This is a genomic window from Pseudophaeobacter flagellatus, assembly GCF_021228235.1.
Taxonomy (GTDB): Bacteria; Pseudomonadota; Alphaproteobacteria; order Rhodobacterales; family Rhodobacteraceae; genus Pseudophaeobacter; species Pseudophaeobacter flagellatus.
In genome coordinates this window covers 115,344-171,558 of sequence record NZ_JAJQRG010000011.1, presented here as the reverse complement: position 1 = coordinate 171,558, position 56,215 = coordinate 115,344, and the positions used below count along the sequence as shown (strand labels likewise).

Annotated in this window: 52 protein-coding genes and 5 pseudogenes (2 of these 57 only partly in view); 30 read left to right on the top strand and 27 right to left on the bottom strand. The window is 57.9% G+C overall.

The window, feature by feature from the left end:
- Both LRK71_RS18225 and LRK71_RS18220 read left to right on the top strand, forming a co-directional pair.
- Nucleotides 1-309, top strand: partial view of an ABC transporter ATP-binding protein gene (locus LRK71_RS18225; protein WP_332460284.1) — the 3' portion only. The gene continues 426 nt to the left of window position 1, outside the view; the window shows 309 of its 735 coding nt (coding positions 427-735); its start codon lies off the left edge, out of view; the stop codon is at nt 307-309.
- Between the two features lie 5 nt (nt 310-314).
- Nucleotides 315-1,541 (top strand): ABC transporter permease, encoded by a 1,227-nt coding sequence (locus tag LRK71_RS18220; protein ID WP_232405390.1) that lies wholly within the window; start codon nt 315-317, stop codon nt 1,539-1,541.
- Nucleotides 1,542-1,666: 125 nt separating this feature from the next.
- Here LRK71_RS18220 and LRK71_RS18215 read toward each other — a convergent pair whose 3' ends face one another.
- From LRK71_RS18215 to LRK71_RS18200, 4 genes are all read right to left on the bottom strand, one after another.
- Nucleotides 1,667-1,930 carry a hypothetical protein gene (locus LRK71_RS18215; RefSeq protein ID WP_232405389.1) on the bottom strand — a complete coding sequence of 88 codons (264 nt, stop codon included), beginning with the start codon at nt 1,928-1,930 and terminating at the stop codon, nt 1,667-1,669.
- Between the two features lie 233 nt (nt 1,931-2,163).
- Entirely contained in the window at nt 2,164-2,757 is a 594-nt protein-coding gene (locus tag LRK71_RS18210; RefSeq protein ID WP_232405388.1) for a helix-turn-helix transcriptional regulator, read from the bottom strand.
- 742 nt (nt 2,758-3,499) lie between these two features.
- Complete coding sequence (locus tag LRK71_RS18205; protein ID WP_232405387.1) at nt 3,500-4,012, bottom strand: RES family NAD+ phosphorylase; 513 nt, start codon at nt 4,010-4,012, stop codon at nt 3,500-3,502.
- Nucleotides 4,012-4,362, bottom strand: coding sequence for an MbcA/ParS/Xre antitoxin family protein (locus LRK71_RS18200; protein ID WP_232405386.1), 351 nt, complete (start codon nt 4,360-4,362; stop codon nt 4,012-4,014). The genes LRK71_RS18205 and LRK71_RS18200 overlap by 1 nt, the downstream gene beginning before the upstream one ends.
- 586 nt (nt 4,363-4,948) lie before the next feature.
- On the opposite strand from LRK71_RS18200, the gene LRK71_RS18195 reads away from it, so the two are divergent.
- The 5 genes from LRK71_RS18195 (at nt 4,949) to LRK71_RS18175 (ending at nt 9,726) form a co-directional block, all read left to right on the top strand.
- Entirely contained in the window at nt 4,949-5,623 is a 675-nt protein-coding gene (locus LRK71_RS18195; protein ID WP_232405385.1) for an acetyltransferase, read from the top strand.
- Nucleotide 5,624: 1 nt separating this feature from the next.
- Nucleotides 5,625-6,554 carry a hypothetical protein gene (locus LRK71_RS18190; protein ID WP_232405384.1) on the top strand — a complete coding sequence of 310 codons (930 nt, stop codon included), beginning with the start codon at nt 5,625-5,627 and terminating at the stop codon, nt 6,552-6,554.
- A gap of 11 nt (nt 6,555-6,565) precedes the next feature.
- The gene (locus tag LRK71_RS18185; protein ID WP_232405383.1) at nt 6,566-7,498 is read left to right on the top strand and encodes a GNAT family N-acetyltransferase; all 933 of its coding nucleotides are present in this window, start codon (nt 6,566-6,568) and stop codon (nt 7,496-7,498) included.
- A gap of 165 nt (nt 7,499-7,663) precedes the next feature.
- Nucleotides 7,664-7,924: a helix-turn-helix domain-containing protein gene (locus tag LRK71_RS18180; protein ID WP_232405382.1), complete on the top strand. Its 261-nt coding sequence runs from the start codon at nt 7,664-7,666 to the stop codon at nt 7,922-7,924.
- 74 nt (nt 7,925-7,998) lie between these two features.
- A complete protein-coding gene (locus LRK71_RS18175) occupies nt 7,999-9,726 on the top strand; it encodes a SulP family inorganic anion transporter (protein ID WP_232405381.1) in 1,728 nt (575 codons plus the stop codon).
- A 210-nt stretch (nt 9,727-9,936) separates the two neighbouring features.
- On the opposite strand, the gene nagA is transcribed toward LRK71_RS18175, so the two are convergent.
- Genes nagA through LRK71_RS18155 form a run of 4 tightly spaced genes read right to left on the bottom strand, consistent with a single transcriptional unit; the run spans nt 9,937 to nt 13,778 of the window.
- The gene (gene nagA, locus LRK71_RS18170; protein WP_232405380.1) at nt 9,937-11,091 is read right to left on the bottom strand and encodes an N-acetylglucosamine-6-phosphate deacetylase; all 1,155 of its coding nucleotides are present in this window, start codon (nt 11,089-11,091) and stop codon (nt 9,937-9,939) included.
- On the bottom strand, nt 11,088-12,116 hold the full coding sequence (locus LRK71_RS18165; RefSeq protein WP_232405379.1) for an SIS domain-containing protein: 1,029 nt from the start codon (nt 12,114-12,116) through the stop codon (nt 11,088-11,090). Before LRK71_RS18165 ends, nagA begins: the two co-directional genes overlap by 4 nt.
- 10 nt (nt 12,117-12,126) lie before the next feature.
- Nucleotides 12,127-12,885, bottom strand: a complete 759-nt coding sequence (locus LRK71_RS18160) for a GntR family transcriptional regulator (protein ID WP_232405378.1) — start codon at nt 12,883-12,885, stop codon at nt 12,127-12,129.
- Nucleotides 12,882-13,778, bottom strand: a complete 897-nt coding sequence (locus LRK71_RS18155) for a glucosamine kinase nucleotide-binding domain-containing protein (protein ID WP_232405377.1) — start codon at nt 13,776-13,778, stop codon at nt 12,882-12,884. The genes LRK71_RS18160 and LRK71_RS18155 overlap by 4 nt, the downstream gene beginning before the upstream one ends.
- A 145-nt stretch (nt 13,779-13,923) precedes the next feature.
- On the opposite strand from LRK71_RS18155, the gene LRK71_RS18150 reads away from it, so the two are divergent.
- The 6 genes from LRK71_RS18150 to LRK71_RS18125 all read left to right on the top strand — a co-directional run bounded on the left by LRK71_RS18150 (nt 13,924) and on the right by LRK71_RS18125 (nt 19,992).
- Complete coding sequence (locus tag LRK71_RS18150) at nt 13,924-14,820, top strand: N-acetylmuramic acid 6-phosphate etherase (RefSeq protein ID WP_232405376.1); 897 nt, start codon at nt 13,924-13,926, stop codon at nt 14,818-14,820.
- 30 nt (nt 14,821-14,850) lie between these two features.
- On the top strand, nt 14,851-16,104 hold the full coding sequence (locus tag LRK71_RS18145; RefSeq protein WP_232405375.1) for an ABC transporter substrate-binding protein: 1,254 nt from the start codon (nt 14,851-14,853) through the stop codon (nt 16,102-16,104).
- 84 nt (nt 16,105-16,188) lie between these two features.
- Complete coding sequence (locus tag LRK71_RS18140; protein WP_232405374.1) at nt 16,189-17,115, top strand: carbohydrate ABC transporter permease; 927 nt, start codon at nt 16,189-16,191, stop codon at nt 17,113-17,115.
- An 11-nt stretch (nt 17,116-17,126) separates the two neighbouring features.
- Nucleotides 17,127-17,966 (top strand): carbohydrate ABC transporter permease, encoded by an 840-nt coding sequence (locus LRK71_RS18135; RefSeq protein ID WP_232405373.1) that lies wholly within the window; start codon nt 17,127-17,129, stop codon nt 17,964-17,966.
- Complete coding sequence (locus LRK71_RS18130; RefSeq protein WP_232405372.1) at nt 17,963-18,988, top strand: Gfo/Idh/MocA family protein; 1,026 nt, start codon at nt 17,963-17,965, stop codon at nt 18,986-18,988. Before LRK71_RS18135 ends, LRK71_RS18130 begins: the two co-directional genes overlap by 4 nt.
- The gene (locus LRK71_RS18125; protein ID WP_232405371.1) at nt 18,985-19,992 is read left to right on the top strand and encodes an ABC transporter ATP-binding protein; all 1,008 of its coding nucleotides are present in this window, start codon (nt 18,985-18,987) and stop codon (nt 19,990-19,992) included. The genes LRK71_RS18130 and LRK71_RS18125 overlap by 4 nt, the downstream gene beginning before the upstream one ends.
- 17 nt (nt 19,993-20,009) lie before the next feature.
- Here LRK71_RS18125 and LRK71_RS18120 read toward each other — a convergent pair whose 3' ends face one another.
- Nucleotides 20,010-20,840, bottom strand: coding sequence for a LysR family transcriptional regulator (locus LRK71_RS18120; RefSeq protein ID WP_232405370.1), 831 nt, complete (start codon nt 20,838-20,840; stop codon nt 20,010-20,012).
- Nucleotides 20,841-20,937: 97 nt separating this feature from the next.
- Here LRK71_RS18120 and LRK71_RS18115 point away from each other — a divergent pair, with 97 nt between their 5' ends.
- The gene (locus LRK71_RS18115) at nt 20,938-21,363 is read left to right on the top strand and encodes a hypothetical protein (protein WP_232405369.1); all 426 of its coding nucleotides are present in this window, start codon (nt 20,938-20,940) and stop codon (nt 21,361-21,363) included.
- A 47-nt stretch (nt 21,364-21,410) separates the two neighbouring features.
- Here the strand turns inward: LRK71_RS18115 and LRK71_RS18110 are convergent.
- From LRK71_RS18110 to LRK71_RS18100, 3 genes and pseudogenes are all read right to left on the bottom strand, one after another.
- Nucleotides 21,411-22,265: pseudogene (locus tag LRK71_RS18110) on the bottom strand (FGGY family carbohydrate kinase).
- Nucleotides 22,266-22,331: 66 nt separating this feature from the next.
- On the bottom strand, nt 22,332-22,541 hold the full coding sequence (locus LRK71_RS18105; RefSeq protein ID WP_232405368.1) for a hypothetical protein: 210 nt from the start codon (nt 22,539-22,541) through the stop codon (nt 22,332-22,334).
- A gap of 216 nt (nt 22,542-22,757) precedes the next feature.
- Nucleotides 22,758-23,123, bottom strand: a pseudogene (locus LRK71_RS18100) (ABC transporter permease); the annotation flags it as partial.
- A gap of 584 nt (nt 23,124-23,707) precedes the next feature.
- Here LRK71_RS18100 and LRK71_RS18095 point away from each other — a divergent pair.
- The 7 genes from LRK71_RS18095 to LRK71_RS18060 all read left to right on the top strand — a co-directional run bounded on the left by LRK71_RS18095 (nt 23,708) and on the right by LRK71_RS18060 (nt 30,801).
- Nucleotides 23,708-24,112: a 5-carboxymethyl-2-hydroxymuconate Delta-isomerase gene (locus LRK71_RS18095; RefSeq protein WP_232405367.1), complete on the top strand. Its 405-nt coding sequence runs from the start codon at nt 23,708-23,710 to the stop codon at nt 24,110-24,112.
- Nucleotides 24,109-25,617: a 5-carboxymethyl-2-hydroxymuconate semialdehyde dehydrogenase gene (hpaE, locus tag LRK71_RS18090; protein ID WP_232405366.1), complete on the top strand. Its 1,509-nt coding sequence runs from the start codon at nt 24,109-24,111 to the stop codon at nt 25,615-25,617. Before LRK71_RS18095 ends, hpaE begins: the two co-directional genes overlap by 4 nt.
- A gap of 116 nt (nt 25,618-25,733) precedes the next feature.
- On the top strand, nt 25,734-26,585 hold the full coding sequence (gene hpaD / locus LRK71_RS18085) for a 3,4-dihydroxyphenylacetate 2,3-dioxygenase (protein ID WP_232405365.1): 852 nt from the start codon (nt 25,734-25,736) through the stop codon (nt 26,583-26,585).
- 68 nt (nt 26,586-26,653) lie between these two features.
- Nucleotides 26,654-27,511: a fumarylacetoacetate hydrolase family protein gene (locus LRK71_RS18080; protein WP_232405364.1), complete on the top strand. Its 858-nt coding sequence runs from the start codon at nt 26,654-26,656 to the stop codon at nt 27,509-27,511.
- Entirely contained in the window at nt 27,508-28,308 is an 801-nt protein-coding gene (gene hpaH, locus LRK71_RS18075; protein WP_232405363.1) for a 2-oxo-hept-4-ene-1,7-dioate hydratase, read from the top strand. The genes LRK71_RS18080 and hpaH overlap by 4 nt, the downstream gene beginning before the upstream one ends.
- A 51-nt stretch (nt 28,309-28,359) precedes the next feature.
- Nucleotides 28,360-29,418 (top strand): aldolase/citrate lyase family protein, encoded by a 1,059-nt coding sequence (locus LRK71_RS18070; protein ID WP_332460282.1) that lies wholly within the window; start codon nt 28,360-28,362, stop codon nt 29,416-29,418.
- A gap of 123 nt (nt 29,419-29,541) precedes the next feature.
- On the top strand, nt 29,542-30,801 hold the full coding sequence (locus tag LRK71_RS18060) for a nucleotide sugar dehydrogenase (RefSeq protein WP_232405362.1): 1,260 nt from the start codon (nt 29,542-29,544) through the stop codon (nt 30,799-30,801).
- A 64-nt stretch (nt 30,802-30,865) separates the two neighbouring features.
- Here LRK71_RS18060 and LRK71_RS18055 read toward each other — a convergent pair whose 3' ends face one another.
- From LRK71_RS18055 to LRK71_RS18045, 3 genes are all read right to left on the bottom strand, one after another.
- A complete protein-coding gene (locus LRK71_RS18055; protein ID WP_232405361.1) occupies nt 30,866-31,054 on the bottom strand; it encodes a hypothetical protein in 189 nt (62 codons plus the stop codon).
- A 163-nt stretch (nt 31,055-31,217) separates the two neighbouring features.
- Entirely contained in the window at nt 31,218-32,024 is an 807-nt protein-coding gene (locus LRK71_RS18050) for a crotonase/enoyl-CoA hydratase family protein (RefSeq protein WP_232405360.1), read from the bottom strand.
- Between the two features lie 96 nt (nt 32,025-32,120).
- Entirely contained in the window at nt 32,121-33,890 is a 1,770-nt protein-coding gene (locus LRK71_RS18045) for an acyl-CoA dehydrogenase family protein (RefSeq protein WP_232405359.1), read from the bottom strand.
- A 131-nt stretch (nt 33,891-34,021) separates the two neighbouring features.
- Between LRK71_RS18045 and LRK71_RS18040 the strand changes: the two genes are divergently transcribed.
- The 5 genes and pseudogenes from LRK71_RS18040 to LRK71_RS18025 all read left to right on the top strand — a co-directional run bounded on the left by LRK71_RS18040 (nt 34,022) and on the right by LRK71_RS18025 (nt 37,250).
- On the top strand, nt 34,022-35,083 hold the full coding sequence (locus LRK71_RS18040; protein WP_232405358.1) for an AraC family transcriptional regulator: 1,062 nt from the start codon (nt 34,022-34,024) through the stop codon (nt 35,081-35,083).
- 108 nt (nt 35,084-35,191) lie between these two features.
- Entirely contained in the window at nt 35,192-35,410 is a 219-nt protein-coding gene (locus LRK71_RS18035; RefSeq protein ID WP_232405357.1) for a helix-turn-helix domain-containing protein, read from the top strand.
- Nucleotides 35,410-35,674, top strand: a pseudogene (locus tag LRK71_RS20600) (transposase); the annotation flags it as partial. The gene LRK71_RS18035 and the pseudogene LRK71_RS20600, both read left to right, overlap by 1 nt.
- Nucleotides 35,620-36,807: pseudogene (locus LRK71_RS18030) on the top strand (ISNCY family transposase); the annotation flags it as partial. The pseudogenes LRK71_RS20600 and LRK71_RS18030, both read left to right, overlap by 55 nt.
- A gap of 44 nt (nt 36,808-36,851) precedes the next feature.
- On the top strand, nt 36,852-37,250 hold the full coding sequence (locus LRK71_RS18025) for a hypothetical protein (protein WP_232405356.1): 399 nt from the start codon (nt 36,852-36,854) through the stop codon (nt 37,248-37,250).
- A gap of 200 nt (nt 37,251-37,450) precedes the next feature.
- Here the strand turns inward: LRK71_RS18025 and LRK71_RS18020 are convergent, their stop codons facing one another.
- Nucleotides 37,451-38,164: a hypothetical protein gene (locus tag LRK71_RS18020; protein WP_232405355.1), complete on the bottom strand. Its 714-nt coding sequence runs from the start codon at nt 38,162-38,164 to the stop codon at nt 37,451-37,453.
- An 863-nt stretch (nt 38,165-39,027) separates the two neighbouring features.
- On the opposite strand from LRK71_RS18020, the gene LRK71_RS18015 reads away from it, so the two are divergent.
- Together LRK71_RS18015 and LRK71_RS18010 are read left to right on the top strand one after the other, a co-directional pair.
- Complete coding sequence (locus LRK71_RS18015) at nt 39,028-40,179, top strand: efflux RND transporter periplasmic adaptor subunit (protein WP_232405354.1); 1,152 nt, start codon at nt 39,028-39,030, stop codon at nt 40,177-40,179.
- A 5-nt stretch (nt 40,180-40,184) separates the two neighbouring features.
- On the top strand, nt 40,185-43,334 hold the full coding sequence (locus tag LRK71_RS18010; RefSeq protein WP_232405353.1) for an efflux RND transporter permease subunit: 3,150 nt from the start codon (nt 40,185-40,187) through the stop codon (nt 43,332-43,334).
- Nucleotides 43,335-43,402: 68 nt separating this feature from the next.
- Here the strand turns inward: LRK71_RS18010 and arsJ are convergent, their stop codons facing one another.
- Genes arsJ through LRK71_RS17995 form a run of 3 tightly spaced genes read right to left on the bottom strand, consistent with a single transcriptional unit; the run spans nt 43,403 to nt 46,568 of the window.
- Nucleotides 43,403-44,644, bottom strand: coding sequence for an organoarsenical effux MFS transporter ArsJ (gene arsJ, locus LRK71_RS18005; RefSeq protein ID WP_269751802.1), 1,242 nt, complete (start codon nt 44,642-44,644; stop codon nt 43,403-43,405).
- Nucleotides 44,645-44,658: 14 nt separating this feature from the next.
- Complete coding sequence (locus LRK71_RS18000) at nt 44,659-45,657, bottom strand: ArsJ-associated glyceraldehyde-3-phosphate dehydrogenase (protein WP_232405351.1); 999 nt, start codon at nt 45,655-45,657, stop codon at nt 44,659-44,661.
- Nucleotides 45,654-46,568, bottom strand: coding sequence for an arsenate reductase/protein-tyrosine-phosphatase family protein (locus LRK71_RS17995; protein ID WP_232405350.1), 915 nt, complete (start codon nt 46,566-46,568; stop codon nt 45,654-45,656). Before LRK71_RS17995 ends, LRK71_RS18000 begins: the two co-directional genes overlap by 4 nt.
- A gap of 163 nt (nt 46,569-46,731) precedes the next feature.
- On the opposite strand from LRK71_RS17995, the gene LRK71_RS17990 reads away from it, so the two are divergent.
- Nucleotides 46,732-47,166 carry a MarR family winged helix-turn-helix transcriptional regulator gene (locus tag LRK71_RS17990; RefSeq protein ID WP_232405349.1) on the top strand — a complete coding sequence of 145 codons (435 nt, stop codon included), beginning with the start codon at nt 46,732-46,734 and terminating at the stop codon, nt 47,164-47,166.
- Between the two features lie 17 nt (nt 47,167-47,183).
- Here LRK71_RS17990 and LRK71_RS17985 read toward each other — a convergent pair whose 3' ends face one another.
- From LRK71_RS17985 to LRK71_RS17970, 4 genes and pseudogenes are all read right to left on the bottom strand, one after another.
- Nucleotides 47,184-48,980, bottom strand: coding sequence for an IlvD/Edd family dehydratase (locus tag LRK71_RS17985; protein WP_232405348.1), 1,797 nt, complete (start codon nt 48,978-48,980; stop codon nt 47,184-47,186).
- Nucleotides 48,981-49,033: 53 nt separating this feature from the next.
- Nucleotides 49,034-50,323 carry a TRAP transporter large permease gene (locus LRK71_RS17980; protein WP_232405398.1) on the bottom strand — a complete coding sequence of 430 codons (1,290 nt, stop codon included), beginning with the start codon at nt 50,321-50,323 and terminating at the stop codon, nt 49,034-49,036.
- A gap of 156 nt (nt 50,324-50,479) precedes the next feature.
- Nucleotides 50,480-51,043: pseudogene (locus tag LRK71_RS20490) on the bottom strand (TRAP transporter small permease subunit); the annotation flags it as partial.
- A 69-nt stretch (nt 51,044-51,112) separates the two neighbouring features.
- On the bottom strand, nt 51,113-52,150 hold the full coding sequence (locus tag LRK71_RS17970; RefSeq protein WP_232405347.1) for a TRAP transporter substrate-binding protein: 1,038 nt from the start codon (nt 52,148-52,150) through the stop codon (nt 51,113-51,115).
- A 305-nt stretch (nt 52,151-52,455) separates the two neighbouring features.
- Here LRK71_RS17970 and LRK71_RS17965 point away from each other — a divergent pair, with 305 nt between their 5' ends.
- Nucleotides 52,456-53,487, top strand: a complete 1,032-nt coding sequence (locus LRK71_RS17965) for a LacI family DNA-binding transcriptional regulator (protein ID WP_269751796.1) — start codon at nt 52,456-52,458, stop codon at nt 53,485-53,487.
- A gap of 137 nt (nt 53,488-53,624) precedes the next feature.
- On the opposite strand, the gene nqrF is transcribed toward LRK71_RS17965, so the two are convergent.
- The 4 genes in view from nqrF to LRK71_RS17945 are tightly spaced (at most 14 nt apart) and all read right to left on the bottom strand, a layout consistent with a single transcriptional unit that may run on beyond the window.
- Entirely contained in the window at nt 53,625-54,845 is a 1,221-nt protein-coding gene (gene nqrF / locus LRK71_RS17960; RefSeq protein ID WP_232405345.1) for an NADH:ubiquinone reductase (Na(+)-transporting) subunit F, read from the bottom strand.
- 14 nt (nt 54,846-54,859) lie between these two features.
- Nucleotides 54,860-55,468, bottom strand: a complete 609-nt coding sequence (gene nqrE, locus LRK71_RS17955) for an NADH:ubiquinone reductase (Na(+)-transporting) subunit E (RefSeq protein WP_027238297.1) — start codon at nt 55,466-55,468, stop codon at nt 54,860-54,862.
- Entirely contained in the window at nt 55,468-56,121 is a 654-nt protein-coding gene (locus LRK71_RS17950; RefSeq protein ID WP_232405344.1) for an NADH:ubiquinone reductase (Na(+)-transporting) subunit D, read from the bottom strand. Before LRK71_RS17950 ends, nqrE begins: the two co-directional genes overlap by 1 nt.
- On the bottom strand, nt 56,121-56,215 hold the 3' portion of the coding sequence (locus LRK71_RS17945; RefSeq protein ID WP_232405343.1) for a Na(+)-translocating NADH-quinone reductase subunit C. Its footprint extends 712 nt past the window's final position; 95 of the gene's 807 nt are visible here — the last part of the coding sequence; the start codon falls outside the window, past its right edge; its stop codon occupies nt 56,121-56,123. Before LRK71_RS17945 ends, LRK71_RS17950 begins: the two co-directional genes overlap by 1 nt.

Here is a 56,215-nt window from a genome sequence, read left to right as displayed (position 1 = left end):
CACCAGCTCTCTGGTGGAGAGCAACAGCGCGTGGCCATTGCGCGGGCCTTGGTGAACCAGCCGCGCCTGATCCTGGCGGATGAGCCAACTGGGGCCTTGGATAGTCAAAAGGGCCGACAGATCCTCGCACTGTTTCAGAAAATCAACCAGGCAGGTCACGCTATTGTGGTTGTAACGCATGACGAGCGGGTCGCCCGGCATGCGCAGCGTATCTTGCGTATGGCAGACGGTGAAATCATCTCGGATAAAACTGTGCCAAACCGGCTTTGGGCGGCCGATGCTGCATCAGAGGTTCTGGTTCTGAGATGATAGTGTTGGAAAGTTTCAAAGTAGCTCTGCGGGCGCTCCAGGCCAACCTTCTTCGCAGTTTCCTGACCATGCTTGGCGTAATTGTTGGTGTGGCCTCGGTTGTCTCTATGGTCGCCTTTGCAGCCGGGGCGCAGCGGCAGATTTCAGAGCAGATCAAAACGCTGGGGGCGAATGTCCTGATGATCGAGCCGTCTAGAAACAACAGTGGCGCGAGGCAGACCGACCGCGGCGCGGTCTCACGGCTGACAGAGGAGGACGCTGAGGCCATTGCAGTCCATATTACGCAGATCGCTTTGGCCTCTCCTGCGCTTCGCGGCAATGTGCTTGTGGTCAATAAAAACCGGAACACCTGGACGACGGTAAACGGCACCACCTCCAGCTATTTTGCAATTCGCGAGTGGCCGCTGAAACAGGGACGCTATTTCTCTCAGCAAGAACAATCCGGAGCAGGTAAAGTTGCGGTTCTGGGGCAATTGACCGCCGAACAGCTTTTTGGCGACACGGACCCAATCGGGCAGGTCATTCGTGTGCTGGCGGTTCCCTTTGAGGTGATTGGTGTGCTGGCAGAAAAAGGCACGTCAGGATGGGGGCGGGCGCAGGACCAGGTTGTTTTTGTACCTATCCGCACAGCCAAGCAAAGGCTGATCGGCAGTTCCAACGCGGTTCACCGGAATTCGGTTGAATACATCCTGGCAAAAGCCGTCTCTTCCTCTGCTGTCCCATTGGCGGAACAGGGGATTACGGCGCTCCTACGGGAAAGGCACAGGATTTCTAGCGGTTTGGCCAACGACTTCCTGGTTTCCGACCCAGCCTCAATGATGGCGGCCGAGAATGCCGTAAAGAGAGCGTTGGGCTGGCTGCTATCGGGAATCGCATCGGTATCGCTGATCGTAGGAGGAATCGGCATAATGAATATCATGCTTGTATCTGTAACTGAGCGCACCCGTGAAATCGGGTTGAGGATCGCAATTGGTGCCAGCCCAGGGCATGTGCAGCTGCAATTTCTGATGGAGGCTGTCTTGCTCTGTGTCCTTGGTGGGGCGATTGGACTGGCGATCGGTGCATCAGCTGCGGTTATAGTGGGGTATTTGGCTGGCTGGCCGGTCTTTTTAAGCCCCCTATCCGTTATTGGCGGGGTGGCGATTTCGGCTGCTGTCGGTTTGATATTTGGTTATTTTCCCGCGCGTAAAGCATCGAGAATGGATCCGGTCGCGGCCTTGAAATTTGAGTAGTAGCCAACTTAGGAGGAGCGAGCGCGCTGCATGGGGCAACAGGGGCGGCTGAAGGTTACCTAACTGCAGAATACGACAAGAGCCCCTTATAAGGGGCTCTTGTTCAAAAGGTTCAAATGGAAATGTTAGCTGGGTTGGCCGACATTGCACTGATCACCGACTTCGGCACCTGGTGTTTTGCCGCTGCCAAACGGATCGCTATTGGGACCTGGTGCTTTTGCGGTGGTCTTGAAAACGGATCCTGGCGGAACGCATACGGCTTTACGGCCATTGGTTTGGGTTCCGTCGGGATAGGCGTTTGCATTGGGTTGGCCGCCTGCATCTGCAAATGCCATGCTTGATGTGCCAAGTGCCAGTGCAGCCGCAGCAATAAGTGTAACAATCTTCATGATAACCCCCTAGTTTTGTGAACGCAGACCGTAAATTTTGCATAAATGCAGGATTCCTACATCGCTCACTCAAGTTAGCATCCGCTGCAAATTTCTAACTCGAATGGGGTAGGCCGCTCCGTCAAATTTTGGCCTCGGTGGCCGTTTCAGAATTTGACGCGCAGGCGTCTATAGGCTTCTGGCCAAGGGATTGCAGTTCTGGTCAGCCAAATTCTCCGCACGGCCTGGTCGCGCTAATAATCCGCATGGGCCAGTAAAGCGACCAGTTCTGCCTGCCGGTGAGTGTTGGTTTTCTGGAAGATAGAGCGCAGATGGCTGCGTGCAGTCCAAATGGATATATTCAGCTGTTTGGATGCTGCAGTCAGGCTTGACCCGGATGCAAGCCGGGTTGTGACAGATGCTTCGGCAGGTGTCAGGTGATATTCCTGCTGCAAGAACTCTATGAAATAGTCGGAGGTGTGCTCGACCTCCCGGATATAAAGCAACGAATGGGCCCCGTTCAGCTTTTCCCGCAACTGAATGGGCACCGGTACAGCATCAATATATGCTACGCGGCCTGACTCGGATTCCAGCTTGACCGGGGACGGCAACGGAGTGTCCCGCTGCTCACCGAACTCAAGGGAGGCTTGAACAAGCCGGGAGAGTTTCGCTTTTTGGAGTGGATCACCGATGTGGATATTCCGCCAATTCAATATCACTTGCCAAAGCGGCTCTTCGGCATCGGCCTCACTAAATGACACGGCATTGCCATCTTCATTTAGGAAAATGATATTATGGCTTTTGTCACCCAAAAGCGTAAGCCACTGGGCTAAAGGAAGAAAACTCATGTCGCATGCCCCAAGCCTGCATTAATGCATTCAGCTCGACCAAGCCTCATCTCGAGAGTGCAATCTGGCTTTTTGTTAACCGTTTTCAGTGTGATTGCATCAGGCCAACCCGTATCATGCGCCGCCCACGATTTGGGGCGGTCGAGAAACGATGAAGGCCAATCAATACCGTAATCATTCGTTAATAAATCAAGCCGCGATTCGTGTAAACTGATCCAGTATACCGCCAACATTTCCCAAGGCCGCACGACTGCGGTATCCAAGGCACCGACGCTTGCGGTGCTCCGCCGGTTTGCCGAGCGCTGCCGACGGTGAACCTGCAACCTGAGCTATTGGCGCTCAATCGGGGGCTTTGGCCGAGGCGGTCGCTACGGGGAAGGTGCCCGGACGCCAAGCGTGGAAGATCCGATCATGATCCTGTTTACCTAGTTGGTTAAGGCTGCGCAGATCGAGGAGAGGCTGTGTAAATTTGATCCGATGGAATTGGCAGAGCAACTGCTCTATACGACCTCGATCAAGCCTCAGTTGTCTTTGATGATGGGTTGTGCTGATTTTACTGCATTGGCGGCGCGGGACGCATATTTTGCCCCGGCCGGGGATCTTTTTCTGCAGGGGGCACAAGGATCTGCGGAGTAAGAAGTCAACCGGATTGCCATTCAGATCAGCGGGCTGGACTGCAACTTCAACTTTCATAGCTCGCTTTTCGAAAGGCATAGAGCTTAGATACCTGCGCCGAATGTCTTTACATCTTTGACAAACGGTCCTCGTCGTCCACCACGTTGAGGGTGCAGCCAGCGCCACTCCACCGCCATAAGACGAGGTTGAAGTCAGTTGCAGTAGCACCTTTTGCGAAACTCCGGATCAGCAGACCTGCAAACCGATCATGGATCAGGCGTGCGGCGAAATCCTGTGTGGGCACATCTTGCCCACCGAGCATTCTGGTGCGCCACGCCGGGTCAGCGAGCATGCGCTCAGATATACCCTGTTGTTCCAGCCCTCTTGTATCGCGGGTATCAAAGATCGGACCAAGATCGGCGGCGTAGGAAACCAGGATCGTTGGTTGCAAACTTCCCACCTGATTGGCTTCGCGCAGTGCCCCCGCTGGATCAAGCGCGGTATAGAGCGCCGGCACCCCCCTGGCATTGACGCGTCCGCCATACAACTCCGCGCCGCGGCCCGATAAGGGCGCGCGGGCGTAAATCGGGTTCAGAGCGCGGTAAAGTGGCCCGACAAAGCGACCGTCCTTCAAAGGCATCAGGCGAAGACACCGGCGTCAACTGCATCGATATATTCTAGAACCTGCTGTGCTTTGCCTTCCTGTACGAGTTGCATGGCGGTTCGGCCATCAAAGCCGGGCAGGGGCTCTGACCGGTACCAGGCATAGGCCATGAGTTCTGAGCCAAACCGCGGTTCGACCTTGTTGAGCACCTCGACCAATTCGCGCAGGCGGCGTTGTGTCTTGTCCGAGCTGATGCGCGTGCGCCGTTGTAGGGCGTCCTTTCCCAAACCGACCGTCAGGGCAATTTCCTCTGCCGAGGTGCGCAGCGCTGCCGCGATCTTTCGCGGCTCAAACTGTCCACCTTCAGCGAAGTTTGCGATATGCATAACAGGCCTCCTTCCGGCTATTTTGACAATATATAGCGTCATAATTACTGAGTATCAAGCTTAAAAGCAGATCTCCCCGTTGACCGTTCTGATGAGAAATACTGACAATGCGCGATTGCTGGAAAATACGGCTGTTGGGATTTTGTAGAGGTCTGCCTGCGTCATCTGAAATCTTGAGTGAGATAATATACAAATATCTGGACGGGTAATTCCGGTTGACGTGTCGGTGCTGTGATTTGAGCTGAACGGAGAAACATTATGCTCAGAACCGCGAGCGTGTTGACCGGATCGATCCTGACAGTCGCAACACAGGTCGGACTTTGGGGCGTGTCTGGACGATCTTTCCAGAAAGGCGGCGGGTGATCCTGACACCCAGATCACCCAGCTCCCCCAGGAAAATTTGGGAGAAGGCACCGAGGATGGCTATTTCGACAAAGTCAGTTTGCCCCTGGCATCAGTAATTGTGGGCAAGTCGACAACGTGGTAATCCTGCCCTGGCATGGATTTGAGGCTCGCTTCTGTTCTGCTATGAACCTACCCAGTTTCCATCTGGAAACGAAACCGCACTCAGCCCGTTAAGGTAATTATGGCTCAGAATTTGCTTATTGTAGGCGCCGGAGAATTTGCCGACATCGCCTATGAGTATTTCACTGTGGACAGTCCCTATACCGTCATCGGTTTTGCTGTCGACCGGGAGTTTCTGGACGAGACCCCGAAATTCGGCCTGCCAGTTGTCGCATTGGACGAAGCCGCACAACATTTTGATCCGGCCTCGACGCATGCCCATGTGGCGGTCACATCGACCAAGCTGAACCGGGTGCGGTCCGAGTTGATGGAAAAAACCCGCGCCGAGGGATATGATCTCGCCAATTTTATCAGCCCGCGCGCCATGGTCTGGCGCACTGCCAGCTTGGGTGAAAACGTCTTTATCTTTGAAAACAACGTGGTTCAGCATGGTGTGACCATCGAAGACGGATGCGTGCTCTGGTCCGGCAACCATATCGGCCACCAAACCCGGATTGGCGCGCATTGTTTCCTGTCGTCCCATGTGGTGATTTCGGGCTTTTGCACCATCGGGGCGCGCAGCTTCATCGGGGTTAATGCCACCTTTGCCGATAACGTCACTATCGGCGAAGACTGCGTTGTTGGCATGGCTTCGGCGGTCAACAAGAGCTTTGGCGATCCTGGGTTGATCCTGAATGGCAACCCTGCCGAGCCATCCCGAGTGTCATCCTATCGTTATTACAGGATAAAACCATAAAATGGGCTGGGAAAAAAAGGGGCTGATCTACTGCCCTGACGGCAGTCGCGGCTGGTCGCGCCATTCTTTCATGACACCCAGTCCCTGGCAGCGTGATGCAGATACGATCCGCCTGTTTGGCGGCATGCGTGACGACGCTGGCATTAGCCGGATCGGGTGGATAGATCTGGACGCGAGAGACCCGTCGCAGGTTAAGGCGATCTCCAAGAAACCCGTTCTGGATCTGGGCTCGCCCGGTATGTTCGACGATAATGGACTAATCCTGGGTGATGTCTTGGAGGTCTCGGAGACGGAACTCAGGCTCTATTACGTCGGTTTTCAGCTTGTTGAGAAGGCCAAGTTCCTGGCCTTCAGCGGCGTTGCCATAAGCCGTGACAGGGGAGAGAGCTTTGAAAGGGTGCAGAAGACACCGATCATCGATCGCTGCCCGGAAGGCCCGTTCATCGGGGCACTGCATTCAATCGCCCGGCTGCCTGACGGGACATATCGCGCTTGGATTTCGCGCGGGCAGGGCTGGGAAGAGATCGAAGACAAGCTCTTTCCGCGTTATGATTGCTGGACGATGACCAGCCCGGACGGCATCCGTTTTGACAACAGCACCGCCCAGCCGATCATTTCACCGGCCTCGCAAGAATACCGTATCGGCCGCCCCCGGGCCAACCAGCGCCCTGACGGCACATGGGAGCTGCGTGCAACCTCGGACACCCGGGCCAAGCAATATGCCAGCTTTCGATTTTCCTCACTGGATGGGGTGAGCTTCACCCGTACCGATGACGAAGAACTGCCACGCGGGCCTGCCGGAAGCTGGGATAGCGAAATGACCTGTTACCCCGCCCATCTTGAGACTACCGACGGCAGGAACCTGCTGTTTTACAACGGTAATGACATGGGGCGTACCGGTGTGGGCTATGCCGAATGGGTGGAAGGGTGAATTCTGCACCGATGATCCGACCTTATTCCCCGGCGGATGCCGAGGCCTGGAACAAATTTGTGCAAGGGGCGGCCAACGCAACGTTCCTGCATGACCGCGGCTTCATGGATTACCATGCGGACCGGTTCGTGGATCATTCCCTGATCATCGAAGACAACGATAAGATCCTTGCCCTATTGCCAGCCAATCAGGCCGGTGATGCGCTGGTTTCGCATGGTGGGCTGACCTATGGCGGGCTACTAGTGCCCCCCCGGCTGCCGGCCGCTACCATAGTCGGGATTGTGGAGGTCCTGCGGACGTACTTGGCGGATCAGGGCCTGCGCAGCCTTGTCTACAAGCCCAGTCCCCACATTTTTCACACCCAGCCCTCTGAGGCTGATCTGTATGCGCTGATCAATGCGGGTGCCAGGCAGGTACGCGCTGATCTCGGCACAGCCATCCCGCTTCAACGCCGCCAGCCCTTCAGTGGCGGGCGCAAGGACGGGATCCGGAAAGCACGCAAAGCAGGCCTGATCGCGCGCGAAGCTTATGACTTTACGCGCTTCTGGGGCATTCTGACCGAGGTCCTGGGATCACGTCATGACGCCGCCCCGACCCATAGCCTTGATGAAATGACCCTGCTGGCAGAGCGTTTCCCTGACCAGATCCGCCTGTTTGGCACGTTTGACGGCGACACCATGCTTGCCGGCATGATCCTGTTCGATTGTGGGCGCACGGTTCATGCCCAATATATCGCTGCCGCCCTTGAGGGCAGGAATTCAGGTGCGCTGGATCTATTGGTCCACCACCTGTTGGCAGAGGTTTTTGCCAAGCGTGACTGGTTCAGCTTCGGCATATCCACCACAGATGCAGGGCGCGAGTTGAACCTGGGCCTGTCGCGTCAAAAAGAAATGTTCGGAGGGCACAGCGTGATATTCAGCCAATATCAATGGGATATAGCATAACCAACAGAGCTAGGCGTGGGTCCAACGATCACATCCATGGCAAGCTTCGGAACCGGCGCGCCCGTCTTTGTATCGTCACTGCTTTTGGGTAGTACTCAAGAGTGATGTTTGACATATCAACTTACATATAATAGTTTTGCATTATCTCATTCAGGATAAGTGTTGATGATCACCGGCCCCCAGATGCGCGCGGCGCGTGCCCTTCTTGGCATTGACCAGAAAGCCTTGGCTGAACTGGCGGGGCTGTCCGTGCCGACAATCCAGCGCATGGAGGCCAGCAGCGGCAATGTCCGTGGCGTCGTGGACAGCCTGATCAAGGTGATCGCGGCACTTGAACATGCTGGCGTCGAACTCATTGGAGAAGGCTCTGCCAGCACTGCCGGCGGTCGCGGAGCGCGTCTCAAGGGGGCGCCGCCCGAACACTGATCCTTCAACCTGCGACGGCGACCGCCGACATCAAGCCGACGATCCCGCCGTAACCCTCCAAGGTGCGGCCACAGATGACAGACCAGACCACCAAGCAAAGCGGCGCTCCGAACTTCGCCGAGCTCTTCACACCAAAGCTCGTCACGGTCCTGCGCGAGGGCTACGGTCCAACGCAGCTGCGCGCGGACGTGATCGCCGGGCTGACCGTCGCCATTGTCGCGCTGCCGCTGTCGATGGCCATTGCTATCGCGTCCGGCGCGACCCCGGCGCAAAGGCTCTACACCGCCATCGTCGGTGGCTTCTTTGTTTCACTGCTCGGCGGATCACGCTTCCAGATTGGCGGCCCAGCCGGGGCCTTCATCGTGCTGGTCGCCGCCACCGTGGCCCAGCACGGAATGGAAGGGCTGATCCTCGCGACTTTCCTGTCGGGGCTAATGATGACAGCCAGCGGCTTGCTGCGGCTGGGGACCTTCATCAAGTTCATTCCCTTTCCGGTGACTGTTGGATTCACCGCCGGGGTCGCGGTCATCATTTTCGCCAGCCAGATCAAAGAGTTGTTTGGTCTGACGCTCGAACATGAACCAGGAGAGATGCTGGCAAAGATTCCCGCGCTGTGGGACGCCCGGTCAAGCCTGACGCCAGATGCGCTTGGCATTTCCGTCGCGACGGTGGCTGGCATTCTTGGTTTGCGGCGCTGGCGCCCGCATTGGCCATCCATGCTGATCGCCGTCGGCCTAGCCGCCGCAGCAGCGACATTACTCGCGCTGCCGGTGCAGACCATCGGCACCAAATTCGGTGGCATTCCCTCGTCGCTTCCGATGCCGCGCCTGCCATCGCTCTCTTTGGACACCATCCTCGCAGTTCTGCCCTCTGCCCTCTCCTTCACCTTGCTGGGCGCCATCGAGTCGCTTCTGTCTGCTGTTGTCGCCGATGGCATGACCGGTCGACGGCATCGCTCAAACTGCGAGCTTGTGGCACAGGGCGCGGCCAATATTGGATCTTCGCTGTTCGGCGGCTTCTGTGTAACCGGCACCATCGCGCGCACCGCGACCAATGTCCGGGCCGGGGCGCATGGCCCGGTTTCGGGCATGCTACACGCCGTATTTCTGCTCCTGTTCATGCTCTTCGCCGCGCCGCTTGCCTCCTACATCCCACTGGCCGCACTCGCCGGGGTTCTGGCCGTTGTTGCGTGGAACATGATCGAGAAACCAGCCATCACAATCTTGGTTCGCTCCGGCTGGGGAGAGGCGACGGTATTGGGCGCTACCTTCTTCCTGACCATCTTCCGCGATCTGACCGAGGCCATCGTCGTTGGCTTCGCGCTCGGCTCTGTCCTATTCATTCAACGCATGAGCCGGACAACCGGTGTTGCGACGGACGGTGCCTTCGTCTGTCGAGACGAGGCCGACACCGCCCACCCGCGCGGAGACTACTCTGAACAGAAAACCGCGAACCCCGACGTGGTGATCTACCGGATCACCGGTGTGCTGTTCTTCGGCGCGGCCGGCTCTATCGGCTCTGTGCTTGACCGTATCCAGGACATACATAAGGCGATGGTCATCGACTTCTCATCCGTGCCCTTCCTCGACTCGACCGGTGCCAACATGATCGAAGACCTTGCACGCAAAGCCCAGAAGCAGGGTGTCGCGTTCTGGCTTACCGGGGCGACCCACGACATCCAACGTGTACTCGTGACCCACGGCCTGAAGCGTCCGCTGGTTTACTATGCCGCTACGGTCGACGAAGCCCTGGCGTTGTTGCGCAAGAACGCCACCACGGATCAGGCGGCAGCCTATGCCTGAGCCCGGTTGCGAAACACGTCCCCGACGCATCGCCTGAACGGCCCATCCGATGAGGCATCGAGAATACAAACCCAGACCCCGCGCAGGATATAACCAGCCATCGTCGGTTCAAATCTAAAGCCTTCTGCCATAAACCTGAAACACGGGTTTGTGGCGCAAGACCCTCACCATTAAAAGGTCATGTCGCGCCCCCTGCCTAACCGGGGCCGGTTAGTTCACAGGTTGGTGTTCTGCAAGAACTGCGGGATCTGAAAATGGGGTTTCAAAATACAGCACCGAGCGCGAGCTATTGGTAATACGGCCCAAACCGGTCCCATTGGGAAGCAGAGAAGCAGGCGTGGATGTCGCGCGCGCAACAGCCTGTCTGCGATCGTCCTGCACCTCATCAACCATAACCGAGAGCGCACGGGACAGCTCCAGGTCGGCACCGGCAAGCGTACCATTTGCCAGGGTCAGACGGTGGTTTTTGCGAAAGACCTCTCGACCGTTGAGCAAGAAACGATCAATCGACGACCCCGCTGTCGCCATAGCATCGGTGACCAGGAAGATCCTGTCTGATTGCGGTTTTGCGCGCAGCGCAATGCGGATGACGGCGGGGTGTACATGAATGGCGTCGGCAATCAAACCTGCGTAGATATCGCCTCGCTCCAGGGTCGCGCCAACCAGGCCTGGTTCGCGATTTCCCAGCTGACTCATGGCATTGAACAAATGCGTGACGCATTTTGCCCCGGCATCAAAGGCGGCATGGCAGGTGGCGCTATCGGCCTCTGTATGCCCCAGGGACACCACGATACCCGCATCTGACATCGCCTTAATCTGCGCTGGAGTGGTGTTTTCTGGGGCGACCGTCACCATGACATTTGGTATCCGATCCGCGGCGCTCAGCATCAAGGCCAGGTCCTCTTCGCCCATCGGGCGGATCAGCTGTGCATCATGGGCGCCCTTGCGGGCCACAGACAAATGTGGCCCTTCCAGGTGAATACCGATGATACCCTCTAGCTTTTCGGCCAAGGCCTGCTCGACAGCATCGATTGCCGCCCGGGTGCGCTCTGGGGTGTCAGTGATCAGGGTTGGCAACAAGGCCTGCGTCCCCGTGAAGGCATGCGCCCGAGCAATGGTACGCAGGGCCGCGACCGATTGATCATCATTAAACATGACACCCCCACCGCCATTGACCTGCAAATCAACAAATCCAGGCGTGATCAAACCACCGTTCAGCCGCTCAACAGGGTGGCCCGGCGCCAGGCCATGAAGCGGTAGAATGCGCAGGCCGCCATCTTCGCCGCGCACAAGCGCGTGTTCGCTATGCAGATCTACCCCATCGTGGATCTGTGCCCCCACATAGGCTTTGGCAAGGCCGTTCATACCGTTTCTGTCACTTTCTTGAGATGTCTTGGCGCGTCAGGGTTGATGCCCCGCCCGGCGGCCGTTCTTTCAACCATCGCATAAAAGCTGGCAATCAGGCAGATCGGATCGGTCAGCGGGTGACCCGTGCGGACGGCAGGCAACCTATTGGCCTGAATTGCTTTTTCACTGGTTGCAAAAACCGTGGCACCCTTGGCCGCGATTTCATCCGCAACCCCGGCCAGCGCGCTTTCGGCTTCGTCCTCGGCGGCCAGCGCAATCACCGGAAAGCCACTGTCCACAATGGAAACAGGGCCGTGCAGCACCTCGGCTGAGGAGTAGGATTCTGCATGGATCTGACAGGTTTCCTTGAATTTGAGCGCCGCCTCATTAGAAATCGCATAGGCTGGCCCACGGCCCAGACAAAAAATGGAGTTGCGCGCGCCAAGCGCAGTCCGCGCCTCTGGCCAGTCGATGTTGACTGCCTTCTCCAACTTGCTGGGCAGGTCCATGATTGCAGCCCGAAGCGCGTCGTCCTCGGCCCATTCCGCCTGCATCCAGATGCCGGCCACGGCCGAGTTCACAAATGTTTTGGTCGCCGCGACACTAATTTCCGGCCCGGCATGCAGGTTCAGGCAGTGATCGGCCACCTGCGCCAACGGACTGTCGGTGTGGTTTGTCATTGCAATGGAGAGTGCGCCGCCCTGCTGCGCCATCCGCGCCATTTCCACGATATCCGGGCTTTTGCCGGATTGTGACACCGACAGGCAGACACTGCCTGCCAGGTTCAATTTACGCTTATAGATCGAGGCAATTGAGGGCCCCAGCGATGCAATCGGCGTGCCTGTCAGCAGTTCGGAGGTATATTTCAGATAGGTTGCAACGTGATCGGACGACCCCCGCGCGACGGTTACCATATAGCTGGGATTTCGGGCGCGAATGGCCTTGGCAGCTCTGCGGATATCGTCGCCGCCAAGGTGCAGCAGCCGGTCAACCGCGCGGGGTATCTCAAGAATTTCCCGGCGCATCTGTGTCTGAGTGTTCATCTGTGCAACCCTATTCTTTGGCAAGACGGAGTTCGGCCACGAAGTTGTAGGCATCCCCGCGATATATGGAGTGGGTGAATTCGACGGTACGGCCATCCGCCAGATAAGATGTGCGCTCAATCCGCAGTCCGGCCTTTCCCGGTGCAACCTGCAGCAGTCCTGCGTCGTCCTCTTCCAGGTTGATGGCAGAGATTTTCTGCAGGGCCCGCACAGGTCTAAAGCCAGCCGCGCCCAGGACCTCATATAAAGAGGTTCCAACCAGCAGCGGGTTTGGCAGCATCTGGGTCGAGAGCGACGCACGTTCAATCGCCATGGGCTTGCCGTCAGCGATCCTGAGCCGGGCAATACGCGCCACCGAGTCATCCGGGGATAGCGCCAGGGTCAGAACCTCGTCCGGCGAGGGCATGTAGATACCGCGTTCAAGCCAGGTACTGGTAGAGGTCATCCCGCGTCGCGACATATCCTCGCTGAAGGAGGTCAGCCGCGACAAGGACTGTTCGATTTGTGGCGCATCCGAGGCCACAAATGAGCCCGAACCCTGCTTTTGTATAATGATGCCATCTGCCGCCAGGGCTTGGATAGCCTTGCGAACGGTTACCCGTGACAGTTCTGTCAGGGCAGCGATTTCACGTTCCGGGGGTAGGGGGCTGCCAGCTTTCAAGACACCCTGATCAACACCCTCTTTCAGGCGCTGGCGCAACTGGACATAACGCGGCCCAGCATCCGGTTGCAGCCAGTTGTCCGGTGTCAGGAAAGTGGCAATACTCATCTTGCGTCCTCCGACAGGGTCACCTGGCTTGCTTTGGCCAATTGGAAAGCACCATCCAGAGCGCTGCCCTTGGCGCTGATCAGGCCGGACGCCACCGGCTCTGGCAAAAACGCCGCATAGTGGGGGCCTAGCCCACCAGTCAGACACAGCCTGTCGCCGGACTGATAGCCAAGGGTACCAAGGCAGCGCATCAAATAGGTGGCTCCTTTGTCAACGACACGCCGCCCCCAGACATCCCCCGCCTGCGCAGAGGCCATGATATCAGGGGCGAAGGTGGCAAAATCACCCGGTTTGGCGGCCAGACTGAAGGTCACGATGGCATTTGGATCGTTGTCAAATCTTGCAAAGATCTTGCAGGTCAGATCGGTGTGGGCGGACAATCCGTCATGGCACAGCAGGACCTGCGCCAGGGCGGCGCGGCCCAACCAAGCCCCCGATGCCTGGTCAGACACCTGAAATCCCCAGCCGCCAATATATGAAAACACACCTGATTGGCTGGCGGCGGCAATTGTTCCGGTCCCAACAGAAAGCAGATACCCATTCTGATTGCCCAGGGCACCGGTGATGGCTGTTGGCCGGTCATCTGTTACCTTGCAATCTTTGAATGGTAACGCAGCGGCAACCTGTGCGGCAGTTTCTGGCCCCAACACGCCCGCGATGCCGATATGCGCGGTCGCAGTCTCTAGCGCGGCAATCGGAATGCCCGCGCCTTCAGCCGCCAGGCGCACCGTGGCAATGATATTTTTCACAGCCAGCGCAAAATCCGACGTAGCATTGGCGCGGCCGCCCTCGGCCCGTGCAAGCACCCCGCCATCAGCAGTGCCGATGGCGGCGCGACATCCGGTGCCGCCACCATCAACGCCAATCAGAATTTTGTGCTTCGAGTCAGACATGCAATACCTATATAATACCTATAAACGGAAATATAGGCCAAATATGCCATTTTTGGTGAAATTGGCCTTAACTTTGGCCTTTTTGCAAATAGACAGTAGACAAAAGGTATCTAAAAGGTATTAGATTGGGCGGGAGGGGATTCTCATGCTGCAACCAACGACCGAGCAACTGATACAGAGCGACGCGATTGATGCGCAATCCGTGCCCCTGGCCGCTGCAGCACTGCTAGAAACGCAGTCCGCGGCTATCGCGGCGGTACAGGGCGTGATCGCAGAGATTGATCGCGGCGCGCAGGTCATGGCTGCTGCAATCCGATCTGGTCAATCTCTAACCTATGCGGCGGCCGGTAGTTCCGGGCTGATGGCCCTGGCTGATGCTTGTGAATTGCCCGGCACCTTTGGTATTCCAGCGCATTGTGTTCACATACATATGGCGGGAGGCGTCCCCACTACGGGGCAGATGCCGGGCGACACCGAAGATGACACTGGCGCTGCTGACATCGCCCTGCGCGACGTGACGCCAGGGGATGTGGTCATCGCTCTCAGCGCCAGCGGCACAACCCCCTATGCCCTGGCGCTTGCCAAATCCGGGAAAGCGAATGGTGCCAGCGTCATCGCCATCGCGAACAATCCCGGAACGCCGCTGCTAGAGATGGCCGATGTCCCTATCTGCGTTGCAACACCACCAGAGGTGATTGCCGGATCAACCCGTCTCGCGGCTGGAACTGGGCAAAAGGTGGCCCTGAATCTGATGTCTTCTTTGATGGGGATAAAGCTGGGTCATGTCTATCAAGGCATGATGGTCAATGTCGTGGCTGACAACGCCAAACTGATTAAGCGCGCCATCGGCATCGTGCGCCATATTGCTGATGTATCCGCACCTGTGGCCAAGGCCGCTCTGGCGCAGACGCGGGGCAATCCAAAGGCCGCCATTCTGGTAGCAAAGGGCAGCAGTCCCCTCGTCGCTCAGACCCTGCTGGAACGCCACGACGGCCACCTGGGCCCCTGTCTCAAGGCGCTGGAAAAAAACAAGAATACATAAGCAAGACAAAACAAAAATAGGGAGAAGACCATGAGAAAGACGACTGTAATCGCAACCATGCTGGCCTCGACGATCCTCGCGGGAACGGCGACTGCCGAGGATGTGACGCTGACCATCGAAAGCTGGCGCAACGACGATCTGGCAATCTGGCAGAATGACATCATCCCCGCCTTTGAGGCGGCGCACCCTGGGATCAAGCTCAAGTTTACCCCCTCGGCCCCGGCCGAGTACAATGCGGTGTTGAATTCCAAGCTGGACGCCGGCTCTGCCGGTGACATCATCACCTGTCGCCCCTTTGATGCCTCGCAAGCGCTGTATGAGGCGGGTCATCTTGCAGAGATCAGTGATCTGGATGGCATGGCAAATTTCTCACCTGTGGCCAAATCAGGCTGGAGCACCGACGACGCGACCGTGCAATACTGCGTGCCAATGGCCAGCGTGATCCACGGCTTTATCTACAATAAAGAAGCCTTTGCCGAAGTCGGTGTAGAGGTCCCCGAGACCGAAGCTGAATTCTTTGCGGTTTTGGAAAAAATCAAGGAAGACGGCAACTATATCCCGATGGCGATGGGCACCAACGACCAGTGGGAAGCCGCCACCATGGGCTATAACAACATCGGCCCGAACTACTGGAAAGGCGAAGAAGGCCGCCTGGCCCTGATCGCCGGAGAGCAGAAACTGACGGATGAGGCCTGGATTGCGCCCTATCGCCAGCTTGCCAAATGGGCGCCCTATCTAGGGGATGGCTATGAGGCGCAGACCTATCCAGACAGCCAGAACATCTTCACCCTGGGCCGCGCGGCGATCTATCCTGCCGGCTCTTGGGAAGTGTCCGGCTTCAACGGGCTGGCGGATTTTGAGATGGGGGCATTTTATCCACCGGTCCAGAAGGCCGGTGACACCTGCTACATCTCGGATCACACCGATATTGGCATCGGCATGAACGCGGCCACGCCCAATGCCGAGGCGGCAAAGACTTTCCTGAACTGGGTTGCCTCTTCTGAGTTTTCGACCATCTTTGCCAACGCGTTGCCGGGATTCTTCCCGCTGTCTTCGGCACCTGTCACAGTCGAAGACCCATTGGCCGAGGAATTCATTTCCTGGCGCGGGGAATGCGAGAGCTCGATCCGCTCTACCTATCAGATCCTGTCGCGTGGCACGCCGAACCTTGAAAACGACACATGGAATGCATCTGTGGCTGTGCTCAAAGGCGAAGAAACCCCGCAAGCGGCAGGCCAACGCCTGCAAGAGGGTCTTGCCAGTTGGTATGCGCCACAGCAGTAACCCCAACCGCCCCTGACACCCGAATGTCGCCCCGTTGGGGCGGCATTCCTCGCCCCTTTTCCAGCTTAGCGGTAGGATGTTATGATGCCGGAACAGCAGACCAAAGCAAAATTCAGATGGCATATTGTCGTATTTCTGGCGCCTGCGGTGATGGTTTATACCGCTGTCATGATCTACCCCCTGTTCAACACCCTGCGCCTGTCACTGTTCACAGAGGTGGATCAATCCCGCGTCTTTGTTGGGTTGGAAAATTTTCGCACCCTGTTTGGCAATACCCTCTGGTCCACCCAATTCTGGAACGCGCTGGGAAATAATTTCTGGTTCTTCCTGGTGCATATGCTGGTGCAAAACCCCATTGGCGTGGCCCTTGCCGCGATCCTGAGCCACCCAAAACTGCGCTTTGCCGGCTTTTACCGTTCCGCCATCTTCATTCCCACCATTCTCAGCTTTGTTATCGTCGGTTTCGCCTGGAAGCTCATCCTCTCGCCAATCTGGGGCATTGCACCGGGGCTGCTGGATGCGGTTGGCCTGAAATCGCTTTATGCGCCCTGGCTTGGCAAAGAAGCCTATGCGCTGACCACCCTGTCGCTGGTGTCGGTCTGGCAGTTCGTCGGCATCCCGATGATGTTGATCTATGCGGCACTTCTGTCGATTCCTGATGAAATCCTAGAGGCGGCAGAAGTGGATGGCGTCACCGGGTTTGCGGCCTTCTGGAAGATCAAGCTGCCACTGATCCTGCCCTCTATCGGGATTATTTCGATTCTGACATTTGTGGCAAATTTCAATGCGTTTGATCTGATCTACGCGGCGCAGGGCGCGCTGGCCGGACCGGATTTCTCGACTGATATTCTGGGCACATTCATGTATCGCACCTTCTTTGGCTTTCAGCTGCAACTGGGCGATCCGCATATGGGGTCGACCATCGCATCCGCGATGTTTGCCATCATCCTGATTGGCGTGTGTCTGTACCTGTTTGGTATTCAGTCGCGCATGCGCCGCTATCAGTTCTGAAGGAGAGCGCGATGAATGTTGCCCGTCAAAACCGCCTGAACAGCCTAGCCGCGCATGGGGCCTTGATCCTTTATACCGTGATCGCGTTGTTCCCGGTATTTGTGATCGTTATCAACAGCTTCAAAACACGCAAGGCGATCTTTCGTGAACCCTTAGCGCTGCCAGATGCAGAGAGCTTTTCGCTGATTGGCTATGAAACCGTGCTGAAACAAGGGGATTTCTTCCTCTATTTCCAGAATTCAATGATCGTCACGGTGGGATCCTTGTTCTTTATTCTGCTGTTTGGTGCCATGGCAGCCTTTGCCCTGGCGGAATACCGGTTCAAGGGCAACACGCTGATGGGGCTTTATCTGGCCCTCGGCATCATGATCCCCATTCGCATTGGCACCGTCGCCATTCTGGAAATGATGGTGCAGACCGGGCTGGTCAACACGCTATGGGCGCTTATCCTAGTCTATACCGCGCAGGGGCTGCCGCTGGCGGTATTCATCCTATCGGAATTCATGCGCCAGGTGAGTGACGATCTGAAGAACGCCGGCCGCATCGACGGATTGTCCGAATACCGGATCTTCTTTCGCCTAGTGCTGCCCCTGGTGCGCCCCGCCATGGCAACGGTTGCCGTGTTCAACATGATCCCGATCTGGAACGATCTGTGGTTCCCGCTGATCCTGGCCCCATCCGAAGAAGTAAAGACTCTGACCCTGGGCAGCCAGGTCTTTATTGGCCAGTTTGTCACCGACTGGAACGCCGTGCTTTCGGCCCTGTCACTGGCCATTCTGCCGGTCATGGCGCTCTACGTTGTATTCTCGCGGCAGCTGATCCGGGGCATCACATCAGGAGCAGTCAAATGAGGGTTATTGTTGCAGGGCTTGGCAATATGGGGCGGAGCCATGCGCTGGCCTATCACGCCCACCCCGAGGCCGAGATCGTCGGGCTGGTAAACCGCTCTGATGTTGATCTACCGCCCGAACTGGCGAAGTATCCGCGGTTCAAAACCTTTGAGGAAGGGCTGGCGCAAAAGCCCGATCTGGTCTGCGTTGCCACTTATTCCGACAGCCACGCCAATTATGCCGTCGCCGCGATGGAGGCAGGCGCGCATGTGTTTATCGAAAAGCCGCTGGCGACCAGTGTGGCAGATGCACAGCGGGTGGTGGCAACAGCCCGGCGACTGAACCGCAAACTTGTCGTCGGCTATATCCTGCGCCACCATCCCAGCTGGCAACGCCTCGTCGCCGAAGCCCGCGATCTTGGCGGGCCATATGTGTTTCGCATGAATCTGAACCAGCAATCCGATGGCCCCACCTGGGACACCCATAAATCCCTGATGCAGACCACCAGCCCGCTGGTCGATTGTGGCGTGCACTATCTGGATGTGATGTGCCAGATTACCGATGCGGCCCCCCTGCGCGTCAGTGGCATGGGCCTGCGCCTGTCGGATGAAATCGCACCGGATATGTATAACTACGGGCAATTGCAGGTCTGGTTCAAAGATGGCTCTGTCGGCTGGTACGAGGCGGGCTGGGGCCCGATGATGTCGGAAACCGCGTTTTTTGTAAAAGACGTGATTTCCCCCAGCGGCGCGGTTTCCATCACCGAAGACAACAAAGGCGCCTCTGATGATGTGGATGGCCACACCCGGGTTGGCGGCATTCTGGTGCATCGCCCCTCTGGCGATACGTTGATCGAAATGCCGGATGAGCCGGGCCATCAACAGCTGTGCAACGCCGAGCAGACCTTCATGATCAAGGCTATCACCCAGGACATCGACCTGACACGCCACCAGAGCGACGCAGTGCAATCGCTGAAAATTTGCCTGGCCGCCGACCAAAGCATCCGAACCGGACGCCCCGTAGACCTAGGAGAGACCCAATGACAGCGCTGACCCTTACCAATCTTTGCAAGTCGTTTGGCTCGGTAGAGGTATTGAAAGACATCAACCTGACCGTTGAAGACGGCGAATTCGTGGTCTTCGTCGGCCCCTCAGGCTGTGGTAAATCCACCCTGTTGCGGGTGATTGCGGGGCTTGAGGACGCCAGTTCAGGCACTGTTGAGATCGGCGGCAGCATCGTCAACTCTGTGCCACCGGCCAAGCGCGGCATTGCCATGGTTTTTCAGTCCTACGCGCTCTATCCGCATCTGAGCGTACGCGACAACATGGCGCTGGGGCTCAAGCAGGAAAACCAGCCAAAATCCGTGATCGCTGAAAGGGTTGGCAAAGCCATCGAAATGCTAGATCTGGGCGCCTATGTGGATCGCCAGCCCGCTGACCTGTCCGGCGGGCAACGTCAACGGGTGGCGATCGGTCGTGCCATTGTCCGCGAACCAAAGCTGTTCCTGTTTGATGAACCCCTGTCGAATCTTGATGCCGCATTGCGGATGAACACACGCATCGAGATCGCAGAATTGCACCGCACCCTCAGCGCCTCGATGATCTATGTGACCCATGATCAAACCGAGGCCATGACCCTTGCCGACAAAATCGTGGTTTTGCGGGATGGCCGGGTCGAACAGGTCGGATCGCCGATGGATCTGTATAATAACCCCGCCAATCAGTTTGTTGCCGGATTCCTAGGCTCGCCAGCGATGAATTTCCTGAAAAAGGTGCCGTTGAATATCCCGGAAGATGGGGCCCTGGGCCTGCGCCCCGAACATCTGCGCCCGACCAAAGGCGGGCGGATCAAGGGGGCCGTGACCCATGTTGAACGCCTGGGCGGCGACACCAACCTGCTGGTCACCACCGAGGGGCAAGAGGCTCTTACCGTGCGCATTTTTGGTCAGGACGATACACGCGTCGGCGCCGAGATTGAGCTCGATTTTGACGATTCTACCGCCTTCCTTTTCGACGCCCAGCAACAGCGGGTTCCTTACGCGATCTAAACGGCGCATCTGGGTGATCAGGACAGGGGGTTCGTATCCGCCAGTTGCTTGGCCAGAGTGCTGGCAAAAACCGATTTTCGATGCGAAATTCCAAGGCGGCGGCTGGGTTTTTCCGGGTGGACAAATGGGCGAAGGATAATGTCCTCTCGCCCCTCACCATGTGAGCACGGCACCAAAGCGATGCCAAGGCCCGCCGCCACCAGATCCAGTAGTTGCGCATCATTCATCGCCTGCGCCGCCGGCCCCGGGCTGGCCCCGTTATTCGCCCCCGCATCAAGGCGATCAGCATCTGGACAATAGGGCCGATGAATCAACGCCTGATCGACAATATCCTCTAGACGCAAACCCGCTGCACGGGCCAGCGGGTGAAATCGTCCAAGCGCGACGCAAAAGGGCTCTTCCGTCAGCAGCACAAAACCATGGCCGGTCGGCACGCAGGCCTCGGACAAGAAGGCCAAGTCACTGCCAAGCGGATCATCGGTGAAGGCAAAAGTCAGATCGGGGGATTTCCAGCGTAGGGCATTCAACCCAGGCGCAAAGCTCTGCAGCAGAACATCCGGGGCACAGTGGATGCGCACCCGTTGCTGAGCCTGGGTCTGCAGACGCTGATCCAGGCTCGACAGGTGGGCCACGCTTTCCACCGTGTCATGATACAGCCGGATCGCCAGCGGCGTTGGCTGCAAACCTGATTTGGCACGCAAAAACAACGGCGCCCCCAAACGCTGTTCCAGTTTCTGAATCGCCGCCGAGACCGTCGGCTGGCTCACCTCATTGGCGCGAGCCGCCTGACTAAAGGTTCCAGTTTCAAAGGCGCCAGCAAAGTAGCGCAATGTGGTGAGTTCTATCATAGTCAATGCCTATATCACATATAGAAGTCATAGCAATTAACTTTGCATGAGACGGCTGGCATATCGGCGGGGTCAACCCTTGAAAAGGACTTCAGCGATGACTGCTACAGCAACAAGTGAAACAGTGGTAAACCCTGGTGACACCGTAATTGATCAGGTGATTGCAAAATTCTGCGCCGGCGATATGACACTTTTTGACGATATGGCCGATGACATCGATTTTCGTATCGACCATTACCGCGATGCCGATACCGACGTCAGCTGGCAACAGGCTGACACCAAAACCGCCCTGATGGGGCTGTTTGCACGGCTGGGAGAAGAGATTTTCCCCCAGGGAACACGGGCATTAGAGGTCCAAACTTCGGCCCTTGGTGCCGGCTGGCATCTGACTCGGTTTCAGCAGCAATTCTTCTATGGTCAGCGTCAACGCGAGGTCAGATCGTTGACCTATATTATCTCGCATGAGGCCGAGAGGCTGTTGGATTATTTCCGCGAAACCGTGACCACAATTGAAAACATCTGATTGGTGGCCAATAGATCACCGGCCATTCCCGGTCGGGTGATCTGGCCCTATGTGCAGCTGCTATTCCAGCCATCTTTATAGGCGAGATAGCGCTGCGCATAAGCTTCAGCGCGGTCTGCATTGCCCCGGTAGCAGGCCTGGACCTGTGGTGCGGCCAGTACGGCACTGGCCGGTTGCTCGGGTGTGCTGGCCTGGATCGCCAGCCCGCAGGCGGTCGCCGCATTATCGCCGCCGCCACCCGCCACGGTGACAGATCCAACGCCCCATTCGGTGGCCAGTGCTGACCGCAGCCTGCCTGCCGCCGCGCTGCCTTCAACCAACCGGGCATATGATCGCGGCTCAGCCCGCCGGGCCACATCCAGCCAGAGCGTCCCCGCTGCATCGGACATGTCCGAGACGTGCTCTCCCTTCAGCCAAAGCGTGATAAAATCCTTTGGCAGCAAAATCTTCCATGTTTTTTTAAATATCTGAGGCTCGTTGTTTGCGACCCAGCGTAGTTTCGGCGCGGTAAAGCCGGCCATAACGAGATTGCCACCAATGCCGCGAAAATCGGAGCGCGCGTCCAGTTCACCACATTCGATGCCGGCGCGGCCATCGCTCCATAAGATGGCCGCGCGCAGGGGCTGATGATCCTTATCCAGCAGGGTCGCGCCATGCATCTGCCAGACACGGCAATGCGACGTAGCGCGACAAAATCAGTTGCCGCAGCGGCCCGCAGCGGCCCGCAGCGGATCAATGACGCTCTGACAAGTAGCAATCCAGGCCAAGGGGTCCCGCTCACTCCATAGCAGGGCAGGGCGGTCGACCTTTAGCGCGCTATGGCCTTCGGCCAGGACGGTCTGGTCTTCGTTGATCAGCAGCGCTTTGACACCCGAAGGGTCCAAATCCAGGCCAAGATACATCACAATGGCCCATCCAGTAGAAATTGGCTGGCCATCCACCTGCGGCAGATGGCCAGGAAAGCGCCCTTAAAACGGGCTGTCAGGATGGTAGAAATCCATTGCGTTTTTCTGCGTCACCAGAACCGAGCCAATAACAAAAGACCCCGACACAGTCGCATTGGACGTCAGGCCAACAGCCGTGAGTTCGATTGCGGTGGCAATCATCGAGGGCGGGTAGGTTACATTCGCAGGCATCATCTTGTCCCCATCTGCGGTGCGCTTGATCATTTCCTTCATGTCGGCGCCCGCCGCAGATCGAACTGGATATCTTTGCGCCCGGCGCCTCGATCGCGGCGAGAACGCCAATGGCCATGTCATCATCCGAGGCCCAGCCATGCGTTGCTGCGGGAATAGACACACCGATAACTTTGACCTCTGTTTCATCTGCGACGGCGGCGGTTCCGACGACCGTAGCCAATGCCAATGCCAATGCAGCGAATGATTTGGTACATTTCATCTTTGCTCCTGCCATGAAGCGTGCTTGAAGAGGCTGTAATTTGCCGTCTTGCCTACGCGCTGCAGGATCACAGCAAGAATGATGATGACACCCTGGATCGCACCGTTGATATAGGGCGACACAAAAGCCGTCAGGTTCAGAATGTTGCCAATCTGGCTAAGGATCAGAACGCCGATCACAGTGCCCCAGACCCGGCCAAACCCACCTTTCAGTACGGTGCCGCCGATAATGACGGCGGCGATGGCTTCCAACTCCCACAGCACCCCGGTGGACGAAGAAGCAGAGCCAAGCCGCGGCACATACATGATGGTGGCGACGCCAACCAGGACGCCAAGACCCGCATAGGCGATCAGCCGGGTGCGCTTGTTGACCACAGGATCAGCTGTCGCATAGCTCACGTCGGCGGCCTGCGCCACGTCGCTTTAGGTTGGACTTTCCATGTTTCCTCCCACCCGGCACTTTGACTGCGCCGTGCTCTCCTGCCTCTAGCAAAGACATGAAAATGATAGGCGCCAATCATTGTTTTGGCAGTAGCGTTCTTTCCAAGTGGCGACACCTGCCATTTCCCCAGAGAAAAGGCAGGTGCCATAAGCCGCAGCAACCGCCCCCGGTTCCGATGGCATTTCTGGAACCACGCCGAGCGAAAGGATGCGCTGCCAGTCAAGGGGACCTGCAGGAAAAGACCCGAGGAACAGCAGTGAACAGTGCTGGAAACCGCCTGCGAGTCATCTAACGCAGGAAAATTTTTCCGGTCATTCGTGCGGCAAATTCCGGAATATGTCGCTGTATTGTCTACGACAATTTCCCATCCACCAGGCTCAATCGCTAAGCTGCTGACAGGGCTGGTTGCGTAAATTCATTGCACAAAGTTTATTTGCTATGTTAAGTAATAGCGACACCCAAGGTCGACTCATCCTTCCCCTACCGCCCCGAGGAAACACCGCCCATGCCTCACTTTCAGATCGAATATTCGCCCAATCTCGAACAGGTCGTGGACATCGCTGGCCTCTGCGCCCAGATCCGCGCAACAGCGGTGAAGATTGACACCTTCCCCATGCCCGGCGTGCGGGTCAGAGCGGTGCGGGTTGATCACTATGCTATTGCCGATGGCGATCCGAAACATGGGTTCATTGATATATCGATCCGCCTGCGCGCTGGCCGCAGCCCGACAGAAAAGCAAGCGGCCACCCAACGCATATTCACGACCGCCAGCACCTATCTCGCAGCGGCAATGGCAGATCACTCCATCGCGCTCTCGCTGGAAATGCGTGACATCGACCCTGAATACTCCCCCAAAACCGGCTCCATTCGGGCCCATCTGGCCCCACCCCCACAGGAGGATAATGCATGACTGTGTTGACCCAAAACATCGAGAAACTGAACGGGTTTCTGGTCCGGTTCAAAGAAAATGGCATCCAGAACCGCATCGCGGGCCAGGACTGCGCAGGCGCTGCCGGAGTTTTCCAGAGCCACTCTCCAGTGGACAAAAGCGTGATCTGCGACGTTGCGCGCGGTGATGCCACGGATATAGACGCCGCCGCCGCCGCCGCCGCCGCCGCCTTTGCTGCTTGGCGGGACATGCCGACGGTGGAACGCAAACAGATCCTGCTACGTATTGCCGACGGGATCGAAACCCGCGCCGAAGAAATTGCTCTGTGCGAATGCTGGGACACCGGCCAGACCCTGCGCTTCATGTCAAAGGCCGCCCTGCGCGGGGCCGAGAATTTTCGCTATTTTGCCGATCAAGTGGTGCAAGCACGCGATGGCCAACACCTGCAATCGCCCACCTTGATGAATATCACCACCCGCAAACCCATCGGCCCGGTTGGCGTCATCACCCCCTGGAACACCCCCTTCATGCTGTCCACCTGGAAAATCGCCCCAGCCCTCGCAGCGGGGTGCACCGTGGTCCACAAACCCGCCGAAGACAGCCCGCTGACCGCCCGCCTCCTGGTTGAAATCGCCGAAGAGGCTGGCCTGCCGCCCGGCGTGCTCAACACCGTCAACGGCTATGGCCACGACGCAGGCAAACGCCTGACCGAACACCCGGCGATCAAGGCCATCGCCTTCGTCGGCGAGAGCCGCACCGGGGCCGCCATCAGCAAACAGGGTGCCGATACACTCAAGCGCATGCACTTGGAACTGGGCGGTAAAAACCCGGTCATCGTCTTTGATGATGCTGATCTGGACCGGGCCCTGGATGCGGTGATCTTCATGATCTATTCCATCAATGGCGAACGCTGCACCTCCTCCTCGCGCCTGCTGGTGCAGGATACAATCCGCGAAGAGTTCGAAGCCAGGCTGGTTGAGCGTGTCAATGCCATCAAGGTTGGCCACCCGCTGGATCCCACCAGCGAAATTGGTCCTTTGATCAGCGAAGAGCACTACACCAAAGTGACCTCCTATTTTGACATCGCAACACAAGACGGCGCCACCATCGCCGCTGGCGGAACCAAACTGGGCAATGTCGGCTATTTCATCCGTCCCACCCTCTTCACCAATGCCAACAACAAGATGCGCATCGCCCAGGAAGAAATCTTTGGCCCAGTACTCACCTCGATCCCCTTCAGCACTGAAGAAGAGGCGCTGAACCTCGCCAATGACACCCAGTATGGCCTCACCGGCTACCTCTGGACCAATGATCTGACCCGCGCCCTACGCGTCACCGATCAGCTCGACGCTGGCATGATCTGGGTGAACTCGGAAAACGTCCGCCACCTGCCCACCCCCTTTGGCGGGGTCAAGGCCAGCGGCATCGGTCGCGATGGTGGCGACTGGAGCTTTGACTTCTACATGGAGCAAAAACACATCGGCTTTGCCACCGGCCAGCATAAAATCACCCGCCTGGGCGCATAGGCCCCTCTGTCTGCACCCGGCTTCATCTGGCCAAAAATATCCCGGGGTGAAATTTCAAATGCAAATTTGAAATTGAGGGGCTGGCCCCTCCCCCGCCTCACATAAGGAGAGCCCCCATGGGAGAGATCGTACTCGCCGCCAAAATGACCCATGTCCCAACCATGCTCATGTCCGAGCAGGACGGGCCGGTCAAAGGCACACGTCAGGCCGCCATTGACGGTCACGCCGAAATCGCCCGCCGCGCCAAGGCGCTTGGCGCCACCACCGTGGTGATCTGCGACACCCATTGGGTGATCAACGCAGGCTTTCACATCAATGCCAACAAACGCTTTGAAGGCCTGTTCACCTCAAACGAATTCCCACAATTCATTCAGGATCTGCCCTATGGCTACGATGGCAACCCCGCGCTCGGCGAGGCCATCGCCAAAGCCGCCACCGACAGGGGTGCCTATACGCTCTGCCATCAACTCGACAGTCTGGAGTTGGAATATGGCACCCTGGTGCCGATGCGCTTCATGAGCCGCGAACATGACATGAAGGTGGTCTCGGTGGCCGCCTGGGCCACAGTGCATGACCACGACGAGAGCCGCATTGTCGGCGAAGCGATCCGCGAAGCTGTTGAGGCCTCGGATGAAAAGGTTCTGCTGGTGGCCTCTGGCAGTCTCAGCCACAAGATCTGGGCCAATAAAGACTATGCCGCCAACAATGGCACCTTTACCATCTCCTCCGAGTTCAACCGCCAGATGGATCTGCATGTGCTGGAGATGTGGAAACAGGGCGACCATGCCACGTTCCTCAAAATGCTGGGCGAATATGCCCAATTCTGCTGTGGCGAAGGTTCGATGCATGACACGGCGATGCTCTATGGGGCGCTTGGCTGGGACACATACGACGGCAAATGCGAAGTGGTGACGGAGTATTTTCCATCCTCCGGCACGGGCCAGACCAATGTAATCTTCCCGGTCTGACCGGGCATCTCATCAAACAATGATACGCAGGGCAGCGCCACAGCGCCTGCTTGTGGAGGAGAAACCAGATGCGTTTTGCAACCTATAGCGCCGAGGGTGAGACATTCTTTGGCGCCGTCACCGAGGCGGGTATGATCGCGCTGAATGACGCCTGCCCACAATGGGCAACGCTTTATGATGTGATTGCCAATCAGGGCCTGGCGGAACTGGAAAAATCCGCCACCGGCAGGCCCGTGACCCACACGGACTATGTTTTTGAGATGGTACTTCCCAATGCGCCGCGCATCCTCTGCGTTGGGGTCAACTTCCCCGACCGCAACGCCGAATACAAAGATGGCAGCGCGCAGCCGAAATACATGTCGCTTTTCCCCCGCTTTGCCAGTGGCTTCACTGGCCATGGGCACAATCTGGTCCGCCCACCGGAAAACCACACCCTGGACTATGAGGGCGAAGTTGCCATCGTCATCGGCAAGGGCGGTCGCCGGATCAGCCAGGACGACGCCTATGACCATATCGCCGCCCTGACGCTCTGCAATGAGGGCACCATTCGCGACTGGGTGCGCCATGCCAAGTTCAACGTCACCCAAGGCAAGAACTGGGACAACTCCGGCGCCATCGGCCCCTGGCTGGTGCCTTTCACCGAGGCCAGACAGCTTGACGATGCCCGCATCATCACGCGGGTCAATGGCGAGGTGCGCCAGGACGATGTGCTGTCGCGGATGATGTTCCCGATCCGCCGCGAGATCGAATATATCTCCACCTTCATGACCCTGCAGCCCGGCGATATCATCATCACCGGCACCCCCACGGGGGCTGGCGCGCGCTTTGATCCGCCGCGCTATCTGAAACCCGGCGATGTGGTCGAGGTTGAGGTCGAAGGCATCGGCACCCTGCGCAATGGGGTTGAGGACGAGGTGAAATCATGACGCCGCAGGATCACGCCCAGGCAGCCACCGATCTGTTGCAGGCCGAGGCATCCGGTCAACAGATTGGCCTGCTGACCAAACGCCACCCGGACATGGGCATGGACGATGCCTATGCGGTGCAAAACGCCATCTACCACGCCAAACTGGCGGCGGGTCAAAAGGTGATCGGCTGGAAGATCGGCCTCACCTCCAAGGCGATGCAATATGCGCTCAACATCGACATTCCCGACAGCGGCATCCTGTTTGACGATATGCTGTTTGAAACCGGCGCCACGGTGCCAGCGGGGCGGTTTATCCAGCCCCGCATTGAGGCTGAGATTGCCTTTGTGATGAAAACCCCCATCGGCGGCGCCGATGTCACCCGCGCGCAGGTGATTGCCGCCACCGACTATGTGACGCCATCAATCGAGATCCTGGATACCCGCATCCTGCGCGCGGATCCGGAAACAGGGCAAACCCGATCCGTGTATGACACGATCAGCGACAATGCTGCCAATGCGGGCATCGTTCTGGGCAAGGAACGCCACGCAGTGGAGGCCCATGATCTGCGCTGGGTCGGGGCCATCACCTCGCGCAATGGCGCGGTCGAAGAGACCGGTTTGGGCGCCGGCGTACTGAATGACCCGGTTGAAAGCGTGGTCTGGCTGGCCCGGCGCATGGCGCAATATGGCCAAAGCATCGAACCGGGCCAGGTGATCCTGTCCGGCAGCTTTATCCGGCCTGTTGAATGCCCCTCGGGCAGCGATATCCACGCTGATTTTGGCCCCTTTGGCGCGGTTGACATTTGCTTCGCCTGACACTCCCCTAGCCGTAACACTGACGTTTCTTTTGCCACAAGGACATTGCCCATGCCTGCGCCACATAACGCCTTCAAGGCAGCCCTGAAAGCCGAAAGCCCGCAGTTGGGCTGCTGGCTGGGGCTTGCCGATCCCTATTGCGCCGAGATCAGCGCCGGAGCCGGCTATGACTGGCTACTGATCGACGCCGAGCATGCGCCCAATGACCTGCGCTCGATCACTGCGCAGCTGCAGGTGTTGGCCGCATCCGACAGCCACGCGATTGTCCGCCCTCCGATTGGGGAAACCTGGATGATCAAGCAGTTGCTGGATGCCGGCGCTCAGTCCCTGCTGATCCCGATGGTGGAAAGCGGTGCGCAGGCACGCGAGCTGGTGCGCGCTGTCACCTACCCACCCGAAGGGGGGCGCGGTGTTGGCTCCGCCCTGGCGCGGGCCTCGCAGTTTTCTGCGATCCCCGACTATCTGCAAACCGCTGACGATGAAATCTGCCTGTTGGTGCAGGTGGAAAACCGCGCCGGCCTGGCAGCGCTGGATGACATTCTGACTGTCGACGGGGTGGACGGCGTCTTTATCGGTCCCTCCGATCTCGCCGCTGATATGGGGTTCATTGGCAATGCCGGCGCCCCAGAGGTCGAGACCGCCGTACTGGACGCCCTGAAAAAGATCGTTACCGCGGGCAAGGCGGCTGGGATCTTGACCCTGGACCCAGCGATGCAAAAGGCCAGTCTCGCGGCGGGCGCCACCTTTGTCGCGACCCATATCGATGTGTTGCTCTTTGCCAATGCGATCCGGCGCGACGCCAAATCAGCCCTGGCACTGCTGCCAGACCAGACAGCCAGGGGCATGGCCAAGACCGAGGCCTCCAGCCGTTATTTGCAGCAGCTATGCAAACACTGGGCCCATAAAGGCGAAGTCGAATTTGACGAAACCAAAGGCAGCATTGTCTTTGCAAGTGGCCAAAAGGTGCGGCTGACGGCGACGGCCGATCACCTGCAGGTCAGCGCCAGCACCGGGCCGCGTGGGGACCTTGAGCAATGGAAACAGGTAATTGCAGATCACCTGACCCGCTTTGCCTTTCGTGAAGAGTTTGACCTGCAGTGGCTAGAGTGATCGGACAGGGATGATCGGATCCTGCCAGGGGCTGGCCCCGCTGTATCAGGCGGGCTATAGGGGGCGGGGACAGGCGGCATACGCACCTTGTATCAAAGCGCCGGAACAACGCAGGAGCAGACCTTGCAGGACCAGATTTGCATCATCGGCCTAGGCTATGTCGGCCTGCCCCTCGCGGTGGCCTTTGGCCGCCACCGCCCCACCCTGGGGTTCGATACCGACGCGCAGCGCATCGCAGATTTGCAGGCGGGCAGGGACCAGACGCGCGAAACTACCACAGCAGAGCTGGCCGAGGCCAGCCATCTGCGCCTGAGCAACGACGCCAGCGCAATTTCCGCCGCGCGGATTTATATCGTGACGGTTCCCACCCCAGTGGATGCCAACCACCGCCCCGACCTGACCCCCCTGCTGGCCGCGTCAAAAACCGTGGGCGCTGTGCTGAAACCTGGCGACCTGGTAATCTATGAAAGCACCGTCTACCCCGGCGCCACCGAGGAAGACTGCGTGCCCGTGCTGGAGGCCGAGTCCGGCCTGCGCTTTAACCAGGATTTTCATGTTGGCTATTCTCCTGAGCGGATCAATCCCGGCGACAAGACCCGCCGTCTGGCTGATATTACCAAGGTGACATCCGGTTCGACCCCCGCCATCGCGGCGCAGGTGGATGCATTATATAACGAGGTGGTGACCGCCGGCACCCATCTGGCCCCCAGCATCCGCGTGGCCGAGGCCGCGAAGGTGATCGAAAACAGCCAGCGTGACATCAATATCGCCCTGATCAACGAGCTGGCGATGATCTTCAACCGCATGGGCATCGACACCGAAGCGGTGCTGCAAGCGGCAGGAAGCAAATGGAATTTCCTGCCCTTCCGGCCCGGCCTGGTAGGCGGCCATTGCATTGGCGTTGACCCCTATTACCTGACCCACAAGGCGGAAAGCCTGGGCTATCATCCGGATATCCTGCTGGCCGGGCGGCGGCTGAATGATGGCATGGGCACCTATGTGGCGCAGCAGATGATCAAGGCCTTGGTGCAGCGCGGAAAACCAATGCGCCGGGTGCTGGTGATGGGACTTACCTTCAAGGAAGACTGCCCCGATCTACGCAATACCCGTGTGATCGATGTGGTGCGCGGACTAGAGGACTACGGTCTGCAGGTGGATGTGCATGACCCTCATGCCGATCCGGAACAAGCCCAGGCGGCCCTTGGCCTGACCCTGCAAGGCCAGCCTGAGGCGGGCGCCTATGACGGCATCATTCTGGCGGTGGCGCATAGCGTATTTCGCGCAATGTCAGCGGCGCAAATCCGCGCCTTTGGCGGCCCGGACGCGGTGCTTTACGATCTGAAATACATCCTATCACCCGAAGAGTCAGACCTGCGACTATAACCGCCGCCGCAGGGTCTCGGCACTATCGTTCTCTGGCCAAGCCTCAAAAGAAAAAGGCGCTGCGTTAAGCCTTGGTCTTGGGCGTGTTGCGCGCTGCCTTTTCTTCCTTGGTCATCTTGTTGTTCCAGACATTGTTGCTCAGTCCCAGCTCGTCTGGCATCGGCTTGGTCTTGCCAACACTGACCTTGCCGCCTTTGTTCAGGAACTCCTGAATAAGCGCGTCATCGGTGGTTTCTTTGGGAACATGTTTCATGCGGTCAATTCTTTCCTTTCACCCAACGAAGGGCAACAAAGCGATGCAGATCCGACAATGACAGACAGGGGCTGCCATGCTGTTTGTCTATCGCTTTGCAACGATCTTGACCAGCCATGTCACAAGATCGCCCTGCCCAATGGTCTGGGCAGGGCGGCAGGCTTTAGCTGTCGCGGCGCACGCGGGCGGCAGATTTATCGGCAAAGGCCGCCAGGCGCGCGCGGGCGTCCGGCTGGGTGTTGACCACCCCGGCCACCACGGATTCCGCATAGGCAGCATCCATGGCAGACATATTCTGCATGTGGCTTACGGCGGAACAGATGGCAAAGTTGGACAGCGGCAGATTTTCGGCGGTACGGCGCGCCAGTTCCAGCGCTTTGTCAAAGCTGGACCCTTCGACAATATACTGCGCCAGCCCCAGATCGCAGGCTTCTTGCCCATGATAGACCCGTCCGGTCAGCATCATGTCGATCATCCGGGATTTGCCAACCAGATCGGTGACGCGAATGGTGGCGCCACCGCCGGTGAACAGCCCGCGCTGGCCTTCAGGCAGGGCAAAATAGGTGGTGTCATCCATCACCCGGATATGGGCGGAGCTGGCCAATTCCAGTCCACCACCGACAACCGCGCCTTGCAAGGCGGCAATCACCGGAACCCCGCCATATTCCATCTTGTTGAATGCCTCGTGCCAGCGCAGGCAGACATGCATGAAATCGGCCGGGCTGCGGTCGGCATCGTGATGTTCGATCAGGTCCAGCCCGGCGCAAAAGTGATCGCCGGATCCCGCCAGAACCACCGCCTTGACCCCGGCGCGCGGCGCGGTGGAGAAGAAATCCACCAGCTCTTCAATGGTGTCGATATCCAGCGCATTGCGTTTGCTGGGTCGGTTGAGTGTCACGACCCAGACGCCATCGTCATGGGCCTGGAGGTCAAGGTTTTTAAAGCGGGAAAGGTCGATTTCGAGTGTCATGTCACGGTCCTTGCAACAATGGGGCAAAATGGAAGAGGGCTCCCCGGTCAGAGGGGGCACAGTGTCTACATGGAATGGCAAAGCCAACGGGCGGGGCTACAAAAGCGCCGCAGCCAGACTCTCGGCGCCCTCAAGACAGCGGGCGCGCTGCACCTCGGTTTCGCAGAGCAGATGATCGCCATAGAACCGGGCAGTGGCGATTTTCGCCGCCATAAAGGCGGGATCCTCGCCACGGCTCAGCCCGGCTTCGGCGGCCAAGAGCGCGCGCGCCATCTGCCAGCCCGAGACCAGATTGCCCGCCAACATCAGATAGGGAACACCGGCGCCAAAGGCTGCAGGCATCTGGTCTTTTCCAAGGCCTGTCAGATGCGTCACCACCGCATCAAAGGCTTCGCGCGCGGCACTCAGCCGGGCAGCCATGGCCTGCGCCTGCGGGCTGCCCTGCTGCAGCGCTGCTTCGGTTTCACCAATCAAAGCAGAGACATGCCGGGCAGTGGCACCGCCATCACGCAGGGTCTTGCGCCCCACCAGATCATTGGCCTGAATGGCGGTGGTGCCTTCATAGATGGGCAAGATCCGGGCATCGCGGTAATGCTGCGCCGCGCCGGTTTCTTCGATAAAGCCCATGCCGCCATGTACCTGTACCCCAAGGGATGCAACCTCAACGCCATTTTCGGTGCTGAAGCCTTTGACCAGCGGCGTCAGGAATTCGGACAGGGTCTTGGCCTCGGCGCGGGCCTCTGGGCTGGCGGCGTGGCGGGCCAGATCCTGACACCCGGCCGCATAGGTCGCCATGGCACGTGCGCCTTCTGTCAGGGCGCGCATCCGCATCAACATACGCCGTACATCGGGGTGGTGAATGATGGTCACGGCCTCGCGGGTAGAACCATCCACCGGGGCGCTTTGCACCCGCTCGCGTGCATAGGCCAGCGCCTGCTGATAGGCGCGCTCGCCAACGGCGATGCCCTGCAGGCCAACCGCGTACCGCGCCGAATTCATCATTTCAAACATATAGGTAAGGCCGGCATTTTCTTCGCCGATCAAAAAGCCAGTGGCACCTTCAAATTCCAGCACCGCAGTGGGGCTTGCCTTGATCCCCAGCTTATGTTCGACGCTTTGGCAGGTGACGCTGTTGCGCGCGCCCAGGCTGCCATCTGCAATGACCAGAAACTTGGGCACAAGAAACAGGCTGATACCCTTGACACCAGCGGGGGCCTCCGGCGTGCGGGCCAGTACCAGATGGACGATATTTTCGGCCATCTCATGTTCGCCATAGGTGATAAATATCTTGGTGCCGCTAATGCGGTAGCTGCCATCTTCCTGGACCTCGGCGCGGCTGCGCACCAGTGCCAGATCACTGCCGGCCTGAGGTTCTGTCAGGTTCATGGTGCCAGTCCATTTGCCGCTGACCAGGTTTTCCAGATAGGTCGCCTTGGTGGCACTATCACCCGCCGTCAGCAGGGCTTCGATGGCACCATCCGTCAGCAGCGGACACAGGGCAAAGCTAAGATTGGCTGCATTAAGCACCTCGGTGGCAGCCGCACCAACGGCGCGCGGCAGATCCTGCCCGCCAAAATCACCGGGATGCGGCAGGCTTTGCCAGCCCATTTCAACAAATTTCTGATAAGCCCCGGCAAAGCCATCAGGCAGCTGCACCCGACCGTCGCGCAGATGCGATCCCGCCTGATCCCCTGGCGCATTCAACGGCGCGATTTCTTCGGCGCAAAAGCGGCCAAATTCTTCCAGAACAGCGGCGGCATCGTCCAGCTCGACGCTGGCGTAGGGGGCGAGACCCGAGACCTCTGCCCAACGGGAGAGATGCGCGATATTGAACAACATATCTTTGACTGGTGCATCAAAACTCATGGGTGGGCACTCCTCTAAAAGTCTGGTTCGCCTTGCTCTTACTGCCAGATAAGGATCGAAAATGGCCGGGGCAATCTCTGCAACCGACGTAAACCTTGCATAAAGTGACAAAGCGGGGCAAACCCGAACGCATGCCTGTTGATCCAAACCCGGCAATCCTGCCCACCGTATCACGCGCCTTTCTAGAAGATTGGCTGCAGGTGCTGCGCCAGCAATGCCCGCCACAACAACTGCAGGGGTTCCTGCAACAAAGCGGGCTGGCCAGCATGGATTTGGCCAGACCCGGTGCCCGCGTCACCCATGACCAGATTGTGCGCCTGTATCAGCTGGTGGCAGTGGAAACCGGCGATGAAATGATGGGATTGTGGAGCCGCCCCATTCGCAGTGGCACCCTGAAACATCTGTGTTCCTCTATGCGCGGGGCCTCCTCTCTATCGGCGGCGCTGTTTCGCTTTTGCTCTTTCTGGAACCTGTTACTGGATGACTATCAATTGCAGCTGCAGACCGAAGGCACCGGGCTGTGCATCAACCTGCTGCCACGCGATCAGGCGGTGCCAATGCCGCCGCAGCGCTTTGGCCATATGCTGTTGCTCAAGCTGGCACATGGGGTGGCCTCTTGGCTGGCCGGCCGCGAGTTGCCGCTGGCGCGGGTGGGTTTTGCTTTTGCGCGCCCGACGTTTGCCCAAGACTATCCCGTACTGTTTCCCGCGCCGATCGTCTTTGCCCAAGCTCAGTCGCAGATTGTGTTTGGCGAACAGCTGGGGGATCTGCCCGTCACCCGCAGCGAGGCCGATATGCAGGCCTTCTTGCTCCGGGCACCGCGTGACTGGATCTTTACCAGCTATCGCACCCATGCCTTTGCGCTGCGACTGCGTGAGTTGCTGCTGCAATCGCCGCAGCTGGAACTGCAGCTCAAGCAGGCCGCCCTAGCACTGCATCTGACGCCGCGCACCCTGATCCGGCGGCTACAGGATGAGGGCAGCTCTTTTCAAGCCATAAAGGACGGGCTGCGCCGGGATATTGCGCTGCGCGATCTGACTCGCGGATTGAAGAGCATCGAAGAAATCGCCCAGGATATCGGCTTTGCCTCGGCTGCCAACTTCCACCGGGCATTTCGACGCTGGACCAATACAACCCCAGGCGAGTATCGCCGCCTTGGGCTGGCAACGGTATCGACACCGAATACCGTCTAGTTATTTCACATAAGACAGATTATCCGAAAACTGGGTGTGTAGCGGGGCACATTTTATTCTGGGTTGCGAAATTTCCCCTATCTTGCTGGAAAGCAAGGAGAATGAAAGATGGCGCATAGAGAGCTAAACCTGCGTGAACGGCGTGCGATTGAGGATATGTTGAATGCCGCGATCCCTGTGCGAGAGATCGCGGCGGAGATCGGCAGGCATGTCTCGACGATCTACCGAGACATCAAACGCAACGGCTACACTGATACTGAGCTGCCGGAATTGAATGGATACTACGGCGTGGTTGCGCAGCGGACAGCGACACAGAGATGGGCGTGATGGAACCCCAGCCCCAGCCAGCCCGTAAATCGATCACCTTTGATCGCGGGATTGAGTTTAGGAACTGGCGCAGGCTCAAACCTGGGATCGGAACGGAGGCGTGGTTCTGTGATCCGCAAGCACCGTGGCAAAAGGGTTCTGTCGAGAACCTGAACAAGCGCGCTCGCCGGTATCTGCCAAGGGACGCGCCTGTCGCCACGCAAGTGTCTGGGATGGCGCACACCAACAGAAGCCTTCAGGGAAGAACTGATGAAACTGAGATAGCGGAAACCGTCGCAACGGCCCTTGAGCCATCAGAGCAGTACCCGGATTTTGGCCCTACATTGGCAGCGGAGATGCTGGCGGAGCATCACGGGTTCAAAGTCTCGCGCGAGACGGTGCGCAAATGGATGGTTGAAGGTGGTATCTGGCTTTCGCGCAAGCAGCGCCGCGCTATTCATCAACCGCATTTGCGCAGAGAATGCTTCGGCGAGTTGATCCAGATTGACGGGTCAGATCACCGCTGGTTCGAGGATCGCGCCCCACCCTGCACGCTGCTAGTGTTCATCGATGATGCGACCAGCACGCTGATGGAACTGCGGTTTGTGAAGTCCGAGAGTACGTTCAGTTATTTCGAAGCACTGGAAAGTTATCTCCACAGGCATAGTCGCCCGGTTGCGTTCTACTCCGATAAACACACGGTCTTCCGCGTGGCCAAGGATGATGCCAAAGGTGGCGCGCGGATCACCCAGTTTGGGCGCGCGCTGAGCGAACTGAACATCGAGATTCTGTGCGCCAATTCGAGCCAGGCCAAAGGTCGTGTCGAACGTGCCAACCGCACGCTGCAAGACCGTCTGGTCAAGGAGCTGCGGCTCGCAGGTATCTCAGACATGGAGGCTGGAAACGCTTATTTGCAAGGCTTCAAAGAGCGTCACAACGCCAAGTTCGCCAAGGTACCGGCCAAGTCGGACAACCTGCACCGCGCACTCAATGTCGAGCCAGATCGGCTGACCGATGTCCTGTGCTGGCGTGAGAACCGATACGTTGGCAAGCAACTGACATTCTCCTATGACCGCAAGCGCATCATGCTCGAAGAGAACGAGATCACGCGCGGGCTGGTTGGCAAATACGTGGACACCTACGCATTTATCGACGGCCGGTTCGAGGTGCGCTCAAAAGGCTGTTCCCTGCCCTACAAAATCTTCGATATGGATCAACGCGTGACCCACGCCGCCATTACGGACAACAAGCGATTGGGCGCTGTTCTAGAACACATCAAAGAGCTGCAGGATGCAGCACCTCCGAAGCCGAGGGTACGAACCAATTCCGAGAAGATGGGCTACAAACCGAACGGACGGCGGCAAGGGCGACCGTCAGGATCACGGGCCAAAAACAAGACTGTACAGGCCGCAGAATAACCGCACTATGAGCGGCATTAACGTTCAACAGATCAGGCAAACCATTGGCAAATTGGCACGAAGCAATCTTAGCGAAGCTGGCAAACTACACAGGGCATAAGGTCGATGTCGGCGACGATCATATCGTTGTCTCTTGTGGCAACCCTGAGAGCTTTGATGTCTCAATCCATGCTAACGGTGACGATTGTCAGATCGGTTTCGACGGATGGCATGAACACTTTGACGCCGAAGAAGACGCCCTGAACTGTTTTGCATTTGGCCTTTCAGAAGAATGCCGTCTGAAAGTTGTCAAACGCGGCAACATGGAATGCAGTTGGACGGCGCAAGCCTTGCAAGATGGTACATGGGTCGATGACACTACGACTGGGTTGATCTTCGTACCGTTCTGGAGACCCAAGAAGGTCGAATACCGACAGAACACCATCACCAAAATCGAGACCTGAACCGCACTCCTCGCAAAGCCAGCCAGGACTGCGATATCTGAGGTCTCCGCCCTGTCAGGCTTTGCTCCCGTTGCGCCCCAAGGTAACACTTCTGCTTTGCAAACCGGGTGACATTTCTGAATAGCGTTTACACAAGGACGAAAATATTCCCAGCGGGAAAGCCACCGACCTTAGGACGGTTTGGGCCTGCACCTAAACGCTTAATGGCTGGGACAGTTCACCTTTTTATCGTCTACCAACTGGTGCGGATACTTCTCTTTCGCAGTTGTGGCAGAGGGTTCGCTTTGCATTTGTTCCAACCGCCAAATGCCATCGACATAACGCTTCACGAGTTCAACATAGAAACTAAGCTCTCGCGATTTCTTGGCCAACTCTTTGCCAAACTCAGCCATTCTTGCGCTATCACCAGACAGGCCCACCTCTGCCGCTGCGGACAGATCCAAAAGCGGCATGGCGATGTCAGACAGTACGCGGGTAGAGGTTTTGACATTCTGATTGCAGATATAGTCATCAAACCCAATATTGGCCTTGAAGGCATGATTGATACCGCCAAGGAAGATTTGGAATCTGACAATAATATTCAGAGAGCCGTCCTTGCCAAAGTTGGACATCACATGAGCCCCAGCCAAAATCAGCCCCGGTGATTCAATCACAAGTGTCGGAAAAGAAACCACTTCGGCCTCTTTCAGGGACAGTTTTGTCAGGCAGGCCTCTAGTCCGGCCGCAACATCGCGAACGAAAACGTCACGAAATCCCAACTCTGATGTAAAGGAGGTCCGATTGCGAAAATGCTGCTGCACGACCTCACATGACCGAACCTCGGGAGGCCGATCATCAGTCACCAGAACGTTTACAATAAACTTCCTAGTGTCAATTTCTTGAGCTGCGGCAAACGCATCAAGCGAGTTAAGCATATCCGCCCCCCGAGCTACACCAATAAAAACCTTCCACCAATAGGCCATAACTCAAGGTTATTTACAAGTTTCCAGCGGCTTCTCCCCCGGCCCATCTGCGCGAAATTTCGCCCGAAAATTGCTGCCAAAACAGGCCAGACAGGGGTGCCAATTTGCTACAACAGGCCTTCTGAATTTTGCTCAACGGGTCATTTGATCAACCAAATCATGAAATATACCAATGTGTTGCACCAACAACCCAGAATAGGATAGATCATCCGCGCCCCTTTACTCATTCCGCAGTTCGTCTCTTCACGCAGGGTTCGAATGTCCTACTGCAAAAATGGAGACAATTTTCTGAGCTTTCTCATGATGTAGCGCCATTCCACACCCGCCACCGGGCCCCTTAACGCCAAGCTCAATTATTTAACGCCAGAACAGGACGGTTGCAGCAAGGCAACGCAGGTAAAAAAAAACCTGGAGGAACGGCCGTTGCTGGCTCTGGTACGGTGCCGCAAGCGGATGAACAGGCTCCGACCGGACAGGGGTGCATATCTTGTCAGCGACAAACTCAGACAGGCCCCCTTTCCCCGGCTAAGCGCTTGATACTCGGCAAACTGGGACGGCCGCGCCTAGGTCCTGCCAGCGTGGTAGGCGCTATTGTTCGTGCGAGCCCCACGTCATTTCAACGTTGCGCATAGGGGCGTGACGTGCTTGACTTCGCTCATAAACATCAGAACTGCGGCACCGTGACAGGTCTGCCTAACAGGCCAAAACAGCCCAAGGTCGAAACGCACCCGCCAATACTGGCGCGAATATTTTTGAACGTTTTTCAACGCCAGAGGCAGCGTGGTCTTTGTGCGACATATGACAAGGTATTGCACATGACATCTACAGGTCCCTCAATGCGCCTGACGATCCTTCTAGCAGCCTTCTTTATGGCCACCGGGCTGCCCACCAGCGGCCCCGCCCTGGCACAAGAGACTGCCGCCGCTCCAAAAGTTTCAATTGCCGCCGCCTATAGCGACGAATTGATCGACCAGGTCGCCTTTATCGGCCGCGGTGAAGCCATCAACAAGGTGGATATCGTCGCCCGCGTCAGCGGATTTGTCGAAGAGATCCTGGTCGAGGATGGCCAAGAGGTTGTGGCCGGGGATGTACTGTTCAAGATCGAAGCCGATACCTATGAGGCAACGCTCGCCGCAAGACAGGCCGACAAGGCGCAGGCGCAGGCAAATCTGTCCCTTGCCGAAATCGAACTAAGCCGCAAGGCAGAGCTGTTTCGCCGAGGATCCGGCACCGAGGAAGACCGCGATATCGCCCGCGCCAACCGTGAGGTCGCCCAGGCCCAGGTTAACCTGGCCGAAGCCGCCATCCAGCTGGCCAAGTTGGATCTGAGCTACACAACCGTGCGCGCGCCCTTTGACGGGCGGGTCGGGCGCACCTCGGTCAGCCCCGGTGAACTGGTTGGCCCCAACAGCTCGCCGCTGATCAACCTGCTGCGCACCGCGCCCATCTATGTCGAATTCTCGCTGACCGAAAAGCAGTTGATGACCGTGATAGAATCCTTTGACACAACAGTCGGTGAGGTTGCAAACAACCCCAAGGCACCGGATGTTTTTGTAACCCTGCCAAATGGCACCGAACTGGAAGAGATCGGTCGGGTTGTCTTTGCCGACAACCGGATCGACCCTCGCACTGGCACAATCACTCTGCGGGCGAAATTTGCCAATAGCCGCGGCCTGATCGTCGATGGCTCTTTCCTGAATTTGCGCATTGAGGCCACCGAGGCTCATGAGGTGCTGATGATCCCTCTGGCTGCGGTGCAGCGCGATCAGCGCGGCGATTTTGTTTTGGTGGTCGGCAGTCAACAGACCGTGGAACAGCGCTATGTCACGCTGGGACGTCAGGTCGAAACCACCGTGGTCGTCGAGGATGGTCTGCGCGAAGGCGAAACCATGATTGTTGAAGGTCTGCAACGGGTACGCCCCGGCGTAACGGTTGATGCCGTTCTGTCCGGCATCGCAGGGGAGTAGCAAGCGTGTTTTCTTCAATTTTCATCGCACGCCCCAAGACATCCTTTGTGATTTCTCTGGTTTTGACGATCATGGGGATCATTGGTTATCTAACCCTGCCGGTTGAACAGTTTCCCGACATCACGCCGCCAGTGGTGAATGTCAGTGCCAGTTACACCGGTGCCAGCTCTGAAACCGTGGAAAACACCGTCGCTGCCCCGATCGAGGCCCAGGTAAACGGTGTTGATGGCATGATGTATATGTCGTCTGACAGCACCGACAATGGCAACTATTCGCTTTCGGTTACCTTCGAGATCGGCACCGACCCTGATATCGCATCGGTCAATGTGCAGAATCGGGTGGCGCAGGCGACCTCTTCCCTGCCAACCGAGGTGACCAACTCTGGCGTGGTGACGCGGAAATCTTCTACCAATATGTTGCTGATTGCGGCGCTGTCTTCCCCCAATGGCACCTATGACGAGGTGTTTTTGTCCAATTATGCCGCCATCAATCTGAAAGATACGCTGGCGCGGGTTCCCGGCGTGGGCAAGGCCGATATCCTGACCAATTTTGAATACTCCATGCGAATGTGGCTTGATCCCAACCGCATGGCGGGGCTGGGGTTGACCCCGGCTGATCTCATCCAGTCGATCAAGGAACAGAACCTCGAAGTCTCTGCCGGCCAGATCGGTACCCCGCCGGTGCCAAGCGGCCAGCAGTTTCAATACACCATCAAATCCAAGGGGCGGCTGAGCACGGTCAAGGAATTCGAAGACATCGTCCTGCGCTCGGGCGAGGCAGGCAGCATAGTGCGCCTGCGCGATGTGGCTCGGGTAGAGCTGGGGGCCAATTACTACAACGCCTCCGGTCGGTATTCCGGTAAACCGGCCACCATCCTAGCGGTCTATCAGGCGCCCGGCGCCAATGCGCTGGCGGTGGCCGATGGTGTCCGCGCTGAATTGGAACGCCTGTCGCGCAGCTTTCCCGATGATGTGCGCTATGATCTGCCCTTTGATTCCACCCGCTTTGTTGATCAGTCGCTCAGCGATGTTATCACCACCCTAATGCAGACCTTTACGCTGGTGGTTGCGGTTGTGTTTGTCTTTCTGGGCAGTTGGCGCGCGACCATTATCCCGGCGATTGCGATCCCGGTCTCTTTGATCGGCACCTTTGCCTTTCTCCTGGCCTTTGGCATGTCGCTGAACACGATTTCGCTCTTTGCGCTGGTGTTGGCGATTGGCATCGTGGTGGATGACGCGATTGTGGTGGTGGAAAACGTCGAACGGATCATCGCCGAAGAAGGGCTGAGCCCGACAGAGGCCACCCGCAAGGCCATGGGGCAGATTACCGGGCCGGTCATTGCCACTACTTTGGTGCTTTTGGCGGTATTTATCCCGGTCACATTCATGCCCGGCATCACCGGGCGGCTTTATTCGCAATTTGCGGTGACCATCTCTATCGCGGTGGTGATTTCCTCGATCAATGCGCTGACGCTTTCGCCGGCGCTTTGCGCGATGATCCTCAAACCGCGTTCGGGGCCGCCCACCGGGCTTTTGGCGAAATTCGAAAGCGGTATCAACGGCGTGCGCGAACAATATGTCGGTATCGTGCGCCGCATGGTACGGCTGCCGCTGATCGCGCTTGCGATTCTGGCGGTGATCATCTTTGGCTCTGGCGGGCTGCTGAAAGCATTGCCTGCGGGATTTATCCCATCCGAAGACAATGGTTATCTGTTTGTCGATGTGCAGCTGCCTGATGCGGCCTCCATTGAACGTACCGAAACCGTCACCGACCGGATCAACGCCAAGATCATGGAGATCCCCGGCGTGGCCTCCAGTGTGGTGGTCAATGGCTTCAGCATAATGAACGGCGTCGGTTCCAACGGGGCGATGATTATTCCCAACCTCGACCCCTGGAACGATCGCACCGAAGAAGGGCTGAGCGCAGAGGCCATTTTGCAGCACATTCTGGAGGTGGCCAATCAGGAAATCGGTGCCAGCGTCATCGCCTTCAACCCGCCGCCCATTGCAGGTCTTGGGCTCAGCGCTGGAGTCGAGATGAAGGTACAGCAGACCGGGGGTGGATCGGCGCAGGATCTGTCGGCGGCAGTAGGATCGCTGGTTTATGCCGCCAACCAAAGCCCGGATATTGCCCAGTCCTATTCAACCTTCCGGGCCAATGTGCCAAAAATCTTCGTCGATCTGGACCGGGAAAAAGCCAAGACCTTGAATGTGGCGGTGTCGGATGTCTTTTTGACTCTGCAAACCTATATGGGGTCATTTTACGTCAATGATTTCAACCTTTTTGGCCGAGTTTACCGGGTAATGCTGCAGGCCGATGGTGAATTCCGCGACACGGTGGAAGATCTGAATGCGCTCTATGTGCGTTCGCAAACCGGGGAAATGGTGCCGATGGGCGCGCTGATCACGGTGCGCAAGGAATTGGGGCCGGTGGCGCTGAACCGTTACAATATGTTCCGCTCCGCCACGGTAACAGCGGTGCCTGCGCCGGGGCTTTCCACCGGTGATGCCATTCGCGTGCTGGAGGCCGAAGCGGCCAAGGCGCTGCCGCCCGGCTATACCTTTGAATGGACCGGAACGGCGCAGCAGCAGCAATCAGCCGGCGGAATGGTCTTCATCATTCTGATCATGGCGGTGATGTTTGGCTATCTCTTCCTGGTGGCGCAATATGAAAGCTGGACCATGCCGATTGGCATCCTGCTCTCGGTAACGGTGGCCCTGTTTGGTGCCTTGGCGGCGGTGTCGATGACTGGTGGCGACGTCAATCTATACACCCAGATCGGGATGATCATGCTGATCGGCCTCGCCTCAAAGAACGCTATTCTGATTGTCGAATTCGCGATGGAGCGGCGCGCCAGTGGTCTTACCATCCGCGAAGCCGCGCTAGAGGCCGCCAGCCAGCGCTTCCGGGCGGTGATGATGACGGCGTTGTCCTTTCTTCTGGGCGTGGTGCCGCTGCTGGCCGCCAGCGGCGCGGGCGCGGCCAGCCAGAAGGCCATCGGCATCGCGGTCTTTGGCGGCATGCTGGCGGCAACGGTTCTGGGCGTGATCATCGTGCCCGTTCTCTATGTACTGCTGCAAAGCCTTCGGGAATGGATCAAGGGAACCGGAACCGGGCCAGCTGCGGGCAATGCCCCGGCACAGCCAGAAGCCTGATGTGATGGCACAGCGAAGGGTCCCGTGGCGCCCTTCGCTGTGCCATGCCGATGCCTAGGCCCGCCGCCCTATGCCGAAACCGGAGCTTCCTCGCGGAGTTGCGCCACCGCCAGCGTGCTGCAGACAACCATAACCGCAGCTGCCCCGAGACAGGCCACCAGCCCCCCCATCTGATACATCGCTCCCGACAGGACCGTACCAATCAGCCGTCCGGCCGCATTTGCGGTGTAGTAGAACCCCACATCCATGCTGACCCGCTCGGCTTTGCTGAAGGCGAGGATCAGATAGGAATGCAACGCCGAGTTCACCGCAAACACCGCCCCAAACGCCAACAGACCCAGGATCAGCACCCCGGTCAGCCAGGGTGCCGTTCCGCCTGACAGGGCAACAGCCCCGGTCAAAACCGCCGGGATCAACGCCAAAGCAGCCGCCCAGTTGCGCGCCGCAGCCGCCAGCTCGGCCTCGCTGCGCTGTGCCGCCCGCAACAGCCGTGGAGAACTTGCCTGAACCCCGCCATAAAGGATGGTCCAAAGTGCCATGAAACTGCCAATCAGGAAAAACGCTGCGCGGTTTCCGGCTTCGCTGCCATCGGAAAACACCGCATAAAAATAGACTGGGATGCCCACCACAAACCATATGTCTCTGGCGCCAAACAGGAACACCCGCGCAGCCGACAGCCAATTGATGTTACGGGATTTTGAAAACACCTCAGAGAATTTTGCCCCCCTGCGCCCAACTGGCAATCCCTTTGGCATCGCCACCAGAACCGCGCCCAGAATAACCGCTAGGATCAGCGCCATCGCCAGCACCGAAACGGTGAAACCCGCCGTCGCCAGCAAGCCCGCGCCCAGCAGAAAGCCCAGGCCCTTAACCGCGTTCTTGGATCCGGTCAGCGCAGCAACCCAGCGAAACAAGCCGTCGCCCTGTGTCGGGGCGAGCAATTTGACCGCCGATTTTGATGACATTTTCGCCAGATCCTTGGCCACCCCCGACAAGCCCTGCACCAGCATCACAAAGCTGACCGAGGCACTGATCTGCCAGCTGGGATCCAGCTGCGTCAGCAACAACAGTGCCACCACCTGCAGGGCAAGCCCGCCATAGAGCGTCGAGGCCAGACCAAAGCGGGCCGCAATCCAGCCCGCGGATAGATTGGTCACCACGCCTGCAATTTCATACAGAACAAACAGATAGGCCAGCTGCACAGGCGAAAAACCCAGCGTGTGAAAATGCAGAAGCACCAGCATGCGCAGTGCGCCATCGGTCAGCATGAAGGCCCAGTAAGAGGCGGTTACCGCAACATAGGCCGCCATCCCGCCACGTTCAGTCACAGCTGATCCCCAACCATTCGGGCCACATCCACCAGCCGGTAGGCATAGCCCATTTCATTGTCATACCAGGCGTAGATCTTCACCTGGGTGCCATTCACCACCATGGTCGAGGGCGCATCAACAATGCTTGACCGCTGATCATTGGTGTAATCCGCCGAAACCAGCGGCCTTTCTTCGTAGCCCAGGATGCCCTGCAATGGCCCGGCAGCGGCTGCTTTGAACAGGGCATTGACCTCTTCTGCGGTGGTTTCCCGCTTCACCTCAAACACGCAGTCGGTGATGGATGCATTCAACAGGGGCACTCGCACCGCATGGCCGTTTAACTTGCCCTTCAGTTCCGGATAGATCAGCGTAATCGCCGTGGCACTGCCCGTCGTGGTGGGGATCAGATTGGTCAGGGCAGAGCGCGCGCGGCGCAGGTCTTTGGCAGGACGGTCGACGATGGTCTGCGTATTGGTCACATCATGGATCGTGGTGATAGATCCATGCTTGATGCCAAGTGCGTCATGGATCACCTTCACCACCGGAGCAAGACAGTTGGTGGTACAGCTGGCGGCGGTGACGATCCGGTGGCGCAAGGGGTCATAGATGTCTTCATTGACGCCCATGACGATATTCGCCGCATCACCGTCCTTAACCGGGGCAGAGACCACGACCTTTTTCACACCCGCCGCAAAATAGGGGGCAAGCTTCGCCTCTGACTTGAAAACGCCGGTGCAGTCGATCACTACATCGACACCCGTCAGGGGCAGGTCTGCCAATCGGGTTTCACAATGCGCCGGGATCCGGGTCCCGTCGATGGTGATTGCGGTGTCGTCGTGGGAAAACTCTGCATCCCAGCGTCCATGCACGGAATCAAACTCCAGGAGATGGGCGTGCATTTCCGGGTTGCCAACTGCATCGTTGATCCAGGCAATGTCAGCCCCGCTTTCCAACAGGGGTTTCAGTGCCAGTTTGCCCATGCGGCCAAGGCCATTTAATGCGTAGGTAGTCATGGTTTATCCTCATCATTGTCTTGAGCAATGCCATCAACAGCGTGCTGCAAAGAAATCAGATCAAGTTGTTGCAAAGGCAGGGCCGCAAAGGCCCGCAATCTGCGATGCAGCACCCCATAGGCCTGTTGAAAAGCGAGGCTCTTTTGCGCGTCACTTCCAGTGGCCTTGACCGGATCCGGCATCCCCCAATGGGCGCTGATCGGCTGGCCCTCCCAGGCGGGGCATTCCTCGTTTGCCGCCTGATCACAGACGGTGAAAACAAAATCGAACTTTGGCGCGCCGCTGTCTATAATCTCTTGTATCAATTTGGGGTGCAGATCTTCGCGCCACAGACCTTTGCTTTTCAGCATTTCAGCCGCGACCGGGTTCACCGCTGTATGCGGTGTGACCCCGGCAGAAAAGGTCCGGAACCGGCCGGGGGCGAGGTTGGTCAAAATGGCCTCGGCGAAAATTGAGCGCGCCGAATTGCCAGTACACAGGAACAGAACATTATATGGCCGGTGCTGGGATGTATCAGCAGCCACGAAAGACTTCGGGGCAGAATTCAGGTCAGGTTCCATGTCAGGTTCCACATCGCTTTTCACGTCAATTTTAAGGTCAGGACCCGCAGTCGGGCCGCAAAGATCCGGGCGCCCGCGACAGCAATCAAGATAGAGCGCATCAAGCGTCTGTCGCGTGGCGGTCATATTGATCTGGTAGCGTTGCCATGTGCCTTCACGTGTTTTGGTGACCAGATCAGCCAGGGTCAGTGCCGAAAGATATGAAGACAGAGTGCTGGGCTTGATCTCAAGCGCGGCAGCAATTTCGCCCGCAGCGACGCGATCTGGATAGCGGCGCATCAACAGGCGAAACACCGCAAGGCGCTGCGGGTGTCCCAGGATCGACAGGCGGAGGGATATTGATTCTTCCATATTTCACGTTTTATCGAAATATATTTCAAACGCAACCGGGAAACTGATAAAACTGCCCCAGTCTACCCCCGCAGTTTCATGCGAAAAACAATCGATCGGAAACTACCACCAGGGGGAAAGTTGCAGTACACAGGCCCCGGCAGGCCGCAGCAGGAGGAAGGCGATGAATGTGCAGAAAATGGCGGGGCATTTGATCCGTCGGCTGAATCAATCTTCGACCCATATATTTGTAAACCACATGCAGGCGGCTGGGTTTGACCTCACCCCGGTGCAATTTGCCGCCCTGGATACCATTGCCTCAAACCCTGGCATCGATCAGGCTGGGGTCGCAGCAAAAATCGCCTATGACCGCGCCACCATTGGCGGCGTGATCGATCGGCTTGAACACAAGGGCTATGTCGCGCGCAGCGTCAGCACCCGCGATCGCCGGGCGCGGGATGTACGGCTGACAGGTCAGGGACAGGCGCTTTATGATCAGGTTCTGCCCCTGGTCAACGCCCAAAAAGACGACATGCTCGGCGCGCTCAGCACCGCAGAGCGCGCCACCTTCATGCAGCTTGCGAGCAAAGCCCTGGGGCAGGACCAAGACCAAAGCTAGGTCAGACCCAAAGCGCCCTAGTGATTGTTGCGCGGCAGATGTTTGCGGGCGATGGCGCGGAAATCAGCGGCGCCGCGCAGGATCATCCCTTCATCAAACTGGGTCACGTAGTCCCGAAAGATCTGCTGCCAGGGTGTCTGCGACGGCGGTACAGGATAGCCACCAGCATCGGCAAGCGCTTGGTATCTTTTCGTTATCTCCTCTTCGGAAAGATCCACCATGACCCGGCGTTTACCCAAATCAACGCGAATCTTGTCCCCTGACTGCAGAATGGCCAGCCCACCACCCGCCGCGGCTTCTGGCGCGGCGTTCAGGATAGAGGGAGAGCCCGACGTCCCCGATTGGCGGCCATCGCCAATGCAGGGGAGCTCTTTGATCCCCTGTTTCAGCAAATAGGCGGGAGGCCGCATATTGACCACTTCGGCGCCGCCGGGATAGCCAAGCGGCCCGGTGCCGCGCATCACCAGAATAGAATTCTGGTCGGCCTGCAGTGCCGGATCATCGATACGGGCGTGAAAATCCTCTGGTCCGTCAAAGACCAGCGCGCTGCCTTCAAAGGCATCAGGGTCATCGGGATTGGATAGATAGGCGCGGCGAAACCCCTCGGACACCACCGAGGTTTTCATGATGGCGCTGTCGAATAAATTGCCCGACAGGCTCAAAAAGCCCGAGGCAGGTTTCAGCTGCGTTTCAATTGAGCGGATCACATCTGGTTCACCACTGCGGTAATCTGCGTAGTTTTCCGCAAAACTGCGCCCCAGACAGCCCCTGACATCCGGCGCGGGGATCAAACCAGCCCGTAGCATTTCACCCGCCACCGCAGGCACGCCACCTGCGCGGTGGAAATCCTCGGCCAAATAGTCGCCAGCGGGCTGCAGATTGGTCAGCAGGGGAACATCATGGCCGATGGCCTCCCAATCGGCGTTGTTCAATTCCAGCCCCAAATGGCGAGCAATGGCATTCAGATGGATTGGTGCATTGGTTGACCCCCCCAGCGCCGAACACATGGCAATTGCATTTTCAAAGGCGCCGCGCGTCATGATATCGGATGGTTTCAGATCTTCATGCACCATCTCAACAATCCGCTGGCCAGTGCGATAGGACATCTGTCCCCGTTCCCGCAGCGGCGCCGGGATGGCCGCCGATCCTGGTAGCTGCATCCCCAGAACCTCGGCCAGGGAATTCATCGTGCTGGCGGTGCCCATGGTGTTGCAATAGCCCACCGAAGGCACCGACGAGGCGGCCATTTCCAGAAACTTCGCTTCGTCGATTTCGCCCGCCGCCAGCATCTGGCGCGCCTTCCAGATGATGGTGCCAGACCCGGTGCGTTTGCCGTCCAGCCAACCGTTAAGCATTGGCCCCACAGAAAGCGCAATTGCCGGAATATCCACCGTGGCAGCCGCCATCAACAGCGCAGGCGTGGTCTTGTCGCAGCCAATGTTCAACACCACCGCATCAATGGGATAGCCATGCAGAGCCTCAACCAACCCCAGATATGTGAGGTTGCGATCCAGGTTGGCCGTTGGCCGTTTGCCGGTTTCCTGAATGGGGTGCACCGGGATTTCCAGCGGGGTGCCCCCGGCGGCAATAATCCCGTCCCGCACCCGCTTGGTCAGCTCCAGATGGTGGCGGTTACAGGGGCTCAGATCACTACCGGTCTGGGCGATGCCAACGATGGGCTTATCCTCGCGCAGTTCCTCCCAGGTTAGCCCGTAGTTGATGTAGCGCTCCAGATATAGCGCAGTCATTTCCGGATCATCCGGATTGTCAAACCACTGACGCGATCGCAGGTTTTTTGGATTGAATTTGGTCATCGGGATCTTTCACTTGAATAGTCACAACAGAACAGAAGATGCCGCTTGGGCGATCAGTCTAGCCAGTTGGGCAACCAAAGCGCCACATCAGGCACCATGAAGACAATCGCCAGCGCGACGATTTGAATGGCAATAAAGGGCAAGAGCGCGCGGAAAATTTCCGCCAGGCTCATATCCTTGGGCGCGACCGATTTTAGATAAAAGGCCGCCGGGCCAAAGGGGGGCGACAGGTAGCTGACCTGCATGTTCATCGCAAAAAGAATGCCGAACCAGACCGGATCCATGCCCAGTTTGATAATGATCGGTACAAAGATCGGCATGGTCAGCAGCGCAATGCCGATCCAGTCCATGAACAGGCCCAGCACCAACAGGATCGCCATCATGATCAGTACAACCACCGCAGGCGACGCATCGCTGGCCAGGATTGCACTTTCGATGAAACGGTTGCCGCCCATCAGATTGTAAACACCAACCAGGGCGGCGGCGCCAACACCAATCCAGATGATCATGCCACAGGTTTCCAGCGTTTGCTGCAGACTGTCGCGGATCAGCGCCCAGGTGACTTCGCGCCGGATCGCCGCCGACAGGAACACGCCCATGACGCCCATCGCCGCGGCCTCGGTGACCGAGGCAATACCGCCATAGATCGAGCCCAGCACCAGCACCGCCACCCCAAAAGGTAGTACCACGCCTTTCAGCTTCGCCAGTTTTTCCGCCATGGGAATATCTTGTTCTTCAGCCGACGGCGCGGGGGCCATATCCGGCGAAATGGTGCAGCGCACATAGATATAGAGGATATAAAAGCTGGCCAGCATCAACCCTGGCAGGACCGTGGCCAGAAACAGATCGCCAATGGAAACGCCGGATGTCAGCCCATAGACGATCAGCACGATTGAAGGCGGGATCATCGTTCCCAATGACCCGCCAGCACAGACCGTGCCAATAGCCAGCGCCCGATTGTAACCAAGCCGCAGCATCTGCGGCAAGGCAATCAGCCCCAAAAGCACAATTTCACCGCCAATAATGCCGGAAATCGCCGCCAGAAACACTGCCGCAACCAGTGTCTGGATGGCCACCCCTCCCCGTAATCGCCCGGCCACGATACGCATCGCGTCATAAAGATCGCGCGCCATGCCGGATCTATCCAGCAGGGATGCCATCAGCACAAACATCGGAATTGCCACCAGCACATATTCATTCACAAAGGAATAGATCCGGCTGGACACCAGCGGCACACCCATGGGGCCAAACCAGGCCAGGGTAAACAGAATAGCAATCAACCCGGTCACAAAGGCCAGCGGAATGCCTGTCAGGATCATCACCATGATGCTGCCCACCAGCATCCAAGAGCTTATCTCGATGCCCAGACTGCGCCCCTGGGTGAACAGCACTGCGCAGACCGCCAGAAGAATGGCAAAGACCAGCGCAATCCCAATCATGGCGGCTTTGCTGGGCGGCTCCTGGCTTGATTGGCGATACCCAGTGCCTTTGATTGCCACCCAGATATGGCCGAGAGATTGCAGCGTCAGCACCACCGCTGCCAGAAACAGCGCCATCTTGACCAGCGCCGGGGTCACCGGGTTCCAGGCCGAACCCGACCGTTCTAACCGCAGATCCCCCTGCGGGGTCCACCAGGATTTTTCCACCATGCTATAGGCGGCATAGGCAATGGCGACGGCAAAACACAGGGTCAGCAGCGCATTGACCAGATCCAGCAGACGACGGGTACCGCCCTGGCTGTCAAAATAGATCAGCCCGATGCGGATATGTTTGTCTGACGCCAGACACTGCACGCCGCCGAACAGATAGCAGACCGCCACCAGCGCGATCACCGTTTCATGGGCCCAGATGGTGGGTGCGTTAAAGAAATAGCGCATTACGATTTCGTAAATCGAAACTAATGTTGAAATCGCAAACAGAAAGGCAACGCCACCGCCCAGCGACAGGATCCCGCGATCCAGCTTGGTCTGCGCATCGCCACTATCGGCCTCATGTGCCTGTTTCAGCGCTTCAATCTGCGCTTCGGCCTCTGCCGCAAAATTCACTGTTGTGTCCTGTGCCATGCGCAACTCTTTCCCGCCCCGGATAAAAGAGGGGCCGCAAAGCCCCTCCTCTTCTGTTTGAGATCTGTGCTATTGGGCCAAAAGGCCAGCCGAGATCAGATAGGCAGAGACGCTTTCATAGGCCTTGCCAGCCATTTCTGAACGATCGGCCCATTGCGCCCACTGCGTCTGGGCGATGCCGCGGAATTTGGCGCGCTCTTCGTCGGACCAGTTGATCACCGTGACCTTTGGATCGGCCATGGCTTCGGCGACGGCCACCGCATTAGCCATATCCAGCCGCGCCACCATATCCTGGGCAAAGTCACGAACGGAAACCGCCAGAATTTCCTTCAGATCGGCGGGCAGGTTATCGTAGATTTCCTTGTTCATCGACACATCCACCACCGGCATCGAATGAAACCCTGGATAGATAGGGTAGTTGGCAAATTCATGCATGCCCTGCGCATGGTTGGTGGAAAACACGGTATAGTCGGCCGCGTCAATCACGCCTTTTTCCAGTGAGGTATAGACCTCTGATCCCGGCAGGTTCACCGGGGCGGCCCCGGCGGCAGCGAAGACCTCTTGCACCATGCCTTCGGGGGCGCGCATTTTCAGCCCCTTCAGATCGTCCACAGTGTTGAGCGGACGGGTCGACAAGAACGCCTCTACCCCGGTGGCCGAAGCACCAAGGATCTGCAGCCCATAGGGATTGACCAGCTCGTTATAAAGCTCCATCCCGCCGCCGTAGTTCATGTAGTTGAACATCTGCTGCGGATCAGACCAGGCACCAACCAGATTGCCCAGCATGGCAAAAGCCGGATCCTTGCCGGAAAAATAGGACGGATCGGTCATATGACCCTGCAGGATCCCGGCCCCAACCGCATCCAGGGTTTCGCCATGCGCCACCACAGAGCCAACTGGCACGATAGTGATTTCCACTCGTCCGCTCGACATGGTCTTCACCCGCTCGGCCCATTCTTCCTCGATCGCAAAGAAATTGTCGCCCGCCTGGGCAGAGGTCTGGAATGTCCACTGATGCTCTTGCGCAGCCAGTGGCGAGGCCAGCGCCGCCATGGCGGCAAGGCTCAGGGCTGTGGCCCGTGGAAATTTTACAAAATTCTTGGTCATTGTTGTTCTCCCTTACAGACCGGTTTCGCCCGGCCCCTCCTATGTGCGAGGGCTAGGCCCCGCATCCCAACCGCCCCCTATGGCTGCACCCCTGCGGGCTTTGCGGCGGCAATATATTCCACCAAAATGGTGCACCGATCTCTCCAGCCTCCCAACTGGTACCGATACCGGTTTTGACACCATGCACGGATTTCCATCCACAGGTCAACGCGTTTCAACGCTTTGCTATTGGACGCCGCCTCGACTAAGTTGGCCAAAATCGGGGGCCGCGCGACATTTCCTTTGGTCAACAACAGGTTGAAATAATGCATAAGCGAAAGACCCTGCAGGACGTTGCCTTGGCGGCAGGGGTCAGCAAGATGACTGCCTCCCGCGCTCTGCGAGGGGACAAGGACGTGTCGCAGCGCAGTATCATGCGGGTGCAAAAGGCCGCGCGCGAAATCGGCTATGTCGGGAATCACCTTGCCTCCTCTCTTGCCGGGAAAGCCACCGATCTGATCGGCGTGGTGCTGCCCAACCTTGAAAACATCGTCTTTTCACATGTACTGAACGGGATCACCGAGACGCTCTATGGGACCGGATTGCAGCCCGTTTGCGGCATCACCGAATACGACCCGGAACGAGAATACGAGGTGGTGCGCAACATGCTGTCCTGGCGACCCACCGGGCTGATTGTCACCGGCCTGGAATTTCCAGCTGACACCGCAAAACTGCTGCGCGAAGCCCACATTCCTGTGGTGCAGATTATGGATACCGACGGCGACCCCATTGGCGGCTGCGTTGGGTTTTCACATCATCAGGTCGGCTTTGACATGGCGCAGGCCCTGGTGCAAAGCGGCAGAAAACGCATTGGGTATATCGGCTGTGGGCTTGGTCAGGACAACCGCGCCCAAAAGCGTTTTGATGGCTTCCTCGCGGGGTTGCAGCAGGCCGATGTCAGGCTGGTGGCGCAGCGCCAGGACCCTGGGTTTTCCTCGATTGAAACCGGTCGACACCTGACCCGGGCGCTGTGGCAGGATCACCCGGATCTGGATTGCATATATTACTCCAACGATGATCTGGCCGCTGGTGGCTATCATCATTTCAATGACTTACAGATTGCTATCCCGGATCAGGTCGGGTTGGTCGGCTGCAACGGGCTTGATTTTATTTCCGGCGTGCCGGGCCGGATCGGCACCACCCGCACCCCGCGCCACGAAATCGGCGAAGCCGCCGTGCGGATGATACTGCAGGCGGTGGCCAGCGGCGCGCCACTGGCCCCAATCAAGCAAGAATTGCGCCCCGAAATCGACCTTGGGCTGATTGCTACCCAGCCACCCGCAACGCCAGATCCATAAGACTAGGCCTGCGGCATCGGCGGCCCCTGCCCTGTTAGGAACCCGCGGTTTCGGCCCTGTTCAACGCAAAACGGCCCCCCGAAAACCGGGGGACCGTTTTGAACTTGCGCTATCAAATCTGGGGCAAATCTGCGGGATTAACCGCCAAAATCGTCCAGCATGATGTCTTCGCGGTCAACGCCAAGATCAAGGAGCATGTTGATCACCGATTGATTCATGATGGGCGGACCACACATGTAGTATTCACAGTCTTCCGGTGCCGGGTGATTCTTCAGATATTCCTCGAACAGGATATTATGGATAAAGCCGGTATAGCCGGTCCACTCATCCTCGGGCATCGCATCCGACAGCGCCACGTGCCATTCGAAGTTAGGGTTTTCAGCGGCCAGGCCGTCAAAATCCTCTACAAAGAACATCTCACGCTTGGAACGTGCGCCATACCAGAAGCTAATCTTGCGATCCGTATTCAACCGCTTCAGCTGATCAAAGATATGGCTGCGCATTGGTGCCATACCGGCCCCGCCGCCCACAAAGATCATTTCTTTTTTGGTATCGCGCGCGAAGAATTCGCCAAAGGGACCCGAGATGGTCACCTTGTCGCCGGGCTTCAGGTTAAAGATGTAGCTCGACATCTGACCGGCAGGGATACCTTCTGAACCAGGTGGTGGCGACGCAACCCGCACATTGAGCATGATCATGCCCTTTTCTTCCGGATAGTTGGCCATGGAATAGGCGCGTTCAACCGGCTCTGACACCACGGATTCATACTGCCAGACATTGAAGCGGTCCCAATCGCCGCGATACTCTTCTTCGATGTCGAAATCGGTGTATTTCAACGCATGGGCCGGGGCCTCGATCTGGATATAGCCGCCAGCGCGGAAATCGACGTTTTCGCCTTCGGGCAGATCCAAGACCAGCGCCTTGATGAAGGTGGCGACGTTTTCGTTGGAACGCACAGTGCATTCCCACTTTTTGACGCCAAACACCTCTTCGGGCACTTCAACTTCCATGTCCTGCTTGACCGCTACCTGACAGGACAGACGGTCGCCGCAGCCGGCTTCGCGCTTGGTGATATGGCCCTCTTCGGTAGGCAGGATCGAGCCGCCACCGGAATGCACCCGCACCCGGCACTGGGCACAGGTGCCGCCACCGCCACAGGCCGAAGGCACAAACAGCTTTTCCGCAGCCAGAGTCTGCAGCAGTTTACCACCCGCAGGCACGGAAATGGTTTTTTCGCCGTTGATGGTGATGTTCACATTACCGGTCGACACCAGCTTGGAACGGGCCGCAATGATAATGCTGACAAGCGCCAGAACGATCAGGGTGAAAAGGACAATGCCAAGTCCAAAGGTCGCCATATTTCCAGCCCCTCTTACAGTTTCACGCCGCTGAAGGACATGAAGGCCATAGCCATCAGTCCAGCGGTGATGAAGGTAATGCCAAGCCCCTGCAATCCATCAGGAATGTCAGAATATTTCAGCTTTTCGCGCACGCCTGCCATGGCGGTGATGGCCAGGGCCCAGCCAAAGCCGGAAGACAGGCCATAGGTCGCTGCCTCGGCAAAACCATAGTCGCGTTCCACCATAAAGAGAGAGCCCCCCAGAATGGCGCAGTTCACGGTGATCAACGGCAGAAAGATCCCCAGCGCGTTGTAAAGCGGCGGGAAGTATTTATCCAAAACCATCTCAAGGATCTGCACCAGCGCCGCGATGACGCCAATATAGGAAATCAGCCCCAGAAAGGTCAGATCCACATCCGGAAATCCGGCCCAGCCCAGGGCGCCGGGCGCCAGCAGGTAGGTCAGGATCAGGTTGTTGGCCGGCACGGTGATCGCCTGCACGATCATCACCGAGATACCCAAACCGATGGCGGTGGAAATCTTTTTGGAAACGGCGATGAAGGTACACATGCCAAGAAAGAAGGAGAGGGCCAGGTTCTCAACAAAGATCGCCTTGACCGCGAGGGAGAGGAGCGCTTCCATCAGTGGGCCTCTACGACTTGAATTTTATGTTCACGCTCTTCCACCTGTTCGGGTTTCCAGGTGCGGAAGGCCCAGATCAAAAGACCGATAACGAAGAAGGCAGAGGGCGGCAGCAGCAGCAACCCGTTTGGCACATACCAGCCACCGTTGTTCACGGTTTCCAGAATGGTAACCCCAAACAGCGAGCCCGCGCCAAACAGCTCGCGGAAAAAACCAACCAGCATCAGGATAAAGCCATAGCCCAGCCCATTGCCAATCCCGTCAATGAAAGAGGCCACCGGCGGGTTCTTCATGGCAAAGGCTTCGGCGCGGCCCATGACGATACAGTTGGTAATGATCAGACCCACAAAAACCGACAGGGTTTTGGAGATCTCAAAGGCATAGGCCTTGAGCACCTGATCCACCAGGATCACCAAGGATGCAATGATCACCATCTGCACAATGATGCGGATCGAACTGGGGATCTGGTTACGCAGCACTGAAATGAACATCGATGAAAACGCCGTCACCAGCGTCACCGCGATGGTCATCACCAGCGCCACTTTCAGCGAAGAGGTCACCGCCAGGGCAGAACAGATGCCAAGCACCTGCAGGGTAATCGGGTTGTTGTCGACCAGCGGATCGAGCAGCATTTCCCTACGTGTCTGGGCCATCAGATATCTCCTGCTTTGAGATTGGCAAGGAAGGGGGCGTAGCCGGTTTCGCCCATCCAGAAGCGTACCAGATTATCAACACCAGCTGAGGTCA

What these genes read in the sequence shown, in the direction of transcription:
- LRK71_RS18215 (WP_232405389.1), bottom strand. Translation starts at nt 1,930, where the DNA reads ATGAAGATTGTTACACTTATTGCTGCGGCTGCACTGGCACTTGGCACA.
- LRK71_RS18210 (WP_232405388.1), bottom strand. Translation starts at nt 2,757, where the DNA reads ATGAGTTTTCTTCCTTTAGCCCAGTGGCTTACGCTTTTGGGTGACAAA.
- LRK71_RS18205 (WP_232405387.1), bottom strand. Translation starts at nt 4,012, where the DNA reads ATGCCTTTGAAGGACGGTCGCTTTGTCGGGCCACTTTACCGCGCTCTG.
- LRK71_RS18200 (WP_232405386.1), bottom strand. Translation starts at nt 4,362, where the DNA reads ATGCATATCGCAAACTTCGCTGAAGGTGGACAGTTTGAGCCGCGAAAG.
- LRK71_RS18195 (WP_232405385.1), top strand. Translation starts at nt 4,949, where the DNA reads ATGGCTCAGAATTTGCTTATTGTAGGCGCCGGAGAATTTGCCGACATC.
- LRK71_RS18190 (WP_232405384.1), top strand. Translation starts at nt 5,625, where the DNA reads ATGGGCTGGGAAAAAAAGGGGCTGATCTACTGCCCTGACGGCAGTCGC.
- LRK71_RS18185 (WP_232405383.1), top strand. Translation starts at nt 6,566, where the DNA reads ATGATCCGACCTTATTCCCCGGCGGATGCCGAGGCCTGGAACAAATTT.
- LRK71_RS18180 (WP_232405382.1), top strand. Translation starts at nt 7,664, where the DNA reads ATGATCACCGGCCCCCAGATGCGCGCGGCGCGTGCCCTTCTTGGCATT.
- LRK71_RS18175 (WP_232405381.1), top strand. Translation starts at nt 7,999, where the DNA reads ATGACAGACCAGACCACCAAGCAAAGCGGCGCTCCGAACTTCGCCGAG.
- nagA (WP_232405380.1), bottom strand. Translation starts at nt 11,091, where the DNA reads ATGAACGGCCTTGCCAAAGCCTATGTGGGGGCACAGATCCACGATGGG.
- LRK71_RS18165 (WP_232405379.1), bottom strand. Translation starts at nt 12,116, where the DNA reads ATGAACACTCAGACACAGATGCGCCGGGAAATTCTTGAGATACCCCGC.
- LRK71_RS18160 (WP_232405378.1), bottom strand. Translation starts at nt 12,885, where the DNA reads ATGAGTATTGCCACTTTCCTGACACCGGACAACTGGCTGCAACCGGAT.
- LRK71_RS18155 (WP_232405377.1), bottom strand. Translation starts at nt 13,778, where the DNA reads ATGTCTGACTCGAAGCACAAAATTCTGATTGGCGTTGATGGTGGCGGC.
- LRK71_RS18150 (WP_232405376.1), top strand. Translation starts at nt 13,924, where the DNA reads ATGCTGCAACCAACGACCGAGCAACTGATACAGAGCGACGCGATTGAT.
- LRK71_RS18145 (WP_232405375.1), top strand. Translation starts at nt 14,851, where the DNA reads ATGAGAAAGACGACTGTAATCGCAACCATGCTGGCCTCGACGATCCTC.
- LRK71_RS18140 (WP_232405374.1), top strand. Translation starts at nt 16,189, where the DNA reads ATGCCGGAACAGCAGACCAAAGCAAAATTCAGATGGCATATTGTCGTA.
- LRK71_RS18135 (WP_232405373.1), top strand. Translation starts at nt 17,127, where the DNA reads ATGAATGTTGCCCGTCAAAACCGCCTGAACAGCCTAGCCGCGCATGGG.
- LRK71_RS18130 (WP_232405372.1), top strand. Translation starts at nt 17,963, where the DNA reads ATGAGGGTTATTGTTGCAGGGCTTGGCAATATGGGGCGGAGCCATGCG.
- LRK71_RS18125 (WP_232405371.1), top strand. Translation starts at nt 18,985, where the DNA reads ATGACAGCGCTGACCCTTACCAATCTTTGCAAGTCGTTTGGCTCGGTA.
- LRK71_RS18120 (WP_232405370.1), bottom strand. Translation starts at nt 20,840, where the DNA reads ATGATAGAACTCACCACATTGCGCTACTTTGCTGGCGCCTTTGAAACT.
- LRK71_RS18115 (WP_232405369.1), top strand. Translation starts at nt 20,938, where the DNA reads ATGACTGCTACAGCAACAAGTGAAACAGTGGTAAACCCTGGTGACACC.
- LRK71_RS18105 (WP_232405368.1), bottom strand. Translation starts at nt 22,541, where the DNA reads ATGAAGGAAATGATCAAGCGCACCGCAGATGGGGACAAGATGATGCCT.
- LRK71_RS18095 (WP_232405367.1), top strand. Translation starts at nt 23,708, where the DNA reads ATGCCTCACTTTCAGATCGAATATTCGCCCAATCTCGAACAGGTCGTG.
- hpaE (WP_232405366.1), top strand. Translation starts at nt 24,109, where the DNA reads ATGACTGTGTTGACCCAAAACATCGAGAAACTGAACGGGTTTCTGGTC.
- hpaD (WP_232405365.1), top strand. Translation starts at nt 25,734, where the DNA reads ATGGGAGAGATCGTACTCGCCGCCAAAATGACCCATGTCCCAACCATG.
- LRK71_RS18080 (WP_232405364.1), top strand. Translation starts at nt 26,654, where the DNA reads ATGCGTTTTGCAACCTATAGCGCCGAGGGTGAGACATTCTTTGGCGCC.
- hpaH (WP_232405363.1), top strand. Translation starts at nt 27,508, where the DNA reads ATGACGCCGCAGGATCACGCCCAGGCAGCCACCGATCTGTTGCAGGCC.
- LRK71_RS18070 (WP_332460282.1), top strand. Translation starts at nt 28,360, where the DNA reads ATGCCTGCGCCACATAACGCCTTCAAGGCAGCCCTGAAAGCCGAAAGC.
- LRK71_RS18055 (WP_232405361.1), bottom strand. Translation starts at nt 31,054, where the DNA reads ATGAAACATGTTCCCAAAGAAACCACCGATGACGCGCTTATTCAGGAG.
- LRK71_RS18050 (WP_232405360.1), bottom strand. Translation starts at nt 32,024, where the DNA reads ATGACACTCGAAATCGACCTTTCCCGCTTTAAAAACCTTGACCTCCAG.
- LRK71_RS18045 (WP_232405359.1), bottom strand. Translation starts at nt 33,890, where the DNA reads ATGAGTTTTGATGCACCAGTCAAAGATATGTTGTTCAATATCGCGCAT.
- LRK71_RS18040 (WP_232405358.1), top strand. Translation starts at nt 34,022, where the DNA reads ATGCCTGTTGATCCAAACCCGGCAATCCTGCCCACCGTATCACGCGCC.
- LRK71_RS18035 (WP_232405357.1), top strand. Translation starts at nt 35,192, where the DNA reads ATGGCGCATAGAGAGCTAAACCTGCGTGAACGGCGTGCGATTGAGGAT.
- LRK71_RS18020 (WP_232405355.1), bottom strand. Translation starts at nt 38,164, where the DNA reads ATGCTTAACTCGCTTGATGCGTTTGCCGCAGCTCAAGAAATTGACACT.
- LRK71_RS18015 (WP_232405354.1), top strand. Translation starts at nt 39,028, where the DNA reads ATGACATCTACAGGTCCCTCAATGCGCCTGACGATCCTTCTAGCAGCC.
- arsJ (WP_269751802.1), bottom strand. Translation starts at nt 44,644, where the DNA reads ATGGCGGCCTATGTTGCGGTAACCGCCTCTTACTGGGCCTTCATGCTG.
- LRK71_RS18000 (WP_232405351.1), bottom strand. Translation starts at nt 45,657, where the DNA reads ATGACTACCTACGCATTAAATGGCCTTGGCCGCATGGGCAAACTGGCA.
- LRK71_RS17995 (WP_232405350.1), bottom strand. Translation starts at nt 46,568, where the DNA reads ATGGAAGAATCAATATCCCTCCGCCTGTCGATCCTGGGACACCCGCAG.
- LRK71_RS17990 (WP_232405349.1), top strand. Translation starts at nt 46,732, where the DNA reads ATGAATGTGCAGAAAATGGCGGGGCATTTGATCCGTCGGCTGAATCAA.
- LRK71_RS17985 (WP_232405348.1), bottom strand. Translation starts at nt 48,980, where the DNA reads ATGACCAAATTCAATCCAAAAAACCTGCGATCGCGTCAGTGGTTTGAC.
- LRK71_RS17980 (WP_232405398.1), bottom strand. Translation starts at nt 50,323, where the DNA reads ATGCTGGTGGGCAGCATCATGGTGATGATCCTGACAGGCATTCCGCTG.
- LRK71_RS17970 (WP_232405347.1), bottom strand. Translation starts at nt 52,150, where the DNA reads ATGACCAAGAATTTTGTAAAATTTCCACGGGCCACAGCCCTGAGCCTT.
- LRK71_RS17965 (WP_269751796.1), top strand. Translation starts at nt 52,456, where the DNA reads ATGCATAAGCGAAAGACCCTGCAGGACGTTGCCTTGGCGGCAGGGGTC.
- nqrF (WP_232405345.1), bottom strand. Translation starts at nt 54,845, where the DNA reads ATGGCGACCTTTGGACTTGGCATTGTCCTTTTCACCCTGATCGTTCTG.
- nqrE (WP_027238297.1), bottom strand. Translation starts at nt 55,468, where the DNA reads ATGGAAGCGCTCCTCTCCCTCGCGGTCAAGGCGATCTTTGTTGAGAAC.
- LRK71_RS17950 (WP_232405344.1), bottom strand. Translation starts at nt 56,121, where the DNA reads ATGGCCCAGACACGTAGGGAAATGCTGCTCGATCCGCTGGTCGACAAC.